We start from the raw sequence: 55,954 nt of genomic DNA, 5'->3' as shown, positions 1-55,954 counted from the left end.
CCGAAACCCCACCCGAGGCGGGTCGCGATCTTCATATTCCGCATGCTTGTTCCTCGACGGCCGCCGAATGCGGGGCCTGGTCATGAGGCTTATCGGCAGGCAAGCTGCGGAACTTGAGGGCCTGGATCTAGGTAAAAACCCTAGTCGACGAGGAACTGGCGACCCGTTGGCGCCGCCGCAGCGGTTAACCGTCCAGCGGCACGCCGCCGCCGAAGTGGACGACCCACTGGTCCCAAAGCTCCTGGTTGACGGCTGCGAAGGGCCGCTGCCAGGCGGTCAGCATTTGCAATTGGATCTGCTGCGCCTGCATCAGGCTTTGGATGATGGCGGCCTGCAAGTCGAGAACCGGCTGGAAGCTGCCGTAAGCGCTATTGGGCAGGTCGGCGGCGGAGGCAATGGTCATGACGGAGGGTCTCCATGGAATTTGAATCGAAAGCAGTCGTTTGGCTCACAAGGCCGCGCCGCCTTGCGCCGAGTCGAAACATGAAGCCTAGTGGATGCCTTCCACCGCATCAAGCCGTTTCGACCCGCACGCGCTGCACCTTGCCGCTGGCGCCGCGGCATTCGCGCTCGCCGCTCTTGCAGTGGATGTGCACGCCGTCGGCGCCCAGGCGCAGCAGGTAGGCCGACAGCGCGATGCGCGCGCGCCGCAGGCCGTCGACCGCCGCCTTGCCTTGCAGGCCGGTGCGCAGGAGCAGCTCGCAGGGGCCTTGCTGAACCAGCTGGAAATCGAAGAGGCCCGCATCGTCTTCCAGCACCGTGCTCACCGCCAGCGGGGGCACGTACACGGCGCGCTCGCCCGGTCGGCCGAGGCGCAGCGCGTCGTCGTTGCGGCCTTCCACCTCGATCACGGGCAAGGCCGAGCCGCAGGGGCAAGCCGCGGGGTCCTGCCGTACGCGGTCCCCGAGCTCGTAGCGGATCAGCGGCTGCACATGGTTGGCGAGGTTGGTCAACAGCGAGTTCGCCCCGAACTCGCCTGGCGGGACCGCACGCCCCTGCGCATCCACCGACTCGAGGATCGCCCAGTCGCTGTTGAGATGGAGCCGGCCCTGGCGGCATTCGCTGGCCAGGGTGAGGAATTCCGAGGCGCCGTAGTTGTCGATCACCGGGCAGCCCAGCGCCTGCTGTACGAAGCCGCGCCGCGTCGCCGACAGCGCCTCGCCGCCGGTCCATATCTCCCGCGGCACCGCATGCAGCCGGCCGGCCAGGCGCTCCTCGGCTAGCAGCAGCGCCACGCTGGGATAGGTGGTGACGACGGTGGGCCGCAGGGCGTCGAGCTCGGCCGCCAACGCCGCGGACGATTGCAAAAAGGAGACGCTGCGCAGGCTCATCGAGAGGGCCGGGTTGAGGCGCCGCAGGCGCTCGATCGAGACCGTGCTCGCGAAATGCCCGCCCGTCGCCCCGACGAAGACGATGCGCTCGCCCAGCCCCCAAGGATTCATCAGGCGCTCCAACGAGCGCGCCGCCGGGCGGCGCAGGACCTCCAGTGCGTCGTAGACCGCCATGGCGTGGGCGTCCTGCACGAAGATGCCCGGCTCGCCGCTGCTGCCCGAGCTCTCCCAGACCACGTAGCGGCCAGCGAAGGGATCGGCGATGCGGGAGCGGTCGGCCGTGAAGCGCCGCAGCGCATCGAGGCGCAGCGCCGGGTCGGCGACCCAGTCGTCGAAGGCGTGCATCAGCTCGGCCTTGCGCACGACCGGCAGCTCGTCCAGCCGCGCGTGGGCAGGGTCCAGCCCCTGGAACCGCTGGCGATAGAAGGCAGATCCGCGCACGGCGGCGCGCAAAAGATCGGTCAGCCGCCGCGCCTGCCGCTCGGCCAGCCCCTGCGCGCCGGCATGCGAGGCCGCGGCCGCATCGAGGGCGATGCGGCTCGTCAGCCAGGGATCGAAGGGCGGCAGCATGGGCAAAGCGAAAGGCAGAACCCGCCATAGTGGACGCAGGCGCCCGGCTTGCCAAGGAATATCAGCGCGCCGCGGCGGGCAATCCCGCCGCTGCCGCCGTCAGTCAGCGCGCTTCGCGCCGCGCGAGCAGCACGTTGCCGCCAGTGGTGTTGAAGGAGATGGTCGGTGCGCTGAAGTCGCTCAGCGGCGCGCCCAGCCCGATTTCGCCGCTGCCGTGCAGCACGCATTCGTCGCGCCGCAGCGCGATCTCGCCGCTCGCGCCGGCAGTGCCGTGGAAGCGGACCCAGGTCCCGTAGGTGCTGATGTCGACCAGCACGCAGCTGCCCTGCCGCGCCTCGATGCGCGCGTGCAGGCGCGACACGCGCGGATCGTTGACGACGAACTGCGCCTCGTCCACGCGGCCCAGGTGGATGGGCAGCTCGGCGGCTCGGAACATGGAGCGCACATCGAGCCAGGCGAGCTCGATCTGCCCGAAGGTGGAATCGGCCACGCGCGCGGACACGGGGAGCGAGGCCGGCATGGTGAGGAATTCGGTCACCTCGTCCTGCCAGTCGATGCGGTGCACCACCGGCATCTCGTTCTTGCCGCGGATATTGATCGGGCCGAGGCTGCGATGCCGCACCTCGCCGCCCTGCAACTGGTCGATGACCGATTCGGTGGCCCAGATCTGGCTCGGGCCGGCCAGGTCGCTGAGCCGGGACGCCAGATTGACGGCATCGCCATAGCAGTCGCCGTCGACCTCGACCACATCGCCGCTCGCCACGCCGATCTGCAGTTCCATGCGCAGCGGGGCCGGCCAGGTCTGCAGGCGCTTCTGGTGGTTGCGCTGGAGCTCGAGCACGGCGCGGGTGGCGTTGATGCCGTTGGTAAATATTGCAAACACGCCATCACCGAGCGATTTGACGACACGGCCGCTGTGCGCCTCGCAGACGCCGCCGATCCACTGGATCAGCCGGGTCACGGTTTCCGTGGCCCTGGCATTGCCCATGGCCTCGAAGACCCGCGTGCTCCCCGTCAGGTCGGCGAAAACGACAGTGGGATGACCGGTCATTTGTGCAATTTTTGGTAGCTCGCGCCGAAAGGATTATGGCAAAGCACGGCGCAAACGCTCCGGAGAGGATTCAATCCAATCCATTGCCGCGCCGGGCGAATTGCATTTTCATCCGGAAACAATGTTGGTATGTACGATGAATGTTGTCATTACAACTTATGTATCACTTCTTCGTCCAGTGCATGAAGAAATTTGTGAAGTATGTTGTTTTTGATCATGAAATCTGACGACCACCCTTGTGCGGCGAGATTCTCGGCCTTAACGTTGTAATCCTCTGGGCTCCTGGCAACTGCCTTCGTCACATGGCATTAATCCAAAGTATTCTTCGCGTTCTGTCGTTCCCGGTTCTGGGCTTGCGCCGTTCGTCGGACCGCCAAATGGGACAGATTCGCACTGCCATGCTGGCGCTGTTGCAGAACCATGGCGGCCATGGCGCCCAGCGCGTGGCCCAGCGCGTTCGGTTCGCCGGCGATCTGGAAGCGCTCTGGTACCTGCGTCAGGACGTGCTGACCGCCCTGAGCGCGGTCGATGGCGAGGCCGCCGCCCGGCGCCAGATGCGCCAGATCAACCGCCTGTTCAAGGGTGGCCTGCCCGGCGCGATGGTGCCGCGGCCGCATCACCGCATCACCACCTGAGCGCTCTCAGCTCCCGCAAAAGCCGCTGCCCGTGCAGCGGCTTTTGTTTTTGCGCGCGTGTTCAGTGGGCGTGCGAGTGCGCGCGCCGGTGGCCCCACACCATGAAGACGTCGCGCCCATCGGCTGCGACCTCGACCTGGGCGCCGACGGGCAGCAGCACCTTGGTCGGGACATGGCCGAAGGGAAGGCCCGTGAGCACCGGCGCCTTGATCAGCGTGCGCAGCCGCGCGACCACCGTCTGCAGGTCGAAGCCCCGGTCGTGCGGCACCTTGCGCGCCCCGGTGAATTGGCCAAAGAGCACGGCCTTCTGGCGCGCCAGCACGCCGGCATGGCGCAGCTGGTCGAGCATGCGCTCCACCCGGTAGGGGTGCTCGTTCACGTCTTCCAGGAAGAGCACGCCCTTGTCGATCGCCGGGAAGTACGGCGTGCCCAACAAGCTCGCGAGCACGCAGAGGTTGCCGCCCCACAGCGTGGCGCCATGCAGGCCGCGAAAGCCGGAGAGCGCCTCGGCGTCGCGCTTGGGCACGCGCCATCCGGTGCCTTCGCCCTGGCCGTGCAGCAAGTCGTCGAAGCAGGCTTCCATGATGTCATCGGCGCCGTCCTCGGCGCCGAAGTCCTCGCCCACCGCGGGGCCCTGCCAGCTCACCGCGCCTGTCTTGGCCAGCAGCGCGCTCTGCAGCGCGGTGAAGTCGCTCAGGCCGACGAACTCGGTGCCGCGCTCGATGGCCTTGGCGACCGCCTTGTAGGGAATGGCGTCGAGGATGCGCGTGAGGCCGTAGCCGCCGCGCGAGATCAGCGCCACGTCGGCCCGGCTGGCCGCGGCGCGGGCGATGGCCGCCAGGCGGGTCGCGTCGTCGCCCGCGAAGCGTTGATGCGTGTCCAGCGTGGCCTCGTCGACCTCGACCTCGTGGCCCAGCGCCTGCAGCCGCTTGACGCCGCGCCGGAAGGCGGCCTTGTCGCGCACGGCGCTGGAGGGGGAGTAGATGTAGATGTGCTTCTTCTTCACGGGCCGAAGTATCCCATTGCCTCTCGGGCGATCAGCGAGGCCTGCTCGGGGGTGGGGCCGGAGACCTCCTGGGGAATGGGGCCGAGCGCGCGCAAGGCGGCCTCGTAGCCGCGGTCGGGAAAAGGCACGCGCCAGGCGGCCGCCGCATCTCCGTGGCCATCGGGCGCGGCCAGCGCCAGGCCGAAGCCCTGCGGCGCGGCCTGCGTGAGCAGCGTCGCGAGCTCGGCGGCGCCGGCGCTGTACACCAGCGCGAGCGGGCCCGGCGCCAGCCGCTCCAGCCATTCGAGCAGCAAGGCGCAGTGCCAGTCCCAGCGATGCACCGCCTCGCGCTTGGGCTTGTCGCTGCGGCCGAAGCCGATCAGGTCCGGCGCCAGGACGCGCAGCCCGGGCTCGCGCGCGAGGTGCCGGAAGAAGTAGCTCCACTCGCCCGGCCCGTGCAGGCACAGGCAGGCCCAGCCGGCGTCGGCCGGCCCTTCGTCGATGTAGTGCATGCGCCAGCCCTGCTGGCCGGGCAGGTCGCTGACGTAGTGAGGCGCAAAGGCATAGTCCGCCAGTGCATCGAAGCGCTCGGCAGGCGTGCGCAGCGCATCGTCGCGCAAAGGCTCGGCCGCCTCGCGCGCTGCGCTGCGGCGGCCCTTGAAGAAATCCTGCAGCAGCGCCTGGCACTCGGGCGCGAGCACGCCTCCCTGCACCTGGGTGCGGTGGTTGAGCTGCTGCAGGGCGAACAGGTCGAGCACCGAGCCGGCCGCGCCGGTCTTCGGATCGGCTGCGCCGAACACCACCCGCGCGAGCCGCGCGTGCAGCAAGGCGCCCGCGCACATCGCGCACGGCTCCAGCGTCACGTAGAGCTCGCAGCCGTCGAGCCGGTAGTTGCCCAGCGCCACGCCGGCCGCGCGCAGCGCATTCATCTCGGCATGGGCGCTGGGGTCGCTGGACGCGACCGGCGCGTTGCGCCCGGTGGCGACCAGCCGGCCTTCCTTCACGAGCACGGCGCCGACAGGCACCTCCCCGGCTTCTGCGGCGCGGCCCGCCTCGTCGAGCGCGAGGCGCATCCAATGCTCGTCACTTGGCGTCATCGGGGACCGGGCGCGGCTGCTGCATCGCGGCGTCCAGCGATTGCTGGAACTGCTGCTGGACCTGCCGGGGCTGCGACACCGGCGCACGCCCATCGACAGCCGGTGCGCCGCCGGCCATGCCGCCCATCTGCTTCTTGACGAGCACGCCGACGATCACGAGGGCGAGCACCAGTCCGATCAATCCGAGCGCGCGCATCCTTCAGTTCTCCTGCGCCTGCGCTGCATCGGTCTTCATGCCGAGCCGCTGCATCCAGGCTGCCAGCGCCTGCTCGTCCGGCGTGCCCGTGCTGTAGCGCGCGTACGTCGCGGCATGCGCCTCGCGCCGGTGCTGGTTGAGCTTGAGCTTGCATTGCAGCTGCGTCACCTGCAGCTCGAAGCCGACGATGCCGCCCAGCATCTTGAGCTGGAACTCCTCGCCCAGGTCGCGCCACTGCTGCGCATAGGCCGGCTCGTGCTCGCCGATCAGGCGCTTGAGCAGCGCGTCCTTCTCGACCGGCGTCTCGATCAGGCGGGCCTCGACGGTGCAGTGCACGGCCAGGTAGTTCCAGGTCGGCACGCGCGCCAGGTCCGGGTACACCGAGGGCGACATGTAGGCATGCGGCCCGAGAAAGGTCGCCACCGCCTTGGGCCGCGCCTGCAGGTGGCGCCACTGCGGATTGGGCTTGGCGCAGTGGCCCAGCAGCGCAAAGCCGCCCTCCTCGCCGCGGTCATCCAGCACCAGCGGCAGGTGCGTGACGAAGGGCAGGCCCTCGTCGTCGGTCGAGATCAGGCTGGCGAAGGGATGGGCGCGCATCAGTTCCGCGGCGATGGCGCGGTCCTGGCTGTTGAAATGGGGCGGCATGTACATGGGGCGGACCTCCTCGTGGCGAGCGCCCATTGTCCGCGAGGCGCACTATTTCGCGCCGGCCGCCTTGAGTTTGTCGACCATGGCCGCGTAGCCTCGCTGGCGCGCCAGCCGCAGGGGCGTGTTGCCCTGCCGGTCAGCCAGCTGCAGGTTGGCACCGGCATCGACCAGCGCCGCCAGTGTGCGCTGGTGCCGCGGCCCGCCATCGCCGAGCACGATGGATTCGATCAGCGCGGTCCAGTGCAGGTTGTTGACATGGTCCAGCGGCGCGCCGGCCGCGATCAGGCGCCGCACCACCTCGTCGTGCCCGAGGTGCGCGGCGGCGATCAGCGCGGTGCCGTCGTAGCGGCTGGTGGTCTGGCGCGGGCTGGCGCCCAGCGACAGCAGCAGCGAGAGCGTGGCCGGGTCGTCGGCCACGGCGGCGATGGTGATCGCGTCGTAGCGGTCGTTCTCCAGCACGTCGAGCTTCGCGCCGGCCTGCGCGAGCTGGCGGATCGCCTCGCGCTGGCGCGCGTGCGTCGCCACGTGCAAGGCCGTGCGGCCGCGGCCGTCGCGCGCCTCCAGGTCGGCCCCGGCCGCGACCAAGGCCTTGAGGCGCGCCAGGTCGCCGCGCCACGCGGCCTGGTGCAGGCCCTCGTAGGCGAGCACGTCCGCTGCCGAGGGAGGGACCTGTGCCGCGACCGGCGCTGCGGCGCCGATCGCGAGCGCAGCCAAGGCGGCAAGGCACCAGCGATGCACGGCCTTCATCGCATTCAACCGAGCTGCGCCTTGACCTTCTCGATGCCCGCGTTGGCGCATTGCTCGTCGAGGTGCCCGCCCGGCGCACCGCCGACGCCGACCGCGCCGATGACCTCGTTGCCGACCTTGACCGGCACGCCGCCGCCGAGCAGCAGGAAGCCCGGGATGTTCACCAGGTTGGCCGCGCCCGGGTTCTTCTGCGCGTTCTCCATCATCGCCAGCGTGGGCGCCTTGGCCGAGGCCGAGGTCCAGGCCTTGCGCTCGCTGGCCGCGAGGGTGTGCGAGCCCGCGGTATCGGCGCGCTGCACCGCGCGCACGACGCCGGCGCGGTCGACCACGGTCGCCGCGACCGCGTAGCCGTTGGCCGCGCAGGCTGCCACGGTGGCCGTGGCGATCTGGTTCGCGAGCTCCAGCGAGAGGTTGCGCTCGGTGCGCACGGCCGGGGCGCTGGCCGGGGCTTGCTGGGCCTGCACGCTCAGCGCACTGAAAGCGAGCGAGAGAGCGAGCGCGCCGAGGCGAAGGGACGAATGCATGAAGAGTTCTCCGAAGGTGGTTGGGTGTGATGCGCCGGCGCCTTGCCGGCCGCACCGCCACTGTAGGAATCGCGCCCCGCCGCCGCCATTCGTACGGCTACGCCCGGCCTCCGTAGAACTACGGAGCGTCGCCGGCCAGCGTGGCGTAACGGCGGATCAGCTGCGCCAGCGATTCGCAGCCCAGCTTGGCGAACAGGTTGGCGCGGTGGGTCTCGACCGTGCGCGGCGACAGCGCCAGCGTGCGCGCGATCTCCTTGTTGGTCAGCCCCTCGACGATGAAGCGCAGCACCTCGCGCTCGCGCTCGGAGAGCTGCGCGTGCCGCTCGCGCGCCGCCTGGTCGGCCTGGGCCCGCTCGCGCGAGCGCACATGCTGGCGCACCGCCTGCTGCAGGGCTTCGAGCAGTTGCTCGTCGTCGACCGGCTTCTCGAGAAACTCCGCCGCGCCGGCCTTGAAGGCACGCCGGCACATCTCCACCGTGCCGTGGCCGGTCAGCATGATCACCGGCTGGTCCACGCCCTGCGCGACCAGCGTGTCGAGCACCGCCAGCCCGCTGATGCCGGGCATGCGCACGTCGAGCACGATGGCGCCGATGCCGCTGCGGTCGAAGCCGGCGATGAAGGCCTGCGGGTCCGACCAGCTCTCGGTGCGCAGGCCCACCGTGCCGATGAGCAGGGCCAGGCTTTCGCGCACCGCCTGGTCGTCGTCGATCAGGTGGACCAGCGGCGACTGCGGCTCATTCGTCATGTCTGGCCTTCCTGCATCGCCAGCGGCAGCCGCAGCGTGAAGCGTGCGCCGCTCGGCAGCTCCGGCTCGGCGGCCAGCGTGCCGCCCATCGCGCCGGCGAGCGTCTCGCACAGGCTCAGTCCCAGGCCCAGCCCGCCTTCGCGCGTGCTGAAGAAGGGCTCGAAGATGCGCGCCAGCAGCTCGGGCGCGATGCCACGGCCGTTGTCGCTCACGCGCAGCACGCCCTGAGCGCCCTGGCGCTCGACCGCGAGCCGCAGCTGCCGCTCGCCGGCCGGCAGCTCGTCGAGCGCCTGCAGCGCGTTCATCAGCAGGTTGTGGACGATCTGCTCCAGCGCCACCGGTTCGGCCTGCACGCTGACCGGCGCCTGCTGCGCGCCTTCGAGCACCGGCGCGATCGCGCGTTTGTCGAACTCCGGCGCCAGCAGGTGCAGGGCGCTGCGCACCGCTTCCTGCAGCGGCACCGGCCTGGCGGCGCCGGCCTGGCCGGGACGCTCGATCACGCGGCGCAGGCGACCCACGACGTCGGCCGCACGGCGCGCCTGCTCGGCCGCCTGCTGCATCGCACCGCGCGCGGTTGCGAGCTCGGGCGGGTCCTCGTCGAGCAGCCGGCGTGCCGCCTGCGTGTTGGCCAGCACCGCCGTCAACGGCTGGTTGAGCTCGTGCGCCATCCCGGCCGCGAGCTCGCCCAGTGCATTGAGCCGGGCGACCTGGCCCAGCCGAAGCAGCTCCTCCGCGCGCCGGCGCTCGACGCGCTGGCGCTGCAGCGCGCGGGCGCCCCAAAGCACCGCGCCCATGGCGCCGGCCCATGCCAGCATCCAGGGCCAGGGCAGCTCACCCCAGGACACGTGGCGCTCGGCCACCAGGTCGAAAGGCTGGCTGTCCGAGGCCAGCGCCTTGCGGAAGGAAAAGGGCCAGCCCTGCGGCGTCGCCGGACGCCCGGGCTGCACCACGAACTGCTGCCCCGCGCGCTCCAGCACCACGCGCACCGGGCTGGTCTTGGGGTCCATCGGCCAGTCGCGCGAAGGCACGGTGCCGGCAAGGTCGATGTCCAGCGCATAGCTGGCGGGCGTGGCGCCGATCACCAGCCGATAGCGGCCCTTCGCCAGGTCCTGGCTCGCAAGCTCCGGGCGCCGGAGCTCGCGCGACTTCGCCTCCGCAGCGGCGAGCGCGGGATCGGACCAGGCCGCGCCGCCCTCGCGCCGCTCGACGCCGAGGATCGAGGGATAGACCGCCGACAGCCGCTGCTCCGGCCGCTCGGCATCGGGCGCCGGCGCCAGCAGCGCCAGCGTGGCCAGTACCGCGTCGTACTGCACCGCCTGCTGGCTCATGAGCCGGTGCGCGATGCGGCCGTTGACCTCGAAGTCCTCGTGCAGCTGCGCCAGCTCGGCGCGCGCGATCCAGGCCGCGCCGGCGCCGGCGAGCAGCAGCCCTGCGAGCCACCAGCCAGCCTGCGTGCGCCACCATTGCCTCATGGCGCGGATTGTGCCCGTGCCGGCTCCGATGCCCGACGCAAGCGGGGGTGTATTGGCCAGGCACGCGACAATGGGGCCGATGAGCGTTCGCAGCAGATCCTTCCGCCTCGCCCTCGCCCTTCTTCTCCTCTCCCTCCTCAGCGCCTGCGCCACCCGCCTGTCATCCGGCGGGCTCGACCCGGTGTCGCTGGCGCGCATCGAGTCGCTGATCGCGCGCATGACGGTGGAAGAGAAGGTGGGCCAGCTGAGCCTCTATGCCCCCGCTGCCGTCGACACGGTGGCCAACCCGCAGGGCGCGCGCCAGAGCGAGGAGGAGCAGCTGGCGCAGATCCGCGCCGGCCGCGTGACCGGCCTCTTCAACAACGAAGGCCTCGAAGGCAAGCGCCGCGCCCAGCAGGCGGCGGTGAAGGAGTCGCGCCTGGGCATCCCGCTCATCTTCGGCGCCGACATCATCCACGGCTTTCGCACCGTGTTCCCGGTGCCGCTGGCCGAGGCCGCGAGCTGGGAGCCGGCGCTGGCCGAGCGCACCGCGCATGCCTCCGCGGTAGAGGCCACGGCCGACGGCTTCCGCTGGACCTTTGCACCGATGGTGGACATCGCGCGCGATGCGCGCTGGGGCCGGGGCATCGAGGGCGCGGGCGAGGACGTCTTCCTGGGCCGGCAGTTCGCGGCCGCGCGCGTGCGCGGCTTCCAGGGCCCGGAGCTCGGCCGTGCCGACGCGATGCTGGCCACGCCCAAGCACTTCGCCGGCTACGGCGCGGCCGAGGGCGGGCTGGACTACAACGCGGTCGATCTCTCGGAGCGCACGCTGCGCGAGGTCTACCTGCCGCCCTTTCGCGCCGCCATCGATGCCGGCGCGCTGTCGATCATGAGCGCCTTCAACGAGATCGGCGGCATCCCTTCCAACGCCAACCGCGCGCTGCTGACCGGCGTGCTGCGCGAGGAGTGGGGCTTCCAGGGCTTCGTGGTCTCGGACTACACCGCCGACGAGGAGCTGATCGCGCACGGCTTCGCGGCCGACGGGCGCGAGGCAGCCAAGCACGCCTTCATGGCCGGCACCGACGTCAGCATGCAGAGCGGGCTGTACATGAAGTACCTGCCCGGCCTGATCGACGCGGGCGAGGTGCCGATGTCGCGGCTCGACGACGCGGTGCGGCGCGTGCTGCGGATCAAGCAGCGGCTCGGCCTCTTCGACCATCCCTTCCGCGGCCTCGAGGACACGCCGGGCCCGCGCTTCGACACCGCCGCGCACCAGGTGCTCGCGCGCGAAGCGGCGGGCCGCTCGATCGTCATGCTGCGCAACGAGAACGACGTGCTGCCCTTGCCGAAGTCGGGCAAGCGCATCGCGCTGATCGGCCCCTTCGCCGGCGCCGAGGACCTGTTCGGCCCCTGGCGCATCTTCCCCGGCCAGCAGCCGCCCACCGGCATCGAGCAGGCGATCCGGCAGTCGCTCGCCTCGCCCGATCTGCTGACGGTGGTGCGCGGCGCCAACGTGGAGACGCCGATCCCCGGCGGCATCGCGGCAGCGGTGGCAGCCGCGCGCGAGGCCGACGTGGTGCTGCTGTCCGTCGGCGAGAACGAGCAGATGTCCGGCGAAGCCCGCTCACGCAGCGACATCGAGATTCCGGAAGCGCAGCAGGCGCTGGCCGAGGCCGTCGCCGCCACGGGCAAGCCGGTGGTGGTGCTGCTGCGCAACGGCCGCGCGCTGGCCCTGCGCGGCGCGGTGCGCGATGCGCGCGCCATCCTGGTCACCTGGTTCCTCGGCTCGCAGACCGGGCCCGCCATCGCCGACGTGCTGTTCGGCGATATCAATCCCTCGGGCCGGCTGCCGGTGAGCTTTCCGCAGACGCCCGGCCAGGTGCCCTACTACTACGCCCACAAGCGCACCGGCCGGCCGCAGCTGGCCGACGCGCCGGCCACCTTCTACAAGGCGCGCTACCTGGACGCGAGCAACGATCCCGCCTTCGCCTTCGGCCAGGGCCTGGGCTATGCGCGGGTGCGCTACGACGCGCTCGAGATCAGCCCCGCGCGCCTGGATTGGAACGGCACGACCACCGTGCGCGCGCGCATCACCAACACCGGCCAGCGCGATGCCGAAGAGGTGGCGCAGCTCTACATCGGCAACCGCGCGGCCAGCATCACGCGGCCGGTGCGCGAGCTCAAGGGCTTCCGCAAGCTGCGCATCCCCGCGGGCCAGTCGGCCACGGTCGAGTTCACGCTCACGCGGGCCGACCTGATGTTCATCGGGCAGTCCATGACGCCGACCGTGGAACCGGGCCAGTTCGACCTGTGGGTCGGGCCCTCGGCGACGGGCGGGCTGCGCACGAGCATGACGCTGGTGCCGGACTGACCCGCACTCGGCAAGGTCCTGAGGCGGGCTCAAGCTCCCTCCCTCTCCGGGGGAGGGCAGGGGTAGCGGCACCGAGCCTCCGAAGCGCGCACAACGCTTCGGCCTCCAGTCGCCTCCCCGAGAATGGGGCGCATCGAGAAGCCCCACCATGCAAGACTCGCTGTTCGACGATCCGGAAGAAGCCGGCCCACCGCCACCCGCACCCGCACCCGCGCCAAGGAAGCGCGCAACCGCCGGCGGTCCCAAGGTCCGGCCGGCCGCACCCGACCCGGCGCAGCAGAGCCTGGCGCAGGCCCTTCCGCCCCAACTGCGCCTGGGCACCTCCTCCTGGTTTTTCCCCGGCTGGTCCGGCCTGGTCTGGGACGGCGACTACGAGCAGTCGGTGCTCTCCAAACACGGCCTGGCCGCCTATGCGCAGCATCCCCTCTTCCGCACCGTCAGCCTGGACCGCAGCTTCTACCGCCCCCTCTCGGCCAGCCAGTACGCCGCCTATGCCGCGGTGGTGCCGGAGGACTTCCGCTTCATCGTGAAGGCGCCCGGCCTGGTCGCCGATGCGCTGGTGCGCGACGAGGAGGGCCGCGGCATGCAGCCCAACCCGGCCTTTCTCGATCCCGCCCTTGCGGTGCAGGAGTTCGTGCAGCCGGCATTGGACGGCCTGGGCGCGAAGCTCGGCGTGCTGGTGTTCCAGCTGAGCCCGATGCCCGCGCCGATGTGGGCCGACCTGCCGGCCCTGCTGCAGCGCCTGCGCCGCATGCTGGAGGCGCTGCCTGCCCTTCGCCCTGCCGCGCCGGACGGGGTGATCGCGGTCGAGCTGCGCAATCCCGAGCTGCTGACGCCGGCCCTCGCCGAGCTGCTGCGCGACTGCGGCGCCACCTACTGCCTGGGCCTGCATCCCAAGATGCCGCCGATTGCCGCGCAGCTGCCGCTGCTGCGCGCGCTGTGGCCGGGCCCGCTGGTGTGCCGCTGGAACCTGAACCGCCTGCACGGCGCCTACGGCTACGAGGAAGCGAAGAAGCTCTACGAGCCCTTCGACAGGATCGCCGATCCCGACCTCGAGACCCGCGAGGCCCTGGCCCGCGTGATCGCCGGCACCACCGGCGCCGGCCACGCGGCCTATGTGGCGATCAACAACAAGGCCGAGGGCTCGGCACCGCTGTCGGTGCTGGCGCTGGCGCAGGCGCTCGCGGCGCGATAGCGCGCCTGCCCCGGATCCGCCCTCGCGGCCGGCCATCTGGTTTATTGACCGGCCGGGGCAAAGGTTCTTCACTAAGGGCTGTGCAGAAATCGCCCCACCCACCTCCCGGTCAGCAGCCTGCGCCGGCCCGGCAGCAGATCCGCTTCGCGCGCGGCCACGACGGCGTGCGGCTGGCCTATGCCTTCTCCGGCCAGGGCCCCCTGCTGATCAAGGCCGCCACCTGGCTCTCGCACCTCGAGTTCGACTGGGAAAGCCCGGTGTGGCGCCACCTGCTCGACGGGCTGTCCGCCAATGCCACCTTCGTGCGCTACGACGAACGCGGCTGCGGCCTGTCGGACTGGGAGGTCGAGGACCTCGGCTTCGACAGCTGGCTGCGCGACCTCGAGACGCTGGTCGACGCGCTGGGCGCCGAGCGCTTCGGCCTGCTCGGCATCTCGCAGGGCGCCTCCATCGCCATCGCCTATGCGGCCCGGCATCCCGAGCGGGTGAGCCACCTGGTGCTGCATGGCGGCTACGCGCGCGGTCGCCTGGTGCGCAATCCCACGCCCGAGCAGCGCGAGGAGGCCGAGATGATGCGCAAGCTGGCCGAGCTGGGCTGGGGCAAGCAGGACACCGCTTTCCGCCAGTTCTTCACCAGCCAGTTCATCCCCGGCGGCACGCCGCAGCAGCATCGCTGGTTCAACGAGCTGGAGCGCATCTCCACCTCGCCGGCCAACGCGGCGCGCTTCATGCGCGAGTTCGACAACATCGACGTCGTCGCCCGTCTGGCCGACGTGCGCTGCCCCACGCTGGTGCTGCACAGCACGCGCGACGTCCGCGTGCCCTTCGCCGAGGGGCGGCTGATCGCGAGCGCGATTCCCGGCGCGCGCTTCGTGCCGATCGACAGCGGCAACCACCTCGTCCTGGAGCACGAGCCCGGCTGGCCCCATTGGCTGGCCGAGGTGCGCAGCTTCCTGGCCGAGGCGGCGCCTGCGCGCGCCGCGGTGTTCGAAACGCTGACGGTGCGCGAGCGCGAGCTGCTCGAGCTGCTGGCCCAGGGCCGCGACAACGCCCAGATCGCGGCCACGCTGGGCCTGTCGGAGAAGACCGTGCGCAATCGACTGACCAGCGTGTTCGCCAAGCTGGAAGTCGACAGCCGCGGCCGCGCGATCGTGCTGGCACGCGACTCGGGCTTCGGCAAGCTGACCGCCTGAGCGCCCAGCGGCCGGCTGCGTGCGCGTGGCGCAAATCTTCAAGACCGCGCGGGCGGCGCTGCCTATCCTCGGCCTGACTCCTCCCATCGCATCGACCGGATTTCGCCATGACCACCAGGCTCCTGCACCTCGCCGCCGTCACCCTTCTTGCCACGCTCGCGCTGCAAACGCCGCCGGCAGAGGCCATCGACTCGGCCTCCCTGCCCTCCTCGATCCGCCTCGCCAACGCACGGGCGCTGATCGAGGCCAAGGACTGGAAGGGCGCCATCGCCGAGCTGCAGGGCGTGAATGCCCCCAACGACCCCGACTGGAACAACCTGATGGGCTTCAGCCATCGCAAGGCGAAGAAGCCCGACTACGCGGCGGCCGAGCGCTTCTACGATGCCGCCCTGCGCATCGAGCCCAGCCACCGTGGCGCCCTCTCGTACTCCGGCGAGCTCTACCTGATGCAGGACAATCTGGCGAAGGCCGAGCAGCGCCTCACCACGCTGAAGCTGGTGTGCAACAACGCCTGCCTCGAGCAGGACCGGCTGGCCCAGGCGATCGCGCGCTACAAGGCCGCCGGCAACAAGTACGTGCCGGAGCCCGAGGAGCCTGCGCAAACCAGCGCGCGCGCTGCACAATGAGCGGATGAACCTCGCCCAACGTCTCCTCGCCTGCGCGGCGCTGGCCGCGACTTTCCTCCACCCGGCCATCGCCGCGGACAACGAGTCCACGCCGCCCGCGCTCAAGCTGGCAGCGGCCCGCTCGCAGATCGAGGCCAAGAACTGGTCGCGCGCGATCACCGAGCTCAAGCGGGTCAACGACCCGGGCAACGCCGACTGGAACAACCTGATGGGCTACAGCCTGCGCAAGAGCAAGACGCCCGACTACGCATCGGCCGAGCGCTTCTACGACACGGCGCTGCGCATCGATCCCAACCACCGCGGCGCGCTGGAGTACTCCGGCGAGCTCTATCTCATCCTGGACGACCTGCCCAAGGCCGAGGAGCGCCGCGAGCGGCTGACGCGCCTGTGCGCCCCGCCCTGCGAGGAGCTGGAGGACCTGTCGAAGGCCATCGACAAGTACAAGGCGGACAAGGCGGCCGGCATCAAATACGTGCCCGAGGAGTAGCGCCCAGCTCAGCCGTGCAGCACCCAGCGCGCCAGCACCTCGTGCCGGCTTTGCCCGATCAGGCTGCGCACCAGAACGAACTCGTTCGCGGTCCAGCCGATCGGCTCGACTGCGCGCGGGGCCACATGGGTGTCGTCGTAAAGCAGCGTCAGGTGCGGCGTGTAGTGGGCCGCGTCGCCGTGGCTTTCGCCGGCCCGGGCCATCGCCTTGCCGAGCGCTTGCTGGAAGGCCTTCGCCGCGATCAGGCCTTCGTCGCCGAGCAGCACCAGCGGCATGTTGCGCGGCCTGCGGGCGAAGCTTCCCACGCGATCGAAGCCGAGCTTGAATGAAGGAATGACCGTCAGCGCCTGGGCTGCTGCGCAGGCGGCGTCGGCCACCGCCTGGGGGAAGCCCCGGAAGTTGCCCACGAGGTGCAGGGTGACATGGAAGCGCGACGCGCCGAGCGCCTTGCCCTTGAGCCCGTGATCGCGGCGCAGATCCGCGATCAGCTGCTCGATGCGGACGATGGCCGGCGCATCCGGCAGCAGCGCGAAGAACAGCCTGTCGGTGTATCGCGGCGCGGGCGCAGTGCCTTCGGGCGAAGGCTGCTGCGCACCGCGCCCCGGCGTCACGACTCGTCGCCGCGCGCCTCGAGCGCCCGGTTGATGCTCAGCGCCGCCAGCGTGCACGCGGCGCCCGACAGCAGGTAGACGCTGACGTAGGCCAGCCCGAAGTTGGCCGACAGGCCCAGCGCCACCAGCGGCGCGAAGGCGGCACCGATCAGCCAGGCCAGGTCCGCCGTGAGCGCAGCCCCGGTATAGCGGTACTTGCGGATGAAGTTCGACGTCACGGTGCCCGAGGCCTGGCCGTAGGAGAGCCCCAGCAGCACGAAGCCGACCAGCATGAAGACGTTCTGCCCCAGCGTGCCGCCGCCCAGCAGCGTGGGCGCGAAGCCGCTGAAGACGGCGATCATCACGGCCAGGGTGCCGAGCGTGCGGCGCCGGCCCACGCGGTCGGCGATCCAGCCCGAAGCGACGATGCCGCCGGCTGCCAGGAAGGCGCCGACCACCTGGATCATGAGGAACTGGGTGATGGACTGGTCCGAGTAGAGCCGGATCCACGACAGCGGGAAAACCGTGACCAGGTGGAACAGCGCATAGCTCGCCAGCGCCGCGAAGGCGCCGATCAGGAGGTTGCCGCCCTGGGTGCGAACCAGCTCGATCACGCTGGTGGGCTCGAGCTCGCCCTCCTCCATCAGCTCCTCGTATTCGTGCGTGACCACCAGGCGCAGGCGCGCGAACAGGGCCACGACGTTGATCGCGAAGGCCACGAAGAAGGCGTAGCGCCAGCCCCAGGCCAGGAAGTCGTCCAGCGACAGGCTGGCATACAGGAAGGCGAAGAGCCCGCTGGCCACGACGAAGCCCACCGGTGCCCCCAACTGCCCGAGCATCGAGTACCAGCCGCGGCGGTTCGGCGGCGCGTTCATCGCGAGCAGCGAAGGCAGCCCGTCCCACGAGCCGCCCAGCGCCAGCCCCTGTCCGACCCGCAGGATCGACAGCAGCACGATGGAGAGCACGCCCGCGCTCTCGTAGCCCGGCAGGAAGGCAATGCCGACCGTGGAAGTGCCCAGCAGGAACAGGGCCATGGTCAGCTTGGTGGCGCGGCCCCAGCGGCGCTGCACATGCATCGAGATCACTGTCCCGATGGGCCGTGCGATGAATGCGAACGAGAAGATGACGAAGGCGTACAGTGTGCCCTCCAGGCGCTGCTCGAAGGGAAAGAACAGCGCCGGGAAGACCAGCACCGAAGCGATGCCGTAGACGAAGAAGTCGAAATACTCGGAGGCACGGCCGATGACCACGCCGACGGCGATTTCGCCGGGGGCGACCTTGGAATGGTCGGCGGTGATGAGCCGGGCATCCCTCTCGAGGGATTCGGACGAGGGATCGGGATGGGTATGACTGATGCTGGACATCGCGGTGCTACGGGTTCAGGGAGCCTTGCAGGAATCCATCAGGGTCGCATCAGATGCAGTTTTGCGCCATAGGACAAAACGTCCAATCGCCAACCGCCCCCGATGGGGATACATTCTGCGCGCATTGGCCATCCGCGTCTTCCCGCGGTGCGCGCTCTTCTTCCCATCCTGGCATGCCATTCCTATCCCTTCTTCGCCGGTCGGCCCTGCTCGTTCTCGCCCTGCTGCTGGCGGGTTGCAACATGGTGGTGCTGAATCCCTCCGGCGACGTGGCCGCCCAGCAGGGCCGGCTGGTCGTGATCTCCACGCTGCTGATGCTGCTGATCATCGTGCCGGTCATCGCGCTGACATTTCTCTTTGCATGGCGGTATCGCCAGTCCAACACCGAGGCGACCTACAAGCCCGACTGGGACCATTCCACCCAGCTGGAACTGGTGATCTGGGCCGCCCCGCTGCTGATCATCATCGCCCTGGGCGCGGTCACCTGGATCAGCACCCACACGCTGGACCCCTACCGGCCGCTCGATCGCATCGGCGTGGGCCGCCAGGTGCCCGAAGGCACGCAGCCCCTCGTGGTCGAGGTGGTGGCGCTCGACTGGAAGTGGCTCTTCTTCTACCCCGAGCAGGGCATCGCTACCGTGAACGAGCTGGCGGCGCCGGTGGACCGGCCGATCCAGTTCAAGATCACGGCCTCCTCGGTCATGAACTCCTTCTACGTGCCCGCCCTGGCCGGCCAGATCTACGCCATGCCCGGGATGGAGACCAAGCTGCACGCGGTCATCAACAAGCCCGGCGAGTACGAGGGCTTCTCGGCCAACTACAGCGGCGCCGGCTTCTCGGGCATGCGCTTCAAATTCCACGGCCTGCAGGGCGGCGAGTTCGACCAGTGGGTGCAGAAGGCCAAGGCCGAGGGCAAGGCGCTCGGCCGCAACGACTACATGCAGCTCGAACGCCCGAGCGAACGCGAGCCCGTGCGCCGCTACGCCAGCGTCGCGCCCGGCCTGTACGACGCCATCCTCAACCGCTGCGTCGAGCCCGGCAAGATGTGCATGCGGCAGATGATGGCGCTCGATGCCACCGGCGGCGCCGGCAAGGCCGGCCTCTCGCCCCTGGCCCTGACCGAGGTGCCGCGGGGCGAGCAAGGGCTGCCGATGCGCACCGTCGCCGCCGAGATCTGCACGGCCGACAACCCGACCGGCGCACCGCTGCCCGCGCGCACGACGATCCAGTAAGCCACCCGATCCCGGCGATCACCCCACATTCCAGGCGCGGCCCCGGGCGGCGCCCCACCCCTTGGTTATCCGAGACGCAAGATGCCCGACCACCCCGCCATGACCCATCCGATCTTCGGACGCCTCACCTGGGAGGCCTTCCCCTACCACGAGCCCATCCTGGTGGCGACCTTCGCCGCCGTGGTGCTGGGCGGCCTCGCGATGATGGGCGCGATGACCTACTTCCGCGTCTGGGGCACGCTCTGGCGCGACTGGATCACCAGCATCGACCACAAGAAGATCGGCATCATGTACATCGTGCTGGGGCTGGTGATGCTGCTGCGCGGCTTCGCCGACGCCATCATGATGCGGCTGCAGCAGGCCATCGCCTTCGGCGACAACGCGGGCTACCTGCCGCCGCACCACTACGACCAGATCTTCACGGCGCACGGCGTGATCATGATCTTCTTCGTCGCCATGCCGCTGGTCACCGGCCTCATGAACTACGTGGTGCCGCTGCAGATCGGCGCGCGCGACGTGGCCTTCCCCTTCCTGAACAACTTCAGCTTCTGGATGACCACCATGGGCGCGATGCTGGTGATGGCGTCGCTGTTCATCGGCGAGTTCGCCAAGACCGGCTGGCTGGCCTATCCGCCGCTGTCGGGCATCCTCTACAGCCCGGACGTCGGGGTGGACTACTACATATGGTCGCTGCAGATCGCGGGGGTCGGCACCTTGCTCTCGGGGGTGAACCTGATCGCCACCATCGTGAAGATGCGCGCCCCCGGCATGGGCATGATGAAAATGCCCGTCTTCACCTGGACCGCGCTGTGCACCAACGTGCTGATCGTCGCCGCCTTCCCGGTGCTCACGGCCGTGCTGGCGCTGCTGTCGATGGACCGCTACGTGGGAACGAACTTTTTCACCAACGAGCTCGGCGGCAATCCGATGATGTACGTCAACCTCATCTGGATCTGGGGCCATCCGGAGGTGTACATCCTGATCCTGCCGGTGTTCGGCGCCTTCTCCGAGATCGTCTCCACCTTCAGCCGCAAGCGCCTGTTCGGCTACGCTTCCATGGTGTATGCGACGGTGGTGATCACCATCCTGTCGTACCTGGTGTGGCTGCACCACTTCTTCACCATGGGCTCGGGCGCGAGCGTGAATTCCTTCTTCGGCATCACGACGATGATCATCTCGATCCCGACGGGGGCGAAGATCTTCAACTGGCTGTTCACCATGTACCACGGGCGCATCAAGTTCGACGTGCCGATGTTGTGGACGATCGGCTTCATGGTGACCTTCGTGATCGGCGGCATGACGGGCGTGCTGCTGGCGGTGCCGCCGGCCGACTTCGTGCTGCACAACAGCCTGTTCCTGATCGCGCACTTCCACAACGTGATCATCGGCGGCGTGGTGTTCGGCGCCTTCGCGGCCATCACCTACTGGTTCCCCAAGGCCTTCGGCTACCAGCTCGACCCGTTCTGGGGCAAGTGCTCCTTCTGGTTCTGGCTGGTGGGCTTCTACTTCGCCTTCATGCCGCTGTACGCGCTCGGGCTGATGGGCGTGACGCGCCGCCTGAGCCACTTCGAGGACCCTTCGCTGCAGATCTGGTTCCAGGTCGCCGCCTTCGGCGCGGTGCTGATCGCGCTGGGCATCGGGAGCTTCCTCATCCAGCTGGTGGTGAGCTTCATGCGGCGCGAGTCGCTGCGCGACACCACGGGCGACCCGTGGCACGGCCGCACGCTGGAGTGGTCCACCTCCTCGCCGCCGCCGGCCTACAACTTCGCCTTCACGCCGCGCATCCATGACAACGACGCCTGGTGGGACATGAAGCAGCGCGGCTACGAGCGGCCGCAGGAAGGCTTCGCGCCGATCCACATGCCGAAGAACACCGCCGCCGGCTTCGTGCTGGCCGCCATCAGCGCGGTGATGGGCTTCGCGCTGATCTGGCACATGTGGCTGGTCGCCGGCGTGTCCTTCGCCATGCTGATCATCGCGACCATCATCCACACCTTCAACTACAAGCGCGACTATCACATTCCGGTGGACGAAGTGGTCCGCACGGAAGCGGCGCGCACCCAACTGATGGCCGGCCATGTCTGAGATCACCGCCCCCACCCCCCGCGCCGCCGGCGTTGCGGCCACGCACGCGCACTTCCACGTCTTCGACGACCACCACCACCCCGAGAACGGCACGCTGCTGGGCTTCTGGCTCTACCTGATGAGCGACTGCCTGGTGTTCGCCTGCCTGTTTGCAATGTACGGCCTGCTGGGCCGCAGCTATGCCGCCGGGCCCTCGGGCGCCGACCTGTTCGAGCTGCCGCTGGTGGCGCTCAACACCTCGCTGCTGCTGCTGTCCTCCATCACCTACGGCTTCGCGATGCTGGAGATGCTGAAGAAGCGCGTCGGCGGCACGCTCGTCTGGCTGGCCGTCACCGGCCTGCTGGGCGCGGGCTTCATCGGCATCGAGCTCTACGAGTTCGCGCACATGATCCACGAAGGCGCCGGCCCGCAGCGCAGCGCCTTCCTGTCCTCCTTCTTCACGCTGGTGGGCACACACGGCCTGCACGTGACCTTCGGCATCATCTGGCTCGTCACGCTGATGATCCAGGTCGGCAAGCACGGGCTGATTCCCGAGAACCGGCGGCGCCTCCTGTGCCTGTCGATGTTCTGGCACTTCCTGGACGTCGTGTGGATCGGCGTCTTCACTTTCGTCTACCTGATGGGGACCCTGAAATGAGCGAAGCGCACGACGTTCACGACCACGACCCGCACGTCGAAGACGACCTGCACATCAGCCTCAAGGGCTACATGACGGGCTTCGTCCTGTCGGTGATCCTGACCGCAATTCCCTTCTGGCTGGTGATGGGCAATGTGTTCGACAAGCCCGGCACTACAGCCATCGTCATCCTGGCCTTCGCGGCCGTGCAGATCGTGGTGCACATGATCTACTTCCTGCACCTGAACGCCCACTCGCAGGGAGGCTGGAACATGCTCGCGCTGATCTTCACCATCGTGCTGGTGGTGATCACCCTGAGCGGCTCGCTGTGGGTGATGTTCCACATGAACAGCAACATGATGCCGGCATCCATGCACGAGATGCGCAACATGCCTTGAGCCGGACGCTGCCCGACACGACCCGGGGACCGCGTTCCACGCCGGCGCTGGCGCTGCTCGCCCTCGCCGGCGTTCTTCTTTTCGCGCTGTTCGCAGCGCTGGGCGCGTGGCAGATCGAGCGGCGGGCGTGGAAGCTGGCGCTCATCGAACGGGTCGAGGCGCGCGTGCATGCCACGCCCGTCGATGTGCCCGAGCCCGCGCGATGGCCCCGCATCAATGCGGCCGACGACGAGTACCGGCATGTGCGGCTCGCAGGCGTGTTCCTCCACGAGCGCGAGACGCTGGTGCAGGCCTCGACCAAGCTGGGCCCCGGCCACTGGGTGCTGACGCCGCTGCGAACCGTGCAGGGCCCGGTGGTGTTGGTCAACCGCGGCTTCGTCCCGGCCGAGCGGCGCGAGCGCGCGACACGCAGCGGCAACGAGCCGGCCGGCGAGGTCCGCCTCACCGGCCTGCTGCGCATCAGCGAGCCCGGCGGCGGCTTCCTGCGCCGCAACGATCCCGCGGCCGACCGCTGGTTCTCGCGCGACGTGCAGGCCATCGCCGCCGCGCGCGGACTGGCGGACGTCGCCCCCTTCTTCGTGGACGAGGACGCCCCTACGCCGCAACCCGCCGGCGCCGAGCCGCGCTGGCCGGTGGGCGGCCTGACGGTGATCGTCTTCCACAACAGCCACCTGGTCTACGCCCTCACCTGGTTCGGCCTGGCCCTGGGGGTGCTGCTGGCGGCCTGGCTGGTGGCGCGCGCGGACCGCACCGCAAGAAAGGCCCGCGATGCAGCCGCAGACTGAAGCCGACGCCACCGGCCTGAAGAACATGCAGCAGCTGATCCAGCTGCGCTGGATCGCGGTCGTCGGCCAGGTGGCGACCATCGGGGTCGTCCACTTCGGCTTCGGCATCCGGCTGCCGCTCGGGCCGATGCTGGGGGCGCTGGGCTTCCTCGCCATCTTCAACCTGGTCAGCCTGTGGCGCTGGGACCGCCACGAGGACGTGACGGACCTGGAGCTCTTCGTCGCGCTCCTGGCCGACGTCGGCACGCTGACCGTGCAGCTCTACCTGAGCGGCGGCGTCACCAACCCCTTCATCTTCCTGTTCCTGCTGCAGGTGTGCCTGGGCGCGGTGCTGCTGGGGCCGGTCTATACGCGCACCCTGATCGGCGTCACGGTGGCCTGCTTCGTCGGGCTGATCCTGTTCCACCGGCCCCTGGAGATCCCGACGGAGAACGGCCGCGGCCTCGCCAGCCCCTACATCCAGGGCCTGCTGCTGTGCTTTGCGCTCGATGCCGCGCTGCTGGCCATCTTCATCGCCCGCATCAACCGCAACCTGCGCGCGCGCGACGCCCGCCTGGCCGATCTGCGCCAGCGCGCCGCCGAAGAGGAGCACATCGTGCGCATGGGCCTGCTGGCCTCCGGCGCGGCGCACGAGCTGGGTACGCCGCTGGCCACGCTGGCGGTGATCCTGGGCGACTGGCAGCACATGCAGCCCTTCGCCGCCGAGCCCGAGCTGCGGCAGGAGATCGAGGAGATGCAGGCCCAGGTGGCGCGCTGCAAGACCATCGTCACCGGCATCCTGCTGTCGGCCGGCGAGGCGCGCGGCGAGGCGCCGGCGCAGACCACCGTCATCGCCTTCCTCGACGAGCTGGTGGCCGAGTGGCGCGCCACCCGCCCGATCGAGGCGCTGGCCTATTCGACGGCCTTCGGCGACGATGTGGCCATCGTCTCGGATCCGGCCTTGAAGCAGACCATCTACAACGTGCTCGACAACGCGCTGGAGGCCTCGCCGCGTTGGGTCGGCCTGGAGGCAACGCGCGACGGCGACTGGCTCAGCCTGACCGTGAGCGACGCCGGCCCGGGCTTCGCCCCGGAGATGCTGGCGCAGCTCGGCAAGCCCTACCAGTCGAGCAAGGGGCGCCCCGGCGGCGGGCTGGGCCTGTTCCTGGTCGTCAACGTCGCGCGCACGCTGGGCGGCAGCGTGTCGGCGCGCAATCGCCCCGAAGGCGGCGCGGCCGTGACGCTGCGCCTGCCGCTGGCGGCGATCACTCTCGAGGAAACGAGCCATGGAAGCTGAGCAACGGCAGCTGCTGATCGTCGAGGACGACGCGGCCTTCGCCCGCACGCTGAGCCGTTCCTTCGAGCGGCGCGGCTACCAGGTGCTGGTGGCCGCCGGCGCCGAGCAGGTGGCGGCGCTGCTGAAGGCGCATTCGCCGGGCTATGCGGTGGTGGACCTCAAGCTGGCGGGCGGCGCCTCCGGCCTGGCCTGCGTGCAGATGCTGCACCAGCACGACGCCACGATGCTGATCGTGGTGCTCACCGGCTACGCCAGCATCGCCACCGCGGTCGAGGCCATCAAGCTGGGCGCCTGCCACTACCTGGCCAAGCCCTCCAATACCGACGATATCGAGGCCGCCTTCGGCCGCGCCCAGGGCGACACCGAGGTGGCACTGACCGAGCGCTCCACCTCGATCAAGACGCTGGAGTGGGAGCGCATCCACGAAGTGCTGGCCGAGACCGGCTTCAACATCTCGGAGACGGCGCGACGCCTGGGCATGCACCGGCGCACGCTGGCGCGCAAGCTGGGGAAGCAGCGGGTCAAGTAGCGCCCTCAATCGACGTCGCTATCCTCCAGCGTCGAAAACAGCACCTGAAAGATCTCCCGCGTCGACAGCGACCCATCCGCGTCCTTCTCGACCAGCAGCAGCTGCTGCGCCTCCGGCAGGCCGGCGGGGATCACCATCCGCCCGCCGGGCTTGAGCTGGTAGATGAGCGCCGGCGGGATCAGCTCGGGCGCCGCGGTGACGATCACCCGGTCGAAGGGCGCGTGCTCGGGCCAGCCGTGGCAGCCGTTGCCGATCTTGACCTCGACGTTGGCGTGGCCCTGGCGGGCCAGCCGCTGGCGCGCCTGCCGGGCGAGCTCCTCGATGAGCTCGACGCTGTAGACCTGTTGCGCGAGTTCGGACAGGATCGCCGACTGGTAGCCCAGCCCGGTGCCGATCTCCAGCACGGTGTCGGTCGGCCCCACGCGCAGCAGGTCGGTCATCACGGCAACGATGAAGGGCTGCGAGATGGTCTTGCCGTAGCCGATCGGAAGCGGCGTGTCGACATAGGCATAGGGCCGCAGCTCGATCGGCACGAAGACATGGCGCGGCACCTTGGCGAGGGCCTCCATGACCCGCGGGTCGAGCGCGGCCTTGCCCAGATGCGTGGTCGCAAAAATGGTCTTGGCGGCGATCTCGGCGAGCATGCGCTGGTGGAGGGTCGTGAAATCCGGTTCGCTCATGGTGCCTCCTCGAGGCGGCGGTGCCGACGTCCCGATCCTACGCTTGCGCGCGGGCACAAGACACCGGGTGACACCTCTCCCCTTTCTGGAGGATGCGGGGTTTGCACCCCGACGATATCGTCCCGTCCGCTGTCACCGAAGGCCTGGGCGGGAGCCTTGCGCCACACAGCGGCCGCGCACGACAATCCGACCCACTTCATGGCCTCGCATGGCGTGCCGCGGCACGTCGCGCGGCCGCCCACCGGGAGGAGGAGGCAACATGCGAGCAGAACTGGTGATCAAGGGCAAGAGCCTGACCGGCTCGAGCGACCTGACGCTACTGGCGCCGATCAAGCCGGGGCTGGTGTCCTCGCTGGAGGCCATCACGTACAAGACGCGGGCCAAGCGCCTGCTCAAGACGCTGCAGGGCGGGCGCGCCTCGCTGCACGAGTACGCGCTGCTGCGCCCGATCTCCGATGCGGTGGAGCGCGTGGCCAAGATCCATTCCTTCCGCGTCGCGGTGCTCGAGCCGGAGGACAAGATCCTGCTGGCCGTCACCTTCGACGGCACCTGGGAGGCCTACATCCGCGTGCTGTGGCAGAAGGTGGGCACCCTGCTGGACGTGATCTTCTGCAACACCGAGGGCTACGTGGTGTCGCACGACGCGGGCTTCGACGCCTGGGCCGGCTGGGTGCGCAAGGTGCAGATCGAGACCGCCTTCTACTACAACACGCACGGGCTGACCGTCGAAGACGCGCGCTACCTGCGGGACGAGGAACGGCTCCATCGCCAGCCGCCTGCGCCCTCCTCGCCGGACGCACAGGCCGAAGCGCTCGCGGCAACGCGCCTGCGCGTGCGAACCCCCGAAGAGATCGCCTGGAAGGCGGCCACCGGAAACACGGGACTGGCGCTCGACGCCAGCCGCCAGGCCTTGCAGTCGCTGGCCGTGCTGTTCCGGCTCACCGACATGTACCTGCCGGGCACGCCCGACGGCCGGGTCCTGCAGCGGGCCGCGCGCGACATCCTGCGCGAGTTCGTCTCGCTCATGGATGACGAGGATCTGCCCGAGGAGCTGAAGGAAGCCATGAAGGTGCGCTTCGATCGCCACCTCCGCTGGCTGATGCCGACGGACGACCCCGAGGTCACCCGGCCGCGCGAGGTGCCCGCGCTGCCGCCCCGGGCGCAGGTGGACGATCCCGCCGACGTGCAGGGCGGCATCCTGCGGCCCTACGAGAGCATCACGCACGGCTGCCTGCTGCTGGTCGCCTTCGACGTGCGCGGCGCCGGCGCGGGCCTGCTCAACGAGTTGCTCAAGTCGCTGACGACCGCCACTGGCCAGCCTCCCGCGGGCCAGCCGATCGTCAATGTCGCGCTCACCTACGAGGGCCTGCGCTTTCTCGGCATGCCGGAGGAGCAGCTGGCCTGGTTCCCGCAGGAATTCCGCGAGGGCATGGAGGCGCGCGCCAGCATGCTCGGGGACTTCCGCGCCAACCATCCGCGCCGCTGGCGGTTGCCGCAGCGTGTCGCGCAGGCCGGCGCACCCGCGCACGACACCACGGTCGAGATGGCGGCCGTCCACCTCGTGATCCAGCTGCGCATCGGGGCGCCGGGCAACGACGCGATGGACCCCACGGACAAGGGCCATCCCCTGCACGGAGCAATCGCAAAGCTCTTCGGCGATTTCGGCCAGGGCGGCACGCGCCAGGGCGTGCGGCTGCTCGCCATCGAGCCGCTGCGCCGCTACCTCAATAACAAGGAGCGAATCCAGGAGCACTTCGGCTTTGCCGACGGCGACGGCCAGCCGGTGCTCGATGCCGTGCCCGAGGGCGCCGTCTACCGCAACCAGGTGCACCTGGGCGAGCTGCTGCTCGGATACCCGAATGAAGCGGATGCCAAACCGCAGGGCAACAGCGAGGCGGAGCGCGAGCGCCTCCAGTTCTTCCACAACGGCAGCTTCCTGGTCGTGCGCAAGCTGCGGCAGGACGTGGCCGCGCTCTACGAGACGGTGCGCCGCGCCGGCCGCGAGACCGGGCTCGACGAGGACCTGATCTTCGCGAAGCTGATGGGGCGGCACCGGGACGGCCGGCCGCTGGTCGACGCCGAGGCGATCAACGACTTCGACTATCGCGCCGATGCGGAGGGCCGGGTCTGTCCCTTCCACGCCCACATCCGCCGCGCCAACCCGCGGCAAGACGACGTGGCCAGTGCGCCGCCAGACCCCCCGGGGCGCCGCCGCCCGCGGCTGATGCGCCGCAGCATGTCCTTCGGGCCGCGCTATGCATTCCCGGACGTGGTTCCCGAAGGCGGCTACGCGGACGACGGCCAGGAGCGCGGCCTGATGTTCATGGCCTACAACGCCAGCATCAGCGAGCAGTTCGAGGTGATCCAGCGCTGGCTGGTGGGCGGCAACAGCGCCGGGAACTTCTCGGGCCAGGGCGACGTGCTGCTCGGCGTGCCGGAGGCGGGCGAAGACCGCAGCTTCCGGTTCGAGCATCCGGTGAACGGCGTGCCGCGGAGCCATCGCATCGCACTGGACCAGGCGCCCGGGCTCAGCGAGGAGTCGCGGCCCTTCGTGCGCGTGGATTGGGGCGCCTATCTGTTCACGCCCTCGGTGCATGCGCTGCAGGAGCTCATCCGCCTGGCCGCCCTCGGCCCGCGCCCCCTGCCCGTCTGGTCGGCAGACGAGGGCGAGCATCGCATCCAGGCGCTGCTGCAGCTCGAAGGGGCGGCCTGCCCCGCGGCGGCCATCCGGGCCTGGAAGAGCGTGCTCGAAGACCCGGAGGCGCAGGAGAAGTTCATCAGCGCCGGAGTCTGGGCCGCCATCCGCGAACGCCACGGCGGCGTCCTGCGCACGCCCTATGGCGTGCTGGTGGCCGATCGCGAGCGCGTGCTGGAGGTGCTGGGCGACGACGCGCACTACACGGTGGCCGGCTACCGGGAACGGATGGATGATTCGATCCGGCAGATCTACCTGGGCCTGGACCGGGGCGATGGCAGCGGCGAGTACGAGCGGCAATCGATCCAGGTCAACCAGGCCATCGGTGCCATCGACGAGAAGAGCGCCTTCCGCCTGGCCTTCGACTTCACCGGGCAGGTGCTGCAGGAATTCATGGAGGCCGAAAAGGAGATCGCCCCCAAGCTGGGCCGCAGGCGCTGGGAACTCAATCTCGACGTCAAGGAGGTCGCCGACAAGGTGCTGGCCCTGCTGTGCCAGGAATGGTTCGGCCTGCCCGAGCTTCAGCCCGACGCGCCGACGCCGCCCCTGGTGCCCGGCAGCTGGCGCTGGGACTGGAAGGAAGGCGATCCCGCCATCTACCCGAGCCAGTTCACCGCGCCCTCGCGCTACATCTTCCAGCCCCGTCCCAACGACGACGTGAAGCGCTACGGCGAGCGCTACGGCAATGCGCTGACCCAAGCGCTGCATGCCTTCATCCGCCCGTTCCAGGAAAGCAAGTCCGCGCCGAAGACGCCGAAGGGCAAGGAAGCCGTGCTCGCATCGGCCATCCTCGGCGCCTTCCCCGACGCCAAGGCCGACGACGATTTCGTGGCCCGCACCTTCGCCGGGGCGCTGATGGGCTTCCTGCCGACCGTGGACGGCAACCTGCGCCTCTCGCTCAACGAGTGGCTGCGCGACGGCACTTTCTGGGCCCTGCGCACGGCCTGGGCACAGCACGGCGAGGCGGAGGTCTACGACAGGGCGAAGGCGCTGCTCGAGGAGCCGCTCAAGGAAGTCATGCAGCTGCGGCCCTCGCCGGAACTCGTGTGGCGCCGGGTCAAGGGCGGTGGAGTGCGGATCGGCAACGAAAAGCTCGCCGACGGCGAGACCGTGGTTCTGTCGCTGGTCTCGGCGACGCAGCAGAGCCTGCGCGAAGACAAGCCCGGAGCCAAGCGCGACGTGACGCCGATCTTCGGCGGCCGGCGCACCCAGGACGGCGCGCACCCCGCGCATGCCTGCCCGGGCTACAAGGCGGGCATGGGCGTGCTGCTGGGCATGCTGGCCGGCCTGGCCGACGTGAAGGAACGCATGCGACCGAGCCCCGCGCCGCTGGCCTTCACCTTCGAGGGGCGCCTCTGAACCACGGCGCGGCAAGGGCCGCGAAGGAGCGAGACATGAGCATCTACGAGAAGGACCAGCCGGCCATCGAGCGCGGACGCCGGCTCGGCGATTTCCTGGTGGAGGGGCAGCGCCGGAGGCTGGCGCGCGGCGTGGGGGTCGCGCCCTTGGCCGCGGCGCAGAAGATGCTGATCGCGCTCGGCGACTCCTGGTTCGCCTACTGGCCGCGGGGGGACGTGCTCGACGTGCTGGAGCGCAAGTTCCACTACAACGTGGATTCGCGCGCCCGCGCCGGCAGCACGCTCGCGGAAATGATCTTCGAGGTGCCGCCGGGCGACCAGATCCCCGACCCCGACGACACGGCCCAGGGCGAGCAGCTCAAATGGCTGACCGCCCGCATCCAGGGCCTGACTTCGGAGGAGAAGAGCAGCCTGAAGGCCATCCTGCTCTCGGGTGGGGGCAACGACGTGGTGGGCGACAAGCAGACGCTCAAGTCGCTGGTGCATCCGGCGGCGGAGGGCCATGCGCAGCCTGTCAAGGAGGAGATGCTGCTGAAGCTCGTCGACGGGCGCCTGCGCGAGCTGCTGACGGTCATGCTCTCGGCCATCACCACCGTGAGCGTCGCCTCGGTCGGGCGCAAGGTGCCGATCCTGCTCCACGGCTACGACTACCCGGTGCCCGATGGCCGCGGCGTCTTCCTGAACGTGTGGCTGAAGCCGGGCCTGGTCGAGCTGGGCTACAACGCGCTGGAAGACCGCAAGAAGATCCTGAAGACGCTGATCGACCGGCTCAACATGATGCAGATCGCGCTGCTGCAGAACCCGGAGTTCCAGCACGTGCTGCATGCGAACCTGCGCGGCACCCTCTCCACCCTGGACGCGGACTACCAGGAGTTCTGGCAGAACGAGCTGCATCCCACCATCCCGACCGGCTTCGAGTTGGTGGCGGACAAGGTGGCTGCGAAGATTCCGGCCTGAGCCGACCCTGCAGCTACAGCATGTCGCGCGTGCGCTCGGCGCGCTCCAGGTGCCAGCGCATGCCCATCATCTCGAAGGCGGTGCAGGCCGAATCGAGCAGCCGCTGCGCCTCCGCGACGCGACCGCGCCCCACCTCGATCTGCGCGCGGCACAGCTGGGTCGCCGCCAACTCGTGCGCCGAGCCGCGGACCTTCGCCGAGCGCTCGGCACCGGCGAGGTAGTGCTCGGCGCGTGCAAAGTCGTCGAGCTTGGCGGCGGCGCGGGCCAGGGCGCGGCAGCCCAGGGCCTCGCCGATGCGGTCGTGCTGGCGCACCCGCATGAACAGCCGTGCCGCGTGACGCCGCGCCTCCTCGTTGCGGCCGGTGGCGACCGCGCCGTCGACCAGCCAGCCGTGGTTCAGCGAGGTGGCGAGCGCGCCCTTGCGTGCGTCGATCCAGGCGGTCGCGTCGCGCACCGCCTGCAGGGCTTCCGGGTCGCGCGTCAGGTTCCACTGCGCGTAGCCGGCCAGCGCACGGCCCATGGCGAGCTGCTGCCGGCTCCTCACCAGCTCGGCGATTTCCGATGCACGCTCGGCCACGCGCAGCGCCTCCTCCCAGCGCCCCTGCCACTGGTAGACCACGCTGATCCAGTGGCGCACCGAGGCCGAGACCTGGTGCAGCGAATCGCCGACCAGGTGCAAGGCTTCGGCGAAGCAGTCGTCGGCCTGCGCGAAGTGCCCCTGGTCGCCGAGCAGGTAGGCCTTGCAGGCCAGCGCATAGGCCGAGCCGACGGCCAGGCTGCTGCCCGGGCGGCTCTGGCGCCGCTTGCTGTCCACCGCCGCGTCCAGCAGCACCAGCGCCCGGCCGTATTCGCAGCCGGCCAGCAGCGCCTGGCCCAGCGTGGCGCGCACCTGCGTGGCGAGCCGCGCATCGCCGATCTGCGTGGCGAGGTCCAGCGCGGCTTCGCCATGCGCGATCGCCGCCTTCGACATGCCCTTGGCATAGCAGATGTAGCCGAGCCAGTACGAGGCGCGCGCGATCGCGTCCATGCTGCCGCTCTGGCGCGCCAGCGTCAGGCCGCGCTCGAAGATCGCCACGCCGTCGGCCAGGCCCAGCGGATCGAACACGCAGGCCATGCCCAGCTTCTGCGCGATCGCGCACCAGCGCAGCGCCAGCTCGCGCGAGGGCGGGCCCAGCTCGTCCAGCGCCTTCAGCGCGGCCGAGTATTGGGCGCGCGCGCGGTCCAGCGCCGACGCGGCCATGGCCTTGTCGCCGGCCAGCTCGGCATAGCGCGCCGCCGGCTCGGCCAGCGCGGCGGCGGCGCAGTGGTAGGCCAGGGCCTCGTAGAGCTCCCCTTGTGCCGCGCCTTCGCCGCGGCCCTCGAGCACCTGCGCGATGCGGCGATGCATCTCGCGGCGCCGGTGCAGGCCGACCGCCTCGTAGATCACGTCGCGGGTGATGCCGTGCTTGAAGCGCAGCGTCCCGGGCTGCTCGCCCGCGAAGAGGAAGTCCTGCTCGGCCAGCGCCGCGACCAGCGGATCGTCCGCGCCGTGCCCGGTGAGCTGCTCCAGCAGCCAGGCCGGGAAGACGCCGCCGATGACGGCCGCCGCCCGCAGCAGTTCGGCTTGCGCCGGCGGCAGCCGGTCGACCCGCGATTCGATCAGGGCCGTGAGCCAGGCCGCGCTGCCCAGGCGGAGCTCGCGCAGCCACTGCGCGCCCTGCGCCGAAGCCGAGTGGCAGAGCTCCTCGATGAAGAGCGGGATGCCGCCGGCGTAGCGCTGGATCTCGGCGACCACGAAGGGATCGGCACCGGGCAGCAGGTGGCGGGTGGCCCGGGCGGCCTCGCCGTCGTCCAGCGGCTGCAGCTCGAGCGTGGTGACGGGTGCCAGGAACAGACTCTCGCTGACCGCCGCCCGCGTGGCGGCGACGACGAAGATCGGGCCCTGCAGCGACAGCACTGCATCGAGGGCCTGCTGGCTGGCCTCGTCCGCCCACTGCCAGTCGTCCACCACCAGCAGCAGCGGCTGGCGGGCCGCGAGCCGCTCGAACAGGCTTCGCAGCGCCGGCACCGTGGCGCCGGGGCTCAGCGGGCCCGCCTCATCGCGCGGCGTCACCAGTTGCCGGACCTGGGCCAGCACGGAAGCGCCGCCCTCCTCCTGCTCCAGCGCCGCCAGCAGCGGATGCGCCTGCGTGGGCTCGGCCGGCAGGCCCGGCGAGAGGCCGAACAGCGCGCGCAGCATGTGCAGAAAGGGCTGCAGGGGCTCCGCCAGGTAGGTGCCGCAGTAGCCCTGGAGCGCGAGGCATTCGCCGGCGGCGGCATGGCGGCGCAGTTCGTCGACCAGCCGCGTCTTGCCGACGCCGGGCCCGCCCGACAGGACGACGCACTGCGCATTGCCGGCGATCGCCATGCGCAGGCGATCGCGCAGCAGGCGCAGCGCCGGCTCGCGGCCGACGAAGGGGCAGAGGCTGCGCCGCTCCATCGCCTCGAAGCGCTGCGGCGCGGGCGCGCGGCCCAGCACCCGGCGCACGGCCAGCGGCGGCGTGCGGCCCTTGAGCTGCACCAGTGCCGGCTCGCTGCAGGTGAAGAAGTGGGCGTGCGGCCCGAGCGTCTCCTCGCTCACGCAGATGTCGTCGCGCTCGGCGAGGTCCGACAGACGCGCGGCGATGTTCGGCACGTTGCCCAGCAACTCGAAGCGGCCGCGCTCGACGTCGCCGTCCGAAAGGAGGACCAGCCCGGCGTGGATGCCGGAATGCAGGGTCAGCGCGCCGGCCGGGAAGCCGGCGCCGGCAATGACCATCCGGCTCACGGCCGCGTGCAGCTCGAGCGCGGCCTCGGTCGCGCGGCGCCCGTCGTCCTCGCGGGTCTCGGGATAGCCGAAGAAGGCCAGCACGCCGTCGCCCTGGATGCGGGCAATGTTGCCGCCGTGGCGCGGAATGATCTCGCGGCAGAGGCGGCGCAGCTGGGCGAGCATGCCGGCGTAGAGCTCGGACTCCATCAGCTCGCCGAGGCGGGTGGATTCGGAGAGGTCCGAGAAGAGGATGGTCAGGTACCGGCGCCGCCCGGGGGCGTCGTCGGTCGGGTCTTCGTCCGCAGCGGGTTCTTCTTCGAAGGGTCGGAGCATGTGTCAGGGGCCGAGGGGAAGCATGCGGTCGGCGCCCCCTGCGCCGGGAACGCCAAGTCCTAATACCTTCGTAGTCTAGGCTGTGCCCGGGCGATTGGAAGCGTGGGGTATCCCACAAAAGCGTTATGCCGTCCAGCACGCGGGCGACCCACGGCCTGTCTGTTCCCCTCAGACAGCCGACCCGGCCACCAGCGCCCTCACTCCCACTCGATCGTCGCCGGCGGCTTGCTCGACACGTCGTAAGTCACCCGGTTGATCCCGCGCACCTCGTTGATGATCCGCCCCGACACCTTCTTGAGCAGCGCATAGGGCAGCTCGGCCCAGTCGGCGGTCATGAAGTCGCTGGTCTGCACGGCGCGCAGCGCGACCACGTAGTCGTAGGTGCGGCCGTCGCCCATCACGCCCACGCTCTTGACCGGCAGGAAGACGGTGAAGGCCTGGCTGGTCAGGTCGTACCAGCTCTTGCCGCTGGACGCGTCCTTGAAGTTGCGCAGCTCCTCGATGAAGATCGCGTCCGCGCGACGCAGCAGCTCCGCATACTCTTTCTTGACCTCGCCGAGGATGCGCACGCCCAGGCCGGGGCCCGGGAAGGGATGGCGGTAGACCATCTCGGGCGGCAGGCCCAGCGCCACGCCGAGCTCGCGCACCTCGTCCTTGAACAAGTCGCGCAGCGGCTCCAGCAGCTTCAGGCCCAGCTGCTCGGGCAGGCCGCCCACGTTGTGGTGGCTCTTGATGGTGACGGCCTTCTTGCTCTTGGCACCGCCGGACTCGATCACGTCGGGATAGATGGTGCCCTGCGCCAGCCACTTGGCGCCCTTGGCACCCGCGCTGGTCAGCTTGGCGGCCTCCTGCTTGAAGACGGTGACGAATTCGCCGCCGATGATCTTGCGCTTGGCCTCGGGGTCGCTCACGCCGGCCAGCTTGCCGAGGAAGAGCTCGCTCGCGTCGACGCGGATCACCTTGGCGTGGAGCTGCCCGACGAACATGTCCATCACCATGTCGCCCTCGTTCAGCCGCAGCAGGCCGTGGTCGACGAAGACGCAGGTCAGCTGGTCGCCGATGGCACGGTGGATGAGCGCCGCGGCCACCGAGGAATCGACGCCGCCCGAGAGGCCGAGGATCACCTCCTCGTCGCCGACCTGCTGGCGGATCGCCTCCACCGCCTCGGCGATGTGGTCGCGCATCACCCAGTCGGGCTTCGCGCCGCAGATGCCGAGCACGAAGCGCTCGAGGAGCGCCTTGCCCTGCTGCGTGTGCGTGACCTCGGGATGGAACTGCACGGCATAGAAATGCCGCTCTTCGTCAGCCATGCCCGCGATCGGGCAGCTGTCGGTCGAGGCCATCAGCTTGAAGCCGGGCGGCAGCTCGGTGACCTTGTCGCCGTGGCTCATCCAGACGTTGAGCATGCCGTGGCCTTCATCGGTGGTGAAGTCGGCGATGTCGCGCAGGAGCTCGGTGTGGCCGCGCGCGCGCACGGCCGCGAAGCCGAACTCGCGCTTGTGGCCGCCCTCGACCTTGCCGCCCAGCTGGTGCGCCATGGTCTGCATGCCGTAGCAGATGCCGAGCACCGGCACGCCGAGCTCGAACACCGCTTGCGGCGCCTTGTCGGTGGTTTCTTCGTAGACGCTCGCATGGCTGCCGGACAGGATCACGCCCTTGAGCGTGCCGTCCTTCGCATACTCGCGCACCCACTCGTCGCTGACGTCGCAGGGATGGACTTCGGAGAGCACATGGGCCTCGCGCACGCGCCGCGCGATCAACTGCGTAACCTGGGAGCCGAAGTCGAGGATGAGGATTTTCTGGTGTTGCATGGGCGGCTCAGTTACTCCGCCCTGTAGTTCGGCGCTTCCTTGGTGATCTGCACGTCGTGCACGTGGCTCTCACGAATGCCGGCCGTGGTGATCTCGACGAACTCGGCCTTGTTCTTCATGTCCTCGATCGTCGCGCAGCCGCAGTAGCCCATGCTGGCACGCAGGCCGCCGGACATCTGGTAGATGATCGAGACCATCGAGCCCTTGTAGGGCACGCGGCCTTCGATGCCCTCGGGCACGAGCTTGTCGGCGTTCGGATTGCCGGTGGTCGATTCCTGGAAGTAGCGATCGGCGCTGCCCTGCTGCATGGCGCCGATGGAGCCCATGCCACGGTAGCTCTTGTAGCTGCGGCCCTGGAACAGCACGATCTCGCCCGGCGCCTCCTCGGTGCCGGCGAACATGCCGCCCATCATGACGGTGCTGGCACCGGCCGCGATGGCCTTGGCGATGTCCCCCGAATAACGGACGCCGCCGTCGGCGATCAGCGGGATGCCGCTGTCCTGCAGCGCGGTGGCCACGCTGTCGACCGCCATGATCTGCGGCACGCCCACGCCGGCCACGATGCGCGTGGTGCAGATGGAGCCCGGGCCGATGCCGACCTTGACCGCATCGGCGCCCGCATCGGCCAGTGCGCGGGCAGCGTCGCCGGTGGCGATGTTGCCGCCGATCACGTCGACCTGCGGATAGTTCTTCTTGACCCAGCGCACGCGCTCGATGACGCCGGCGCTGTGGCCGTGCGCGGTGTCGACCACGATGGCGTCGACGCCGGCCTTGACCAGCGCCTCGACGCGCTCCTCGGTGCCCTCGCCCACGCCGACCGCCGCGCCCACGCGCAGCCGCCCGCTGGCGTCGCGTGCGGCGTTGGGGAAGCTGGTCTGCTTGGTGATGTCCTTGACGGTGATCAGGCCCTTGAGCTCCCAGGCGTTGTTGATCACCAGCAGGCGCTCGAGCTTGTGCTTGTTGAGCAGCGCCTTCGCCTCGCTCAGTGTGGTGCCGTCAGGCACCGTGATGAGCTTCTCGCGCGGCGTCATGATCTCGCTCACCGGCACGTCATAGCGATTTTCGAAGCGCAGGTCGCGGCCGGTCACGATGCCCACCACCTTGCCGCCGTCCAGCACCGGGAAGCCCGAGATGCCGAGCTCATCGGACAGCTGCATGACCTGCAGCACGGTGTGGGTGGGGGTGATCACCACCGGGTCGCGCAGCACGCCCGATTCGTAGCGCTTGACCTTGGCCACGTGCGCGGCCTGCTCGGCGGGGGTGAGGTTCTTGTGAACGATCCCGATGCCGCCTTCCTGCGCGATGGCGATCGCGAGGCGGGCTTCGGTCACGGTGTCCATGGCCGCGGAGACGAGCGGCAGGTTCAGCGTGATGTTGCGGGAGAGTTTGGTGGCGAGGGAGGTGTCCTTGGGGAGGACCTGGGAGAAGGCTGGCACCAGCAACACGTCGTCGAAGGTGAGCGCTTTGCCGAGAAGGCGCATGGGTGAGGCTCCAAAAGACGGATTGTAACGATGGCGCCATGCCCGCCCGGCGCGCGGGTTCATCCGGATGTTGGCCAAATGCCTCGCAAACTCAGCAAATGCTCGGCCGGAAACGTTGCAAAACGTAAGTCGAAGCTAAACTGCCACCCATGAAGCTCGCGCACCTGCTCGTACTCGGATCGGCCTGCCTCCTCATGGCGACGGCCGCCCAGGCCCAATGGCAATGGATCGATCAGAACAACAAAAAGGTCTTCAGCGACACCGCGCCGCCGCCGGACGTCCCGGAAAAGAACATCCTTCGGCGCCCCGGGCCCGCCGCGTCGTCGCGCGCCACATTCAGTCCCGCGCCCGCTGCCGCACCGGATGCGGGCGCTCAGGCCGCAGCGCCGGCCACTGCGCCCCGCCCCGCCGGCAGCCCCAAGCCCGCTGGCGTCGACAAGGAACTCGAGGAAAAAGCCCGCAAGGCCGAGGAAGCCGAGAAGGCCAAGCAGGCCGCCGAAGCGCAGAAGGTGGCGCAGGCCAAGTCCGAGAACTGCCAGCGCGCACGCCAGGGCAAGGCCACGATGGACAGCGGCATGCGCGTCGCCCGCCTCAACGCGCAGGGCGAGCGCGAGATCATGGACGACAAGATGCGCGCCGCAGAGAACCAGCGCCTGCAGTCGGTCATCGACAGCGACTGCAAGTAGCCCCGGGCGGCCCGCTTCAGTACCCCGCCTTGCCGCCCTTGCGCCGGCGCGCGAAGAGGCCCGTTCCCCTCGCCCCCTGCTGCTTGAAGCGCTCGCGCCGCGCGAGCTTGGGGTCGACCGTGAGCGGGCGGCACAGCTCGATGCGGTCGAGCGACTGTACCGGCTGCCCCCATTCCACGGCCCGGCCCCAGATGCCGGGCGCGAGGGCCTGCCAATCGAGTTGCGGATAGCGCTCGGCCAGGCTGCTCGCCTGCACCGCATCGCGCACCGTGGCGCCTTCGGCCACGCTGAGTTCCTCTTCGAACACCTCGCGCGGGGCCGGCGAATACGCGACCGTGACCTGGGGCATCAGGCGTAGATGTGCTCGGCGCGCTTGACGAAGGCTTCGACCAGGTTGGAGGCGATCTTGTCGAACACCGGCCCGACCAGGGCCTGCAGCGCGAAGTTGTTGAAGCCGTAGCTGAGGTTCAGCTCGACGCGGCAGGCCCGCTCGCCCTCTTCCCCGACGGGCGTGAACTTCCAGACGCCATCGAGGTTGGAGAAGGGCCCATCGACCAGCCGCAGGTGCACCTCGCGTCCCGGCACATGGGTGTTGCGGGTGGTGAAGCTGTGGTGGAAGCCGCTGAAGGCGAGGCCGACCTCGGCTGTCATGCCCCCTGCGTCCTGCTCGATCACGCGGGCCTTGTCGCACCACGGGAGGAACTCGGGATACTTCGTCACGTCGGTGACCAGCTTGTACATCTCCTCGGCGCTGTACCAGATCAGGATGGACTTGTGGACTGCTTTCATGAAAAACGAATCAGGGGCTGCGTTCCATTGTATGAAGCCCGCCGCGCGCCGCCGCACAACAGCGGCCCCGTTCGGTGCCGCCGCCTCATTTCATAGAATCGGGCGGGTGTGTGCGTTTGACGGTTGTATGGATGCCATGCGCCCCCAAATCACGAAGCCATGGCCACCAAAAAACAAGACACCTCCTCCCGGATCGCGGACAACAAGAAGGCCGCGTACAACTACTTCTTCGAGGAGCGCTTCGAAGCCGGCATGGTGCTGGAAGGCTGGGAGGTCAAGTCCCTGCGCGAGGGCAAGGTGCAGCTGACCGACGGCTACGTCGTGATCCGCGACGGCGAGCTCTTCGTCATCGGCTGCCAGATCAACCCGCTGAAGTCCGCCTCGACGCACATCAACCCCGACTCGGTGCGCACCAAGAAGCTGCTGCTGCACAAGGAGCAGATCAAGCGCCTGGTCGGCAAGGTCGAGCAGAAGGGCTACACGCTGGTGCCGCTCAACCTGCACTGGAAGGCCGGCAAGGTGAAGTGCGAGATCGCGCTGGCCAAGGGCAAGGCCGAGCACGACAAGCGCGACACCATCAAGGACCGCGAAGGCAAGCGCGAGGTCGAGCGCGCGATGAAGAGCCGCCACCGTTAACAGAGTCCCCCAAAGGAACCACCGCCATGGCCGCCCAACCCCTCGATGCAGAGCGAACCAATCCCCTGGAGGGCGGCCCCAGCTTCTCGCTGCGCAACAGGCTGTTGCGCGCGGCCTGGAACGTGAGCTGGGCGCTGCTGGCGTCCTGGACGCCACCGCAGATGCGCTTCTGGCGCCGCTTCCTGCTCAAGCTCTTCGGAGCGCAGCTGGGCGAATCGAGCGACGTGCGCGGCACTGCGCGCGTCTGGTATCCGCCCCACTTGCACCTGGCCGACCGCGCCATGCTGGCGGAGCGGGTCAATTGCTACAACATGGCGCCGATCACGCTGGGCCGCGCCGCGCTGGTCTCGCAGGGCGCTCACCTGTGCGCCGGCACCCATGACATCGCCTCGGCCACCTTCCAGCTGACGGCCAGCCCGATCACCATCGGCGCCGGCGCGTGGATCGCGGCCGAAGCCTTCGTTGGCCCTGGCGTCGAGGTGGGCGAAGGTGCGGTGCTGGGCGCGCGCGGCGTGGCCTTCCGCTCGCTCGAGGCCTGGACGGTCTACGGCGGTAACCCGGCCAAGGCGATCAAACCGCGGGTGCTGCGCGCCGCCGAACGCTGAGCGATGTTTTTTTTGCGGCGCCGGGAATAAGCTGCGGGTTCCAGGCGTTCATGCAGCAATGGATTCACGCGCGCTCATCGACCAGATCCCCAGCCTCAGGCGCTATGCCCGCGCGCTGACCGGCGACGCCTGGGCGGCCGATGACCTCGTGCAGGACACGCTGGAGCGCGCCTGCCACAAGTGGCAGCTGTGGATCGTCGGCAGCGACCTGCGGGCGTGGCTCTTCACGATCATGCACAACGTGTTCGCGAGCCAGACGCGTCGCGCGCCGCCGCCGCGCGCCATGGTGGACATCGAAGAGGTCGCGGCGCAGCTGCCCGGCGCGGAAGGCGCGCGCGACCGCGCCATCGACCTGCAGCGCTGCCTGCTGCTGCTGCCCGAAGAGCAGCGCGCCGCGCTACTGCTGGTGGCACTGGAGGACATGTCCTATGCGCAGCTGTCCCGGGTGCTGAACGTCCCGCTCGGCACCGTCATGTCGCGCCTGGCACGGGCGCGCGTGCGCCTGCAGGACCTGATGGAAGGCGCCCCGCCGCCGGCGGCGGGCCGTCCTGGGCTGCGCCGCCTCAAGTGAAGCACATCGCCATGAAGCCGCCGTCTTCCTCGACGCCCGACACCGACCAACCGGCCTGGCGGGCCCAGCGCGACGCGCTGCGCCGGCTGCACGGCGAGGTGCTCGACGAGCCCATTCCGCCTTCCCTGCTGGCGGCCGCGGCGATGGTCGCGGCGCGCCAGGACCAGCATGCGCGCTGGATGCGCTGGAGCGGCATCGCGGCCGGCCTGCTGGTCGCCTTCGGCGCCGGCTGGCTGGGGAGCCTGGAGTGGACCCACCAGCGCCGGGCCTTGCTGGCCAACGGGCCCGCGACCCAGGCGTTCGTGCATGCCGCCGCGGTGGCCCACGTCGTCTACGCGCCCGAGAAGCGCCATCCCGTCGACGTGACGGCGACCGAGCAGCAGCACCTGGTGCAGTGGCTCTCGAAGCGGCTCGACAAGCCGCTCAAGGTGCCCGATCTGTCGGCCCAGGGCTACGCGCTGGTCGGCGGTCGTCTGCTGCCCGGCAGCGAGGGGGCGCGGGCACAGTTCATGTTCGAGCGTGGCGACGGCGAGCGCCTGACCCTCTACATCGGCAGCCTGGACGCCGCCGCGGTGCAACAGCCGCGGTCGGGAGAAAGCGCATTCCGCTATTCGCAAGAGGGCCCGGTGCCGAGCTTCTATTGGGTCGACCAGGGTTTCGGCTATGCGCTGACGGGCAAGCTGCCCCGCGAGGTGCTGCTCAACCTGGCCGGCGCGGTGTACCGCCAGCTTTGACTGAAGGCCGATACGCCAGACCGCCGCGGCCTTTTCAAACTATTTTTCAACCAAGGAGAAACTTCTCATGAAACTGCTCAGCGCCTCGATCCTCGCGGCCGCCCTGCTCGCCGGCTGCGGCGGCATGTCCAGGACTGCATCGATGCCGGACGCCCCGACCCGCACCGCCGACGGCGTGCTGATCGGCCCCACCGGCATGACGCTCTACACCTTCGACCGCGATGCCGCCGGCAGCGGCAAATCGACCTGCAACGGGCCCTGCGCGACCAACTGGCCGCCCCTGATGGCGGCCGACGCGGCCAAGCCGATGGGCGCCTACACCATCGTCGTGCGCGACGACGGCAAGCGCCAGTGGGCCTACAAGGGCTGGCCGCTCTACTACTGGGCCAAGGACACGAAGGCCGGCGACAAGACGGGCGACGGCGTCAACAACGTCTGGAAGGTTGCGCGGCCCTGACCTCCCGCGGGGGTGCTGCGCTCAGCAGTTCCCCTTCTTGGCCTGTCCCGGCGGGCAGTGGTAGCCGCCGTGGTGGCCGCCGTCATGGCCGCGATGGCCATGACGATCGTCGTGCCGGTCGTGGTGGTCGTGGCGGTCGTCCCGGTAGGCACGCCTTTCGGCACGCCGCCAGTTGGGCTCGGCCCAGCGCCAGCCTCCATCCGCACGCACCCAGCTGCCCGGCGCATAGACGTAGTCCGGCCGCGCGCGCTCCCAGTAGCCCGCGCGCCAGCCATAGGCGCTCTGTTGCCATTGCCAGTTGCCGGGCACCCAGACGAAGCCGGCGCGTGGCGCCGGCACGACCTCGTAGCGCGGCGCCGGCGGCGCCACCGCGATGAGGCCTGGCACGTGGATGTTGACCGACACCTGGGCCGAGGCCCCCAAAGGTGCCGCAGCCGCCACGGCGGCCAGCAGGAACGCGGAAAGTCGCATCGCTATCTCCCTCATTGGATGAAAAGTCTTGAACGCGCCCGACCTCGGGCGCGAAATAGGTGAAAGCCCGGATGCTACCGGGTCCCCTGCAGGGCCACGGCCGCCGCGCGCCGGTCGCGCAGCCCGAGCCATTCGTTGAACACCAGCGCACCGATCACGAGCGCGCCGCCGGCCAGCACGCTCGACGACGGCGCCTCGCCGGCACCGAGCCAGGCCAGGGTGATGCCGAAGATGATCTCCAGCAGCGCCAGCAAGGCCACCTGCGGCGCCTTCAGCACCCGTGCGCAGAGCACCGAGAGCACGCAGGGAATCGCCAGCTGGAACACGCCCAGGAAGGCCAGCAACGCCACGTCGTGCGTGTTGGCCTGAAAGGGCCAGGCCAGCGGCAGTGTGACCAGCGAGGACATCGCAGCGCCCACCAGCACCGAAGGCACCAGGTCCACCTCGGTCCCCTTCGCATGGGCATGTTGCACCACGGTCCAGTTGCAGGCGCCGGCCAGCGGCACGCACAGCGCCACCAGGGTGCCGGCCAGCAGCCCGTCGCCCAGCTGGGTGCCGTACATCCAGCCGATGCCGAGACCGGCCACCACGATCGCCGCCCAGGTGCGCGGCGGCAGCCGGTGACCAATGAAGATACGCGCCGCAAGCGCGGTCAGGAGCGGCCCGAGCGCCATGGTCACCAGCACGTTGGCCACGCTGGTCAGCGTGAGCGCCACCATGAAGGCGGTGAACATCACGCACCAGCAGACGCCGGAGATCCAGAGCGCCCGGCCGCCCGAGCGGATCTTCGCGAACACGGCCCGGCCCTGCCAGGCGGGCAGGATCACGAGCAGGGCCGCGAGCGTGAAGAAGCTGCGCCAGTAGGTGATCTCGAAGCTGCGCGCATGCTCGAGATGGCGCGTGACCACGCCCGCCGTGGCCCACATCAGGGTCACGGCGACCATCAGCCAGACGGCGCGGCCGTGGGTGAGCACCGTGCTAGACAGTGGTCTCGCGGCTGGCCCGCTTGCGCTCATGTTCCTTCAGGTACCGCTTGCGCAGGCGCACGCTCTTGGGCGTGATCTCGACCAGCTCGTCGTCCTCGATGAACTCCACGCCGTATTCGAGCGTGAGGTCGATCGGCGGGGTGATCTTGATCGCGTCTTCCTTGCCGGACACCCGGAAGTTCGTGAGCTGCTTGGTGCGCGTGGCGTTGACCACCAGGTCGTTGTCGCGGCTGTGAATGCCGACGATCATGCCTTCGTACACCGGGTCGTTCGCCCGCACGAACATGCGGCCGCGATCGTCCAGCTTGCCCAGCGCGTAGGTGAAGATCTCGCCGTCGTCCATGGAGATCAGCACGCCGTTCTTGCGGCTGCCGATCTCGCCCTTGTGCGGCTCGTAGCTGTCGAAGATGTTCGAGATCAGGCCCGAGCCGCGCGTCAGGTTCAGGAACTCGTTGGTGAAGCCGATCAGGCCGCGCGCCGGAATGCGGTACTCGAGGCGCACGCGGCCACGGCCGTCCGGCTCCATGTTGACCAGTTCGCCCTTGCGCTCGCCCAGGGCCTGCATCACGCCGCCCTGGTGCTGGTCCTCGATGTCGGCGGTCACCATTTCGATCGGCTCGTGCCGCACGCCGTCGACGTCGCGGAACACCACACGCGGCTTGGACACGGCCAGTTCATAGCCCTCGCGGCGCATGTTCTCCAACAGGATTGTGAGGTGCAGTTCGCCCCGGCCCATGACCTCGAACACGCCCTCCTCGTCGGTCTCCTTGACGCGCAGGGCCACGTTGTGCTGCAGCTCCTTCTGCAGGCGGTCCCAGATCTGGCGGCTGGTGACGAACTTGCCTTCGCGGCCGGCCAGCGGGCTGGTGTTGACGCAGAAGTTCATCGTCAGCGTCGGCTCGTCGACCTTGAGCATGGGCAGCGGCTCCGGCGTCGTCGGGTCGGTGACGGTCACGCCGATGCCGATGTCGGCAATGCCGTTGATCAGCACGATCTCGCCCGGGCCGGCTTCGGTGGCCTGCACGCGCTCCAGCCCCTGGAAGGTCAGCACCTGGTTGACCCGGCCCTTGAAGGACTTGCCGTCGGGGCCTTCCATCACGACCACGTCCATCATCGGGCGGATGGTGCCGGCGTTGATGCGGCCGACGCCGATGCGGCCCACGAAGGTCGAGAAGTCGATCGCCGAGATCTGCAGCTGCAGCGGCGCGTCCGGATCGCCCGCATGGGCCGGCACGTGCTCGAGGACGGTGTCGAACAGGGCCGACATGTCGGGGCCCCACTGCTCGCCCGGCGCGCCCTCTACCAGCGACGACCAGCCATTGATGCCCGAGGCGTAGACCACGGGGAAGTCCAGCTGCTCGTCCGTCGCGCCCAGCTTGTCGAACAGGTCGAAGGCGGCGTTGACCACGTGGTCCGGGCGCGCGCCCGGCTTGTCGACCTTGTTCACCACCAGGATCGGCTTGAGGCCCAGGGCCAGCGCCTTCTTGGTGACGAAGCGGGTCTGGGGCATCGGGCCTTCCTGGGCGTCGATCAGCAGCACCACGCCGTCCACCATGCTGAGCGCACGCTCCACCTCGCCGCCGAAGTCGGCGTGGCCGGGGGTGTCCACGATGTTGATGTGCATGCCCTTCCAGGTCACGGCGCAGTTCTTGGCCAGGATCGTGATGCCGCGCTCTTTCTCGATCGCGTTGTTGTCCATCACGGTGTCGACCACCTTCTCGTGCGCCGCGAAAGTGCCGGACTGGCGCAGCAATTGGTCGACCATCGTGGTCTTGCCATGGTCCACGTGGGCAATGATGGCGATGTTGCGGATCTGGTTGGTGCTCATGGTGTGGCTTCGGTCAAAAGTGTCTGCTGGATTTCGATGGGGTTCAGCAAGCGCCCCGGGATGAGTTCGCCTGCCTTCACGTGGGCCGTGCCGAGGAAGGCGGGCGGGGCCTGGCCGAAGACGGCGACCTCCGCGGCATCGGGCCAGGCGCCGCGGCGGCGCAGGCCCGACAGGAAACGTGCCGCATCTTCGGCGCAGAGCGTGACGTTGGTGTGGCCGGCGACCAGGGCCTCGGTCGGCAGCAGCTGGGCGATGCGCTGCGCCTCGCTCATGGCCTCCAGCGACTCCAGCGTGACGCACTGCGAGGCGTCGAAGCTGCCGGTGGCCGTGCGGCGCAAGGCGCTGAGATGGGCGCCGCAGCCGAGCGCCGCGCCGATGTCCTCGCCGAGGGTGCGGATGTAGGTGCCCTTGCTCACGCTGGCCCGGATGCGGATCTCGTGCGCCGACAGCTGAACGAGCTCCAGCGCGTGGATCACAACATCGCGCGCCGCGCGCTCGACCTCGACGCCCTCGCGCGCGTACTCGTAGAGCGGCTTGCCGTCCTTCTTGAGGGCGCTGTGCATCGGCGGCACCTGGCGGATCGGGCCGGTGAACTGCGCCCGGACGCGCGCCAGATCCTCGGGCGTGACGGCAACGGGCCGCTCCTCGATCACATCGCCTTCGGCATCGCCGGTGGAAGTGCGGATGCCCAGCCGCGCAGTGGCCTCGTAGGTCTTGTCCGCGTCGAGGTGCAGTTGGCTGAACTTGGTCGCCGCACCGAAGCACAGCGGCAGCACGCCGCTGGCGAGCGGATCGAGCGTGCCCGTGTGCCCCGCCTTCTCGGCGCGCAGCAGCCACTTGGCCTTCTGCAAGGCCTGGTTGCTGGACAGGCCCAGTGGCTTGTCGAGCAGAAGCACCCCATGCACAGGGCGCCGCTGCACCCGTGTGCGTGGCGCGTTCATCCTCAGTCGTCTTTGGAACGGGAGGCGACGGCCTGCGCGATCAGCGCATTCATGTCGGCGGCGCGCTCCGTGGTGCGGTCGAACTGGAAATGCAGCGTCGGCACGGTGTGGATGTGCAGCCGCTTGAAGAGGCCGTTGCGCAGGAAGCCGGCGGCCTGGTTGAGCGCCTCGGTGGTCTCCACCGGGTCGCCCACCAGCAGGCTGAAGAAGACCTTCGCATGCGCGTAGTCGGGCGTCACCTCGACCGCCTGGATCGTGACCATGCCCACCCGCGGATCCTTCAGCTCGCGCGCGATCAGCTCCGTCAGATCGCGCTGGATCTGATCGGCGACCTTGAAGGCGCGATTGGGGGTTGCGGCTTTTCTCTTGGGCATGGCCAGAATCCGTGACGCCTTGGTAACGCCTTACAGCGTCCGCGCGATCTCCTTGATCTCGAAGAACTCCAGCTGATCACCTTCCTTGATGTCGTTGTAGTTCTTGAGCTTGATACCGCACTCGAAGCCTTCGCGCACCTCGCGCACGTCGTCTTTCATGCGCTTGAGCGACTCCAGCTCGCCGGTGTAGACGACCACGTTGTCGCGCAGCAGGCGGAAATGCGCGCTGCGGGTAACGTAGCCCGAGGTGACGTAGCAGCCCGCGACCGTGCCGATCTTGGACGCCACGAACACGGTGCGGATCTCGGCCGAGCCGATGATCTCTTCGCGCCGCTCGGGCGCCAGCATGCCGGCCATCGCCGTCTTCAGCTCGTCCACAGCGTCGTAGATGATGCTGTAGTAGCTGATGCCGACGTTGTTGCCCTCGGCCAGTCGGCGCGCGCCGGCGTCGGCGCGCACGTTGAAGCCGATGACCGTCGCCTTGGAGGCGATCGCGAGGTTGATGTCCGACTCGCTGATGCCGCCCACCGCCGCGTACACCACCTGCACCTTGACCTCGTCGGTCGAGAGCTTGAGCAGCGACTGCGCGAGCGCTTCCTGCGAGCCCTGGACGTCGGCCTTGATGATGATGGGCAGCGTCTTGACTTCGGCGCCCAACTCCGAGAACACGTTCTCGAACTTGGCGGCCTGCTGCCTGGCCAGCTTGGTGTTGCGGAACTTGCCCGCGCGGTAGGTCGCGATCTCGCGCGCACGGCGCTCGTCGCCCATCACCATGAACTCGTCGCCGGCTTGCGGCACTTCGGTCAGGCCCTGAATTTCCACCGGGATCGAGGGGCCGGCCTCCTTGGTCGGCTTGCCGTCCTCGTCCAGCATGGCGCGCACGCGGCCGTAGGTCGAGCCGGCCAGCACCACGTCGCCGATCTTGAGCGTGCCGGACTGCACCAGCACGGTCGCGACCGGGCCGCGGCCCTTGTCCAGCTGCGCTTCGATCACCAGGCCCTTGGCGGCGGCATCGACCGGCGCCTTGAGCTCCAGCACCTCGGCCTGCAGCAGCACCTGCTCGAGCAGGCTGTCCACACCCTGGCCGGTCTTCGCGGACACCGACACGAAGGGCGTGTCGCCGCCGTACTCCTCGGGCACCACTTGCTCGGCCACCAGCTCCTGCTTGACGCGGTCGAGGTTGGCATCGGGCTTGTCGATCTTGTTGATCGCCACCACGATCGGCACCTTGGCCGCCTTGGCGTGGCTGATGGCTTCCTTGGTCTGGGGCATGACGCCGTCGTCCGCTGCCACCACCAGGATCACGATGTCGGTCGCCTGCGCGCCGCGGGCCCGCATCGCGGTGAAGGCCTCGTGGCCCGGGGTATCCAGGAAGGACACCATGCCGCGATCAGTGTGCACGTGGTAGGCACCGATGTGCTGCGTGATGCCGCCGGCCTCGCCCGCCGCGACCTTGGTGCGGCGGATGTAGTCCAGCAGCGAGGTCTTGCCGTGGTCGACGTGGCCCATCACGGTCACGACCGGCGCACGCGGCAGCGCCTCGGCCTGCTGCGCCGACACGTCCTCGTCGGTGAAGGCTTCCGGATCGTCCAGCGCGGCAACCACCGCGCTATGGCCCATTTCCTCCACGATGATCATCGCGGTGTCCTGGTCCAGCGACTGGTTGATGGTCGCCATCTGGCCCAGCTTCATCAACTGCTTGATGACTTCCGACGCCTTGACGGCCATCTTGTGCGCCAGCTCGGAGACCGTGATGGTCTCGGGCACGTGCACTTCGAGCACGCGCGCCTCGACCGGCGCGGCCTGCACGCGTTCTTCCTGGCCGCCACGGTCATTGCCACGACGCCCGCGCGGGCCGCCGCGCCAGTTGCCGCGGCCGACGCCGCCGCTGGCATCGCCGCGCGTCTTGATTTCCTTCTTCTTGGCGGTGTCGCCGGCCCAGCTCGAGGAGAGCTTGGCCGACTTGACTTCCTTGCCCGCGCCGGGCGCCGCGGTGCCGGGTGCGCCTGGTGCGGCCGTACGGGCCGCGGGTGCGGTCGGCTTGTGCAGCGTGCCCTTGACGCCTGCGGCCTTGGCTTCCGGCGCCGGCTTCTCGGGCGCCTTGTGCGGCACCAGCACGCGGGCCGGTGCATTCATCATGGCGCGAATGGCTTCCGCCTCGGCCAGCGCCTTGCGGCGGCGCTCGTCGAGGTCCTTGGCGCGCGCGGCTTCTTCGTCGGCACGGGCCTTCGATTCGGCGGCCGCCTTGGCCTTGGCGTCTTCCTTGACCTGGGCGGCAGCGGCTTCGGCGGCGGCCTTGCGGTCGGTCACGGCCGGGGCTTCCTCGGGCGCTTCGGGCGCGCCTTCGGTCACGGCGGCGGCCTTCTCAGCGGCTGCCTTGGCACGCGCGGCGCGGGCGGCCTGCTCGGCCTGCTCGGCGCGCTCGACCTTTTCGCGCTCGCGCGCTTCGGCTTCCTCGCGCAGGCGGCGCTTCTCGACCAGCTCTTCCTCCTGGCGGCGGATGAGCTCGGCCTGGCGACGCGCTTCTTCCTCGCGGCGTGCGAGCTCGGCCTCGTCGACGCGCGGCGCGGCGGGCTCGGCAACGGCAGGCGCGGGAGCGTCGGCGACCGTCTTCATCGGCTCGGGCGTGGCCGGATGTCCCTCGTCGCGCTGGATGAAGGTGCGCTTCTTGCGCACCTCGACCTGGATCGTGCGCGCACGGCCAGTGGCGTCGGCCTGCTTGATCTCGGTGGTCGACTTCTTGGTCAGCGTGATCTTCTTGCGCTCGGGGTCGACCGTGCCATGGCTGGCTTTCAGGAAGCCGAGCAGGCGCTGCTTGTCGGCCTCGGTGAGCGCGTCGGTGACGGCAGCCTTGGTCACGCCCGCGCTCTTGAGCTGGTCAAGCAGGATTTCGGGCGTCTTCTTGAGCTCGTTCGCGAACTCGGCGACAGTGGTACTGGACATATTGCTTTCGTGCCTCCATGACCATCACTCTTGGCCGGCGAACCAGTGTTCGCGGGCCTTCAAGATGAGGTTCTTGGCTTCATCGGCGCTCTGGCCGGTGATTTCGGTGAGTTCGTCGACCGCGAGGTCGGCCAGGTCGTCGCGCGTATGCACGCCGGCATCGGCCAGCTTCGGGATCAGGGCGGGGTCGAGGCCCTCGAGGTCGCGCAGGTCCTGCGAGACGCTCTCGACGTTCTCTTCCCGGGCGATTTCCATGGTGAGCAGCGCATCCTTGGCGCGCGAGCGCAGCTCGTTGATCGTGTCTTCGTCGAAGCTCTCGATCTCGAGCAGCTCGGAGATCGGCACGTAAGCCACTTCTTCCAGGCTGGTGAAGCCCTCGGCGATCAGGATGTCGGCGATTTCCTCGTCGACGTCGAGCTTCTCCATGAAGAGCTTGCGGCTGGCGTCGGTCTCGCTCGCCTGCTTCTGGGCCGACTCGTTGGCGTCCATGATGTTGATCTTCCAGCCGGTCAGCTCGGAAGCGAGCCGCACGTTCTGGCCGCCGCGGCCGATCGCGATCGCGAGGTTTTCCTCGTCGACCACCACGTCCATGGCGTGCTTTTCCTCGTCGACCACGATCGAGGACACGTTGGCCGGGGCCAGCGCACCGATCACGAACTGGGCCGGGTCCTCGCTCCACAGCACGATATCCACGCGCTCGCCGGCGAGCTCGTTGGTGACGGCGTTGACGCGCGTGCCGCGCACGCCGACGCAGGTGCCGATCGGGTCGACACGCTTGTCGTGCGAGAGCACGGCGATCTTGGCGCGCGAGCCGGGGTCGCGGGCGCAGCTCTTGATTTCGAGCAGGCCCTGCTCGATCTCGGGCACTTCCTGGCGGAACAGCTCGATCATGAACGCGGGCGCCGCGCGCGACAGGATGATGGGTGCGCCGCGCAGCGTGAGGTCGACCTCCATGATCATGGCCCGCACGCGGTCGCCGTTGCGCAGGTTCTCCTTGGAGATCATCTCGCTGCGGCGCAGGCGGCCTTCGACGCGGCCGGCCTCGACGATGATGTCGCCCTTGTCGAGGCGCTTGACGGTGCCGGTGAAGATCTTCTCGCCGCGCGACATGAAGTCGTTGAGCAGCATCTCGCGCTCGGCGTCGCGGATCTTCTGGAGGATGACCTGCTTGGCCGCCATCGCGCCGATGCGGCCGATCGGCACCGACTCCACCGCTTCCTCGATGTACTCGTCGAGCTCGATGTCGGGCATCTCTTCCTTGGCCTCGAACAGCAGGATTTCCTGGTCAGGCAATTGCAGGCCGGCCTCGTCGGGCACCACGTGCCAACGGCGGAAGGTCTCGTAGTCGCCGCTGTCGCGATCCACCGCGACGCGGATGTCCACATCGCCCTGGTAGAGCTTCTTGGTGGCTTGCGCCAGGGCGGACTCGACCGCGCCGAAGACGACGTCGCGCTCGACGTTCTTCTCGCGCGAGATCGCATCCACCAACATCAACATTTCGCGATTCATGCCACCACTCTCCTTGTTCATTCCGACGCCGTCATGTCGGGTTTGGGCCTGCGCCCCTTGAAATCCACGATCGGGGCGAGCCGCGCCTCGCGCAGCTCGTCCAGCGTGAAGCCCAGCGCCTGCATCGGGGCGGGCGCGCGCTTCCTGCTGATCTTCTGGCCGGGCTTCGGCGCCGTCTTTCCTTCGGGCTCCTGGTTCCAGACGATCTGCCAGCCCTGGGCGCCGTCTGCCCCTGCGACACGCTCCAGCGTGCCGCGAAACTTCTTGCGGTTGGCCGCCACCTGGCCAGCCGCGGCGGCGCCCATGGGCGCCTTCAGCGTGACGTCGATCACCTCACCGATGAAACGTTCGAAATCCTGCTCATTGCGCAGCGGCCGGTCAATCCCCGGCGAAGAAACCTCGAGCCGCTTGTAGTCGATGCTGTCCACCTCGAGCGCAAACTGCAGCTGGCGGGTGACCTTCTCGCAGTCCTCGACAGTGACGAAAGCCTCGGGCACCTCAGGCGCCGCCGCATCCGATGTGGGGCCGCTCCAGGGCAAATCAATCGTGACACGCAGCAATCCCCCCGCCGAGCGTTCGATCTCGACCAGGTCGTAGCCGAGGCCGGCCACGGTTCGTTCCACTGTCTGCTGCAATGCCACGTGCTTGAGTGCGCCTTCTGTGTTTCTGTGTGTGTGCCCGGTGCGCCGCCCGCTCGGCGCTCCGGAAAAATGCTTCGACCAATAAAAAACGGGCGGTAGGTACCCGCCCGTTTGGTCGTGAGCCTCGAATTATATGCCAAACACGTCAGGAAACGCGGGGTTCTACGCGGCGAATGCGCCTGCCGGCCGCCTGGAGCGCCACCAGACCCAGGCGAACAGCAGCGCGCCGAGCGCCAGCGCGGCAGCGGCCACCAGCAGCGGCACGGTGAAGGAGCCGGTGCGCTGCGCCAGCGGCGCGGCGAAGAGCGGCCCCAGGATCTGGCCGACACCGTAGGAAGCCGTGGCATAGCCGATCAGCCCGGCCGCCGCGTTGCCGCGCAAGCGGCGCGCATCCCGCATCGCGAACAGGGTGATCGCCGTGAACGGCAGGCCCAGCAGCAGGCTGCCCAGCATGAAGCCGGCGATGCTGGGCCAGGCCACCGACAGCAGCACGCCGAGCGCCTGTAGCCCGTAGGCGAGCGCGAGCAGCAGCCGGTTGTCCCACTGCATCGGCGCCCGCGCACCGATGAGCGCGCCCGGAACCACCGCCAGGCCGAACATCGGCCAGAACAGGTCGGGCCAGGACGAGCCCGGCAGCGCCTGGCGCGCGATCACGGGCAGGAAGGTGGCGGTGATGATGTAACCGAAGCCGGCCAGGCCATAGAGAGCGATCAGCCAGCGGGCATCGCTGCGCGTCGCGGCCGAGTCGGCTTGCCCCGTGGCGGCTGCACCTACGGCCGCGGCGGCATGGGAATGGATTCCGTCGCCGAAGATGCGCCAGACGCCGGCGATCAGCAGCACCGAGAGCAGGCCGAAGCCGATCCAGCCGGCTTCCGAGCCCCAGCGCCCGATCGTGCTGCCCAAGAGCCCTGCGACGACGATTCCGATCCCGGGCCCCGTGTAGATCACGCCTTGCAGCGTCGGCGCATGGGTCTCGGCGAGGCGCCTGAGGCCCCATCCCGAGGCGAAGACGAAGGTCCAGGCGCTGACCACCCCGGCCGCCGTGCGCAGCACGCCCCAGATAGTGAAGTTGTCCCAAAGCCCCATCCCGAGCAGCAGCGCCGCGGTGGCGACCAGTCCGCCGCGCACCATGGCAGCGGCCTCGAGCCGGATCGCTGCACACGACAGCGCACCCACGAAATAGCCCAGGTAGTTGAGCGAGGCCAGCACCCCGCCCTCCTGCAGGTCCAGCTTGCCCTCGTGCAGCATGACCGGCAGCATGGGCGTGAAGGCGAAGCGCCCCAGGCCCATCGCCACCGCCAGAGTCACCATGCAGGCCAGCGCCGCGCGCCAGGCGCCGCGCCGCTCGCTTCCGATTGTCGACATCGATTCGTTCCGCGTTCTTCCAATCAGCCAACGGCCGCGGCCACCAGCTTCTGCGTATAGGGATGTTCGGGCGCATCGAGTACCCGCAGGGCGGCGCCGGATTCGAGGATCGCCCCATCCTTCATCACGATGACCTGGTGCGCCATGGCGCGGATCACCTCGACGTCGTGCGTGATCAGCAGGTAGCTCAGGCCGCGCTCGCGCTGCAAGCGCTGCAGCAGCCCCAGCACCTGCTTCTGGATGGTGACGTCCAGGGCGCTGGTGGGCTCGTCCAGAACCAGCAGCCGCGGATCGACGATCAGCGCCCGCGCGATGGCCAGCCGCTGGCGCTGGCCACCCGAGAACTCGTGCGGGTAGCGGTCGAGCAGCGATGGGAACTGCGCCTCGCTCAGGCCCACGTCGGCCAGCGCCGCCAGCGAGCGCGTGCGGCGGGCGGCGACGTCCAGTTCCGGCGCATGCACCGTGAGGCCCTCGCCGACGATCTGCTCCACCGTCATGCGCGGCGAGAGCGAGGAGAACGGATCCTGGAACACCACCTGCATCTGCCGGCGCAGCGCGCGGTTGCTCGCCCCGCCCGCGTTCCAGTGCTGGCCCGCGACGCCCAGGCTGCCGCTGTGCTTGAGCAGGCCCAGCGCGGCCAGCGCCAGCGTCGACTTGCCCGAGCCCGACTCGCCCACCACGCCCAGGGTCTCGCCCTGCGCGATGCGGAAATCGGCGCCCTGCACCGCCACGAACTCGCCCTTGCGGAACCAGCCGGCGAGGCCAGGCCGCGAGACCGGGTAGCTCACGCGCAGGCCCTGTGCCTCGAGCACCGGCGGCTCCTGCTGCGCCGGCACGGGCGGCACGTCGCGCGCCGGCCGGCTGTCGATCAGCTTGCGGGTGTAGGGATGCTGCGGAGCGCCGAACACGGTGGCCACCGCGCCTTGCTCGACGATGTGCCCGTTCTCCATGACCGCCACGCGGTCGGCGAAGCGGCGCACCAGGTTCAGGTCGTGGGTGATCATCAGCACCGCCATGCGGTACTTGTCCTGCAACTCGGCCAGCAGTTCCAGGATCTGCGCGCGCACGGTCACGTCGAGCGCGGTGGTCGGCTCGTCGGCCAGCAGCAACCGCGGTTTGCACGCCAGGGCCATCGCGATCATGGCGCGCTGGCGCTGACCGCCGGAGAGCTGGTGCGGAAAGGCCCGCGCCCGCCGCTGCGGCTCGGGAATGCCGGTGTCGGCCAGGAGCTGCACTGCCGCCTCCTGTGCCGCCCGCTTCGGCAGCGCCTCATGCAGTTCCAGCACCTCCGCAATCTGGTCGCCGACGCTGTAGAGCGCGTTGAGCGCGGTCATCGGCTCCTGGAAGATCATCGCGATCTCCTTGCCGCGGATGGCGCGCAACTCGCGCTCGGGCAGGGACAGAAGATCGCGCGGGCCGACCCGGTCGCCGGAAGCCGCGAAGGCCGCATGGCCCGAAACTTCGGCGTTCTGGGCCAGCCGCAGCAGGCTCAGCGCGGTGACGGTCTTGCCGGAACCCGATTCGCCCACCAGCGCCAGCTTCTCGCCCGCGGCGAGCTCGAAGTCGACGCCATGCACCACCTCCTTGCCGCCGAAGGCGATCCGCAGGCCCTTGACGTCGAGCAGCTGCCCCTTGTTGTTCATTGCTCCGCCTTTCGCGGATCGAGTGCGTCGCGCAGCGCATCGCCCATGAAGGTCAGCAGCATCAGCGTGACGACGAGCACGCCGAAGGTCGAGATCGAGATCCACCAGGCATCGATGTTGGCCTTGCCCTGGCTCAGGAGCTCGCCCAGCGAAGGCGTCCCGGGCGGCACGCCCAGGCCCAGGAAGTCCAGCGAGGTCAGCGCCAGGATCGCCGCGCTCATGCGAAACGGCAGGAAGGTCACGACCGGCGTCATGCTGTTGGGCAGGATGTGGCGCCACATGATCTGCAGGTTGCCCACGCCGAGCGCGCGCGCGGCGCGCACATAGTCCATCTGCCGGTTGCGCAGGAACTCGGCGCGTACGTAGTCCGACAGGCCCATCCAGCCGAACAGGCTCAAGAGGATCAGCAATAGCGCGACGCTCGGCGCGAACACGGCGCTGAAAATGATCAGCAGGTACAGCTCCGGCATCGAACCCCAGATCTCGATGAAGCGCTGGAACGCGAGATCGATCTTGCCGCCGAAGAAGCCCTGGATCGCGCCCGTGACGATGCCCAGCACCACGCCGATGACAGTCAGCGCCAGCGCGAACAACACGCTCACGCGGAAGCCGTAGATCAATTGCGCCAGCAGGTCGCGGCCGCGGTCGTCGGAGCCGAAGAAGTTCTCCCCGGAGGGTGCAGCGGGGTTCGGCGACTTGGCAAAGTAGTTGAGCGTCTTGGGGCCGTAGGGATTGGGCGCGTAGACCGCCCAATTGCCGCCTTGCGTGATGCGCTCGCGGATGAAGGGATCGAGGTAGTCGGCCGGCGTCTCGAAATCGCCGCCGAAGGTTTTTTCGGAGTAGTCGCGCAGCACCGGGAAGTAGGTCTGCCCTTCATAGCGCACAACCAGCGGCTTGTCGGTCGAAAGCAGTTCGGCAAACAGGCTTAACACCACCAGGACGCTGAAGAGCATCAGGCTCCAGAAGCCGAGCTTGTTGCGCTTGAAGCGCATCCAGGCGCGGCGGCCGGGCGAGATGGTTACGGGGCTGCGGCTAGTCAAACTTCACCCTCGGGTCGACCAGGACATAGCAGAGATCGGAGATCAGCTTGGTGACCAGCCCGATCAGCGTGAAGAGGTAGAGCGTGCCGAGCACCACCGGGTAGTCGCGCCGGATCACGCTCTCGTAGCTCAGGAGGCCGAGCCCGTCGAGCGAGAACAGCGTCTCGATCAGCAGCGAGCCGGTGAAGAAGGCGCCGATGAAGGCGGCGGGGAAGCCGGTGATGATCGGAATCAGCGCATTGCGGAACACGTGCTTCCACAGCACCTGGCGCTCGGCCAGCCCCTTGGCGCGCGCGGTCAGCACGTACTGTTTGCGGATTTCCTCGAGAAAGGAGTTCTTGGTCAGCATCGCGGTCACGGCAAAGCTGCCGAGCACCATCGCCGTTACGGGCAGCGCGATGTGCCATAGATAGTCGACCGCCTTGGCGCCCCAGCTCAGGTTCGCCCAGTTGGGCGAGGTCAGGCCGCGCAGCGGAAACCACTGCAACTGCCCGCCGAAGACCACGAGCAGCGCGACGCCGAGCACGAAACCAGGAATCGCATAGCCGATCAGCACGATCAAAGTGGTGACGAAATCGAATCGCGAACCCGCCCGCACGGCCTTTGCCACGCCAAGCGGGACAGCGATGAGGTAGCTGATGAAGAAGGTCCACAGGCCCAGGCTGATGGAGACAGGCAGCTTTTCCTTGACCAGCTCCCACACGTCCTTGTGCTGGTAGAAGCTGGTACCCAGATCGAAGCGCGCGAAGGACTTGAGCATCAGCCAGAAGCGTTCGACGGGCGGCTTGTCGAAGCCGTAGAGCTTCTTGATCTCCTCGATGCGTTTCTCGTCGAGGCCCTGCCGGCCACGGTAGCCCGCGCCCGAACTGGCTGCACGTTCGCCGCCCGAGTCGCGGCCCTGCAATTGCGCCACCATCTGCTCGACC

General features: G+C 69.2%; 53 protein-coding genes (2 of these 53 running past the window's edge). 21 read left to right on the top strand and 32 right to left on the bottom strand.

Annotated elements, in window-relative coordinates:
- From AC3A6X_RS24565 to AC3A6X_RS24550, 4 genes are all read right to left on the bottom strand, one after another.
- Positions 1-44 carry the start of a methyl-accepting chemotaxis protein gene (locus AC3A6X_RS24565; RefSeq protein WP_487844645.1) on the bottom strand. 1,393 nt of this gene lie to the left of the window's left edge, so the window shows 44 of its 1,437 coding nt (coding positions 1-44); its start codon is at positions 42-44; its stop codon lies beyond the left edge, outside the window.
- A 140-nt stretch (positions 45-184) separates the two neighbouring features.
- Positions 185-403 (bottom strand): hypothetical protein, encoded by a 219-nt coding sequence (locus AC3A6X_RS24560; RefSeq protein ID WP_106558787.1) that lies wholly within the window; start codon positions 401-403, stop codon positions 185-187.
- Positions 404-512: 109 nt separating this feature from the next.
- Positions 513-1,901: a phenylacetate--CoA ligase family protein gene (locus AC3A6X_RS24555; protein ID WP_487844644.1), complete on the bottom strand. Its 1,389-nt coding sequence runs from the start codon at positions 1,899-1,901 to the stop codon at positions 513-515.
- Between the two features lie 103 nt (positions 1,902-2,004).
- Positions 2,005-2,952 (bottom strand): adenylate/guanylate cyclase domain-containing protein, encoded by a 948-nt coding sequence (locus AC3A6X_RS24550; RefSeq protein WP_487844643.1) that lies wholly within the window; start codon positions 2,950-2,952, stop codon positions 2,005-2,007.
- Positions 2,953-3,329: 377 nt separating this feature from the next.
- Between AC3A6X_RS24550 and AC3A6X_RS24545 the strand changes: the two genes are divergently transcribed.
- Positions 3,330-3,587, top strand: a complete 258-nt coding sequence (locus AC3A6X_RS24545) for a hypothetical protein (RefSeq protein ID WP_487844642.1) — start codon at positions 3,330-3,332, stop codon at positions 3,585-3,587.
- Between the two features lie 61 nt (positions 3,588-3,648).
- Here the strand turns inward: AC3A6X_RS24545 and AC3A6X_RS24540 are convergent, their stop codons facing one another.
- The 8 genes from AC3A6X_RS24540 to AC3A6X_RS24505 form a co-directional block, all read right to left on the bottom strand.
- Positions 3,649-4,593 (bottom strand): LD-carboxypeptidase, encoded by a 945-nt coding sequence (locus AC3A6X_RS24540; RefSeq protein ID WP_487844641.1) that lies wholly within the window; start codon positions 4,591-4,593, stop codon positions 3,649-3,651.
- A complete protein-coding gene (gene tadA, locus AC3A6X_RS24535) occupies positions 4,590-5,645 on the bottom strand; it encodes a tRNA adenosine(34) deaminase TadA (protein WP_487844640.1) in 1,056 nt (351 codons plus the stop codon). The genes AC3A6X_RS24540 and tadA overlap by 4 nt, the downstream gene beginning before the upstream one ends.
- Positions 5,646-5,655: 10 nt before the next feature.
- Complete coding sequence (locus tag AC3A6X_RS24530) at positions 5,656-5,865, bottom strand: hypothetical protein (RefSeq protein WP_487844639.1); 210 nt, start codon at positions 5,863-5,865, stop codon at positions 5,656-5,658.
- 3 nt (positions 5,866-5,868) lie between these two features.
- Positions 5,869-6,516, bottom strand: coding sequence for an FMN-binding negative transcriptional regulator (locus AC3A6X_RS24525; protein WP_487844638.1), 648 nt, complete (start codon positions 6,514-6,516; stop codon positions 5,869-5,871).
- Between the two features lie 45 nt (positions 6,517-6,561).
- A complete protein-coding gene (locus AC3A6X_RS24520; RefSeq protein ID WP_487844727.1) occupies positions 6,562-7,260 on the bottom strand; it encodes an ankyrin repeat domain-containing protein in 699 nt (232 codons plus the stop codon).
- 5 nt (positions 7,261-7,265) lie between these two features.
- A complete protein-coding gene (locus tag AC3A6X_RS24515; RefSeq protein ID WP_487844637.1) occupies positions 7,266-7,784 on the bottom strand; it encodes a GlcG/HbpS family heme-binding protein in 519 nt (172 codons plus the stop codon).
- A 118-nt stretch (positions 7,785-7,902) separates the two neighbouring features.
- Complete coding sequence (locus AC3A6X_RS24510; RefSeq protein ID WP_487844636.1) at positions 7,903-8,529, bottom strand: response regulator transcription factor; 627 nt, start codon at positions 8,527-8,529, stop codon at positions 7,903-7,905.
- Positions 8,526-10,001: a sensor histidine kinase gene (locus AC3A6X_RS24505; RefSeq protein WP_487844635.1), complete on the bottom strand. Its 1,476-nt coding sequence runs from the start codon at positions 9,999-10,001 to the stop codon at positions 8,526-8,528. The genes AC3A6X_RS24510 and AC3A6X_RS24505 overlap by 4 nt, the downstream gene beginning before the upstream one ends.
- Before the next feature lie 79 nt (positions 10,002-10,080).
- Here AC3A6X_RS24505 and AC3A6X_RS24500 point away from each other — a divergent pair, with 79 nt between their 5' ends.
- The 5 genes from AC3A6X_RS24500 to AC3A6X_RS24480 all read left to right on the top strand — a co-directional run bounded on the left by AC3A6X_RS24500 (position 10,081) and on the right by AC3A6X_RS24480 (position 15,852).
- On the top strand, positions 10,081-12,351 hold the full coding sequence (locus tag AC3A6X_RS24500; RefSeq protein ID WP_487844634.1) for a glycoside hydrolase family 3 N-terminal domain-containing protein: 2,271 nt from the start codon (positions 10,081-10,083) through the stop codon (positions 12,349-12,351).
- Between the two features lie 148 nt (positions 12,352-12,499).
- Positions 12,500-13,546: a DUF72 domain-containing protein gene (locus AC3A6X_RS24495; protein WP_487844633.1), complete on the top strand. Its 1,047-nt coding sequence runs from the start codon at positions 12,500-12,502 to the stop codon at positions 13,544-13,546.
- An 80-nt stretch (positions 13,547-13,626) separates the two neighbouring features.
- Positions 13,627-14,739 (top strand): alpha/beta fold hydrolase, encoded by a 1,113-nt coding sequence (locus tag AC3A6X_RS24490; protein WP_487844632.1) that lies wholly within the window; start codon positions 13,627-13,629, stop codon positions 14,737-14,739.
- Positions 14,740-14,846: 107 nt separating this feature from the next.
- Entirely contained in the window at positions 14,847-15,365 is a 519-nt protein-coding gene (locus tag AC3A6X_RS24485) for a tetratricopeptide repeat protein (protein WP_487844631.1), read from the top strand.
- Positions 15,366-15,369: 4 nt separating this feature from the next.
- Positions 15,370-15,852: a tetratricopeptide repeat protein gene (locus AC3A6X_RS24480; protein ID WP_487844630.1), complete on the top strand. Its 483-nt coding sequence runs from the start codon at positions 15,370-15,372 to the stop codon at positions 15,850-15,852.
- Positions 15,853-15,860: 8 nt separating this feature from the next.
- Here the strand turns inward: AC3A6X_RS24480 and AC3A6X_RS24475 are convergent, their stop codons facing one another.
- On the bottom strand, positions 15,861-16,463 hold the full coding sequence (locus AC3A6X_RS24475) for a 2'-5' RNA ligase family protein (protein WP_487844629.1): 603 nt from the start codon (positions 16,461-16,463) through the stop codon (positions 15,861-15,863).
- A complete protein-coding gene (locus tag AC3A6X_RS24470) occupies positions 16,460-17,806 on the bottom strand; it encodes an MFS transporter (protein WP_309961995.1) in 1,347 nt (448 codons plus the stop codon). The genes AC3A6X_RS24475 and AC3A6X_RS24470 overlap by 4 nt, the downstream gene beginning before the upstream one ends.
- Before the next feature lie 173 nt (positions 17,807-17,979).
- Between AC3A6X_RS24470 and cyoA the strand changes: the two genes are divergently transcribed.
- The 7 genes from cyoA to AC3A6X_RS24435 all read left to right on the top strand — a co-directional run bounded on the left by cyoA (position 17,980) and on the right by AC3A6X_RS24435 (position 24,727).
- Positions 17,980-19,038, top strand: a complete 1,059-nt coding sequence (gene cyoA / locus AC3A6X_RS24465; protein WP_487844628.1) for a ubiquinol oxidase subunit II — start codon at positions 17,980-17,982, stop codon at positions 19,036-19,038.
- 81 nt (positions 19,039-19,119) lie between these two features.
- Entirely contained in the window at positions 19,120-21,123 is a 2,004-nt protein-coding gene (cyoB, locus tag AC3A6X_RS24460; protein WP_487844627.1) for a cytochrome o ubiquinol oxidase subunit I, read from the top strand.
- The gene (cyoC, locus tag AC3A6X_RS24455) at positions 21,116-21,760 is read left to right on the top strand and encodes a cytochrome o ubiquinol oxidase subunit III (protein ID WP_487844626.1); all 645 of its coding nucleotides are present in this window, start codon (positions 21,116-21,118) and stop codon (positions 21,758-21,760) included. Before cyoB ends, cyoC begins: the two co-directional genes overlap by 8 nt.
- Entirely contained in the window at positions 21,757-22,137 is a 381-nt protein-coding gene (gene cyoD, locus AC3A6X_RS24450; RefSeq protein WP_309961989.1) for a cytochrome o ubiquinol oxidase subunit IV, read from the top strand. Before cyoC ends, cyoD begins: the two co-directional genes overlap by 4 nt.
- Positions 22,134-22,922, top strand: a complete 789-nt coding sequence (locus AC3A6X_RS24445) for an SURF1 family protein (RefSeq protein ID WP_487844625.1) — start codon at positions 22,134-22,136, stop codon at positions 22,920-22,922. Before cyoD ends, AC3A6X_RS24445 begins: the two co-directional genes overlap by 4 nt.
- Positions 22,906-24,198, top strand: a complete 1,293-nt coding sequence (locus AC3A6X_RS24440) for an ATP-binding protein (protein WP_487844624.1) — start codon at positions 22,906-22,908, stop codon at positions 24,196-24,198. The genes AC3A6X_RS24445 and AC3A6X_RS24440 overlap by 17 nt, the downstream gene beginning before the upstream one ends.
- On the top strand, positions 24,188-24,727 hold the full coding sequence (locus AC3A6X_RS24435; protein WP_487844623.1) for a response regulator transcription factor: 540 nt from the start codon (positions 24,188-24,190) through the stop codon (positions 24,725-24,727). The genes AC3A6X_RS24440 and AC3A6X_RS24435 overlap by 11 nt, the downstream gene beginning before the upstream one ends.
- Positions 24,728-24,732: 5 nt before the next feature.
- Here the strand turns inward: AC3A6X_RS24435 and AC3A6X_RS24430 are convergent, their stop codons facing one another.
- On the bottom strand, positions 24,733-25,407 hold the full coding sequence (locus AC3A6X_RS24430; RefSeq protein WP_487844622.1) for a protein-L-isoaspartate(D-aspartate) O-methyltransferase: 675 nt from the start codon (positions 25,405-25,407) through the stop codon (positions 24,733-24,735).
- 259 nt (positions 25,408-25,666) lie between these two features.
- On the opposite strand from AC3A6X_RS24430, the gene AC3A6X_RS24425 reads away from it, so the two are divergent.
- Positions 25,667-29,461: a Dyp-type peroxidase gene (locus tag AC3A6X_RS24425; RefSeq protein ID WP_487844621.1), complete on the top strand. Its 3,795-nt coding sequence runs from the start codon at positions 25,667-25,669 to the stop codon at positions 29,459-29,461.
- A 35-nt stretch (positions 29,462-29,496) separates the two neighbouring features.
- Positions 29,497-30,417 carry a hypothetical protein gene (locus AC3A6X_RS24420; protein ID WP_487844620.1) on the top strand — a complete coding sequence of 307 codons (921 nt, stop codon included), beginning with the start codon at positions 29,497-29,499 and terminating at the stop codon, positions 30,415-30,417.
- Between the two features lie 13 nt (positions 30,418-30,430).
- On the opposite strand, the gene AC3A6X_RS24415 is transcribed toward AC3A6X_RS24420, so the two are convergent.
- The 3 genes from AC3A6X_RS24415 to guaB form a co-directional block, all read right to left on the bottom strand.
- The gene (locus tag AC3A6X_RS24415; protein ID WP_487844619.1) at positions 30,431-33,517 is read right to left on the bottom strand and encodes an ATP-binding protein; all 3,087 of its coding nucleotides are present in this window, start codon (positions 33,515-33,517) and stop codon (positions 30,431-30,433) included.
- A gap of 197 nt (positions 33,518-33,714) precedes the next feature.
- The gene (gene guaA, locus AC3A6X_RS24410; RefSeq protein ID WP_106556690.1) at positions 33,715-35,328 is read right to left on the bottom strand and encodes a glutamine-hydrolyzing GMP synthase; all 1,614 of its coding nucleotides are present in this window, start codon (positions 35,326-35,328) and stop codon (positions 33,715-33,717) included.
- 11 nt (positions 35,329-35,339) lie between these two features.
- Positions 35,340-36,809: an IMP dehydrogenase gene (guaB, locus tag AC3A6X_RS24405; protein WP_487844618.1), complete on the bottom strand. Its 1,470-nt coding sequence runs from the start codon at positions 36,807-36,809 to the stop codon at positions 35,340-35,342.
- A gap of 149 nt (positions 36,810-36,958) precedes the next feature.
- Here guaB and AC3A6X_RS24400 point away from each other — a divergent pair, with 149 nt between their 5' ends.
- Positions 36,959-37,495: a DUF4124 domain-containing protein gene (locus AC3A6X_RS24400; RefSeq protein ID WP_487844617.1), complete on the top strand. Its 537-nt coding sequence runs from the start codon at positions 36,959-36,961 to the stop codon at positions 37,493-37,495.
- Positions 37,496-37,511: 16 nt separating this feature from the next.
- Here the strand turns inward: AC3A6X_RS24400 and AC3A6X_RS24395 are convergent, their stop codons facing one another.
- Together AC3A6X_RS24395 and AC3A6X_RS24390 are read right to left on the bottom strand one after the other, a co-directional pair.
- Positions 37,512-37,844 (bottom strand): RnfH family protein, encoded by a 333-nt coding sequence (locus tag AC3A6X_RS24395; protein WP_487844616.1) that lies wholly within the window; start codon positions 37,842-37,844, stop codon positions 37,512-37,514.
- Complete coding sequence (locus AC3A6X_RS24390; RefSeq protein WP_487844615.1) at positions 37,844-38,284, bottom strand: type II toxin-antitoxin system RatA family toxin; 441 nt, start codon at positions 38,282-38,284, stop codon at positions 37,844-37,846. The genes AC3A6X_RS24395 and AC3A6X_RS24390 overlap by 1 nt, the downstream gene beginning before the upstream one ends.
- A gap of 159 nt (positions 38,285-38,443) precedes the next feature.
- Here AC3A6X_RS24390 and smpB point away from each other — a divergent pair, with 159 nt between their 5' ends.
- The 5 genes from smpB (at position 38,444) to AC3A6X_RS24365 (ending at position 41,287) form a co-directional block, all read left to right on the top strand.
- Positions 38,444-38,920, top strand: a complete 477-nt coding sequence (gene smpB / locus AC3A6X_RS24385) for an SsrA-binding protein SmpB (protein ID WP_106556681.1) — start codon at positions 38,444-38,446, stop codon at positions 38,918-38,920.
- Positions 38,921-38,946: 26 nt separating this feature from the next.
- On the top strand, positions 38,947-39,525 hold the full coding sequence (locus AC3A6X_RS24380; protein ID WP_487844614.1) for an LbetaH domain-containing protein: 579 nt from the start codon (positions 38,947-38,949) through the stop codon (positions 39,523-39,525).
- A gap of 58 nt (positions 39,526-39,583) precedes the next feature.
- Positions 39,584-40,096: a sigma-70 family RNA polymerase sigma factor gene (locus tag AC3A6X_RS24375; RefSeq protein WP_487844613.1), complete on the top strand. Its 513-nt coding sequence runs from the start codon at positions 39,584-39,586 to the stop codon at positions 40,094-40,096.
- A gap of 11 nt (positions 40,097-40,107) precedes the next feature.
- Positions 40,108-40,830, top strand: a complete 723-nt coding sequence (locus tag AC3A6X_RS24370; RefSeq protein ID WP_487844612.1) for an anti-sigma factor family protein — start codon at positions 40,108-40,110, stop codon at positions 40,828-40,830.
- A 67-nt stretch (positions 40,831-40,897) separates the two neighbouring features.
- The gene (locus AC3A6X_RS24365) at positions 40,898-41,287 is read left to right on the top strand and encodes a COG4315 family predicted lipoprotein (RefSeq protein WP_309961961.1); all 390 of its coding nucleotides are present in this window, start codon (positions 40,898-40,900) and stop codon (positions 41,285-41,287) included.
- A 21-nt stretch (positions 41,288-41,308) separates the two neighbouring features.
- On the opposite strand, the gene AC3A6X_RS24360 is transcribed toward AC3A6X_RS24365, so the two are convergent.
- The 12 genes from AC3A6X_RS24360 to AC3A6X_RS24305 all read right to left on the bottom strand — a co-directional run.
- Positions 41,309-41,758: a hypothetical protein gene (locus tag AC3A6X_RS24360; RefSeq protein ID WP_487844611.1), complete on the bottom strand. Its 450-nt coding sequence runs from the start codon at positions 41,756-41,758 to the stop codon at positions 41,309-41,311.
- 74 nt (positions 41,759-41,832) lie between these two features.
- Entirely contained in the window at positions 41,833-42,774 is a 942-nt protein-coding gene (locus AC3A6X_RS24355) for a DMT family transporter (RefSeq protein WP_487844610.1), read from the bottom strand.
- Positions 42,737-44,572: a translational GTPase TypA gene (gene typA / locus AC3A6X_RS24350; RefSeq protein ID WP_487844609.1), complete on the bottom strand. Its 1,836-nt coding sequence runs from the start codon at positions 44,570-44,572 to the stop codon at positions 42,737-42,739. Before typA ends, AC3A6X_RS24355 begins: the two co-directional genes overlap by 38 nt.
- A complete protein-coding gene (gene truB, locus AC3A6X_RS24345) occupies positions 44,569-45,513 on the bottom strand; it encodes a tRNA pseudouridine(55) synthase TruB (protein ID WP_487844608.1) in 945 nt (314 codons plus the stop codon). The genes typA and truB overlap by 4 nt, the downstream gene beginning before the upstream one ends.
- 2 nt (positions 45,514-45,515) lie before the next feature.
- The gene (gene rbfA, locus AC3A6X_RS24340) at positions 45,516-45,887 is read right to left on the bottom strand and encodes a 30S ribosome-binding factor RbfA (RefSeq protein ID WP_068685509.1); all 372 of its coding nucleotides are present in this window, start codon (positions 45,885-45,887) and stop codon (positions 45,516-45,518) included.
- Between the two features lie 30 nt (positions 45,888-45,917).
- Positions 45,918-48,830: a translation initiation factor IF-2 gene (gene infB, locus AC3A6X_RS24335; protein ID WP_487844607.1), complete on the bottom strand. Its 2,913-nt coding sequence runs from the start codon at positions 48,828-48,830 to the stop codon at positions 45,918-45,920.
- A gap of 24 nt (positions 48,831-48,854) precedes the next feature.
- Positions 48,855-50,339 (bottom strand): transcription termination factor NusA, encoded by a 1,485-nt coding sequence (gene nusA, locus AC3A6X_RS24330; RefSeq protein ID WP_487844606.1) that lies wholly within the window; start codon positions 50,337-50,339, stop codon positions 48,855-48,857.
- 17 nt (positions 50,340-50,356) lie between these two features.
- Positions 50,357-50,980: a ribosome maturation factor RimP gene (rimP, locus tag AC3A6X_RS24325; protein ID WP_487844605.1), complete on the bottom strand. Its 624-nt coding sequence runs from the start codon at positions 50,978-50,980 to the stop codon at positions 50,357-50,359.
- Between the two features lie 162 nt (positions 50,981-51,142).
- A complete protein-coding gene (locus AC3A6X_RS24320; RefSeq protein ID WP_487844604.1) occupies positions 51,143-52,345 on the bottom strand; it encodes a YbfB/YjiJ family MFS transporter in 1,203 nt (400 codons plus the stop codon).
- A 23-nt stretch (positions 52,346-52,368) separates the two neighbouring features.
- On the bottom strand, positions 52,369-53,988 hold the full coding sequence (locus AC3A6X_RS24315) for an ABC transporter ATP-binding protein (protein WP_487844603.1): 1,620 nt from the start codon (positions 53,986-53,988) through the stop codon (positions 52,369-52,371).
- On the bottom strand, positions 53,985-55,028 hold the full coding sequence (locus tag AC3A6X_RS24310) for an ABC transporter permease (protein ID WP_487844602.1): 1,044 nt from the start codon (positions 55,026-55,028) through the stop codon (positions 53,985-53,987). Before AC3A6X_RS24310 ends, AC3A6X_RS24315 begins: the two co-directional genes overlap by 4 nt.
- Positions 55,021-55,954, bottom strand: the 3' portion of a protein-coding gene (locus AC3A6X_RS24305) for a microcin C ABC transporter permease YejB (RefSeq protein ID WP_487844726.1). It continues 101 nt past the right edge of the window; only the last 934 of its 1,035 coding nucleotides appear in the window; its start codon lies off the right edge, out of view — the gene reads right to left on this strand; it ends in the stop codon at positions 55,021-55,023. Before AC3A6X_RS24305 ends, AC3A6X_RS24310 begins: the two co-directional genes overlap by 8 nt.

It is taken from the genome of Variovorax sp. Soil_C_12, assembly GCF_057657375.1.
Note: the sequence above shows the minus strand (reverse complement) of the source record. Positions and strands in the feature narration are given on the sequence as shown.

Bases quoted from the DNA above. Each gene is read 5' to 3' on its own strand.
- AC3A6X_RS24505 (WP_487844635.1), bottom strand. From the start codon at position 10,001: ATGAGGCAATGGTGGCGCACGCAGGCTGGCTGGTGGCTCGCAGGGCTG.
- AC3A6X_RS24555 (WP_487844644.1), bottom strand. From the start codon at position 1,901: ATGCTGCCGCCCTTCGATCCCTGGCTGACGAGCCGCATCGCCCTCGAT.
- AC3A6X_RS24470 (WP_309961995.1), bottom strand. From the start codon at position 17,806: ATGTCCAGCATCAGTCATACCCATCCCGATCCCTCGTCCGAATCCCTC.
- AC3A6X_RS24525 (WP_487844638.1), bottom strand. From the start codon at position 6,516: ATGTACATGCCGCCCCATTTCAACAGCCAGGACCGCGCCATCGCCGCG.
- AC3A6X_RS24510 (WP_487844636.1), bottom strand. From the start codon at position 8,529: ATGACGAATGAGCCGCAGTCGCCGCTGGTCCACCTGATCGACGACGAC.
- AC3A6X_RS24320 (WP_487844604.1), bottom strand. From the start codon at position 52,345: ATGTCGACAATCGGAAGCGAGCGGCGCGGCGCCTGGCGCGCGGCGCTG.
- cyoD (WP_309961989.1), top strand. From the start codon at position 21,757: ATGAGCGAAGCGCACGACGTTCACGACCACGACCCGCACGTCGAAGAC.
- AC3A6X_RS24415 (WP_487844619.1), bottom strand. From the start codon at position 33,517: ATGCTCCGACCCTTCGAAGAAGAACCCGCTGCGGACGAAGACCCGACC.
- AC3A6X_RS24485 (WP_487844631.1), top strand. From the start codon at position 14,847: ATGACCACCAGGCTCCTGCACCTCGCCGCCGTCACCCTTCTTGCCACG.
- cyoA (WP_487844628.1), top strand. From the start codon at position 17,980: ATGCCATTCCTATCCCTTCTTCGCCGGTCGGCCCTGCTCGTTCTCGCC.
- AC3A6X_RS24480 (WP_487844630.1), top strand. From the start codon at position 15,370: ATGAACCTCGCCCAACGTCTCCTCGCCTGCGCGGCGCTGGCCGCGACT.
- nusA (WP_487844606.1), bottom strand. From the start codon at position 50,339: ATGAATCGCGAAATGTTGATGTTGGTGGATGCGATCTCGCGCGAGAAG.
- AC3A6X_RS24520 (WP_487844727.1), bottom strand. From the start codon at position 7,260: ATGAAGGCCGTGCATCGCTGGTGCCTTGCCGCCTTGGCTGCGCTCGCG.
- AC3A6X_RS24530 (WP_487844639.1), bottom strand. From the start codon at position 5,865: ATGCGCGCGCTCGGATTGATCGGACTGGTGCTCGCCCTCGTGATCGTC.
- AC3A6X_RS24495 (WP_487844633.1), top strand. From the start codon at position 12,500: ATGCAAGACTCGCTGTTCGACGATCCGGAAGAAGCCGGCCCACCGCCA.
- cyoC (WP_487844626.1), top strand. From the start codon at position 21,116: ATGTCTGAGATCACCGCCCCCACCCCCCGCGCCGCCGGCGTTGCGGCC.
- AC3A6X_RS24560 (WP_106558787.1), bottom strand. From the start codon at position 403: ATGACCATTGCCTCCGCCGCCGACCTGCCCAATAGCGCTTACGGCAGC.
- AC3A6X_RS24430 (WP_487844622.1), bottom strand. From the start codon at position 25,407: ATGAGCGAACCGGATTTCACGACCCTCCACCAGCGCATGCTCGCCGAG.
- AC3A6X_RS24435 (WP_487844623.1), top strand. From the start codon at position 24,188: ATGGAAGCTGAGCAACGGCAGCTGCTGATCGTCGAGGACGACGCGGCC.
- AC3A6X_RS24425 (WP_487844621.1), top strand. From the start codon at position 25,667: ATGCGAGCAGAACTGGTGATCAAGGGCAAGAGCCTGACCGGCTCGAGC.
- infB (WP_487844607.1), bottom strand. From the start codon at position 48,830: ATGTCCAGTACCACTGTCGCCGAGTTCGCGAACGAGCTCAAGAAGACG.
- AC3A6X_RS24550 (WP_487844643.1), bottom strand. From the start codon at position 2,952: ATGACCGGTCATCCCACTGTCGTTTTCGCCGACCTGACGGGGAGCACG.
- typA (WP_487844609.1), bottom strand. From the start codon at position 44,572: ATGAGCACCAACCAGATCCGCAACATCGCCATCATTGCCCACGTGGAC.
- AC3A6X_RS24355 (WP_487844610.1), bottom strand. From the start codon at position 42,774: ATGAGCGCAAGCGGGCCAGCCGCGAGACCACTGTCTAGCACGGTGCTC.
- rbfA (WP_068685509.1), bottom strand. From the start codon at position 45,887: ATGCCCAAGAGAAAAGCCGCAACCCCCAATCGCGCCTTCAAGGTCGCC.
- AC3A6X_RS24420 (WP_487844620.1), top strand. From the start codon at position 29,497: ATGAGCATCTACGAGAAGGACCAGCCGGCCATCGAGCGCGGACGCCGG.
- truB (WP_487844608.1), bottom strand. From the start codon at position 45,513: ATGAACGCGCCACGCACACGGGTGCAGCGGCGCCCTGTGCATGGGGTG.
- AC3A6X_RS24370 (WP_487844612.1), top strand. From the start codon at position 40,108: ATGAAGCCGCCGTCTTCCTCGACGCCCGACACCGACCAACCGGCCTGG.
- AC3A6X_RS24365 (WP_309961961.1), top strand. From the start codon at position 40,898: ATGAAACTGCTCAGCGCCTCGATCCTCGCGGCCGCCCTGCTCGCCGGC.
- AC3A6X_RS24395 (WP_487844616.1), bottom strand. From the start codon at position 37,844: ATGCCCCAGGTCACGGTCGCGTATTCGCCGGCCCCGCGCGAGGTGTTC.
- guaA (WP_106556690.1), bottom strand. From the start codon at position 35,328: ATGCAACACCAGAAAATCCTCATCCTCGACTTCGGCTCCCAGGTTACG.
- AC3A6X_RS24545 (WP_487844642.1), top strand. From the start codon at position 3,330: ATGGGACAGATTCGCACTGCCATGCTGGCGCTGTTGCAGAACCATGGC.
- AC3A6X_RS24400 (WP_487844617.1), top strand. From the start codon at position 36,959: ATGAAGCTCGCGCACCTGCTCGTACTCGGATCGGCCTGCCTCCTCATG.
- AC3A6X_RS24360 (WP_487844611.1), bottom strand. From the start codon at position 41,758: ATGCGACTTTCCGCGTTCCTGCTGGCCGCCGTGGCGGCTGCGGCACCT.
- AC3A6X_RS24390 (WP_487844615.1), bottom strand. From the start codon at position 38,284: ATGAAAGCAGTCCACAAGTCCATCCTGATCTGGTACAGCGCCGAGGAG.
- AC3A6X_RS24375 (WP_487844613.1), top strand. From the start codon at position 39,584: ATGGATTCACGCGCGCTCATCGACCAGATCCCCAGCCTCAGGCGCTAT.
- AC3A6X_RS24440 (WP_487844624.1), top strand. From the start codon at position 22,906: ATGCAGCCGCAGACTGAAGCCGACGCCACCGGCCTGAAGAACATGCAG.
- tadA (WP_487844640.1), bottom strand. From the start codon at position 5,645: ATGCGCCTCGCGCTCGACGAGGCGGGCCGCGCCGCAGAAGCCGGGGAG.
- guaB (WP_487844618.1), bottom strand. From the start codon at position 36,809: ATGCGCCTTCTCGGCAAAGCGCTCACCTTCGACGACGTGTTGCTGGTG.
- AC3A6X_RS24500 (WP_487844634.1), top strand. From the start codon at position 10,081: ATGAGCGTTCGCAGCAGATCCTTCCGCCTCGCCCTCGCCCTTCTTCTC.
- smpB (WP_106556681.1), top strand. From the start codon at position 38,444: ATGGCCACCAAAAAACAAGACACCTCCTCCCGGATCGCGGACAACAAG.
- AC3A6X_RS24380 (WP_487844614.1), top strand. From the start codon at position 38,947: ATGGCCGCCCAACCCCTCGATGCAGAGCGAACCAATCCCCTGGAGGGC.
- AC3A6X_RS24315 (WP_487844603.1), bottom strand. From the start codon at position 53,988: ATGAACAACAAGGGGCAGCTGCTCGACGTCAAGGGCCTGCGGATCGCC.
- AC3A6X_RS24515 (WP_487844637.1), bottom strand. From the start codon at position 7,784: ATGCATTCGTCCCTTCGCCTCGGCGCGCTCGCTCTCTCGCTCGCTTTC.
- cyoB (WP_487844627.1), top strand. From the start codon at position 19,120: ATGCCCGACCACCCCGCCATGACCCATCCGATCTTCGGACGCCTCACC.